This window comes from Nocardiopsis sinuspersici, from assembly GCF_001998325.1.
In the GTDB taxonomy this organism is placed as follows: Bacteria; Actinomycetota; Actinomycetes; order Streptosporangiales; family Streptosporangiaceae; genus Nocardiopsis; species Nocardiopsis sinuspersici.
This window is the reverse complement of sequence record NZ_MCOK01000001.1, coordinates 4,987,909-5,031,684: the sequence shown is the minus strand read 5'-3', so window position 1 is coordinate 5,031,684 and position 43,776 is coordinate 4,987,909. Positions and strand designations below refer to the sequence as shown.

Sequence of the window (43,776 nt, the reverse complement as noted above, 5' to 3'; positions counted from 1 at the left end):
GGGGGCGCGCTGTTGGGTGTCTGAGGAAGCAACCTCTGGCCGCTTGCTCTCCCATGGTGGGGGGTGGGTGGCCGGTGTTGGTTCCCGCGGACCGCCTCGGAGAACTCTCAGAGGTCGTCAGGACGAGGATCCTGGTGGCGTGAGTGGTGTCGGAGTATGCGGTTGGTGTTTTGATTTGTGAATAGTGTGCGCGAGCATCTTATTATCTGTAGTGGCCAAGTGATAGTGGCACACGGTGGATGCCTTGGCACCAGGCGCCGATGAAGGACGTGGGAGGCCGCGATAGGCCACGGGGAGCTGTCAACCGAGCTGTGATCCGTGGGTGTCCGAATGGGGAAACCTAGCCCGAGTTGTGTCGGGTTGCCGCTGCCTGAATGTATAGGGCAGTTGGTGGTGACGCGGGGAAGTGAAACATCTCAGTACCCGTAGGAAGAGTAAACAACAGTGATTCCCCTAGTAGTGGTGAGCGAACGGGGATGAGGCTAAACCGCATGCGTGTGATAGACGGCAGTCGTTGCGTGTGCGGGGTTGTGGGGTGCACCTGTCCAGGTCTGTCGGCCTGGAGCACTGAGTGGTTCTTCTAGCTGAATCCGTTGGGAAGCGGAACCGGAGCGGGTGAGAGTCCTGTAGGTGAAGGAAGAGCCTAGGTGTTGGTGTGTCCCCGAGTAGCGCGGAGCCCGTGAAAGTCCGTGTGAATCTGGCAGGACCACCTGCTAAGCCAAAATACGTCCTGGTGACCGATAGTGCACTAGTACCGTGAGGGAAAGGTGAAAAGTGCCCCGGTGAGGGGTCGTGAAATAGTACCTGAAACCGTGTGCTGTCAAGCCGTCAGAGCTGGAGCTTGTCTTTGGTGATGGCGTGCCTTTTGAAGAATGAGCCTGCGAGTCATGGTGTGTGGCGAGGTTAACCCGGGTGGGGTAGCCGTAGGGAAACCGAGTCTGAATAGGGCGGTTGAGTCGCATGCTGTGGACCCGAAGCGGAGTGATCTACCCATGTCCAGGGTGAAGCGGGGGTAAGACCTCGTGGAGGCCCGAACCCACCAGGGTTGAAAACCTGGGGGATGAGGTGTGGGTAGGGGTGAAAGGCCAATCAAACTCCGTGATAGCTGGTTCTCCCCGAAATGCATTTAGGTGCAGCGTCGTGTGTTTCTTGCCGGAGGTAGAGCGACTGTTTGGCTGATGGGCCCTACCAGGTTACTGACGTCAGACAAACTCCGAATGCCGGTGAAGTGAAGCGCGGCAGTGAGACTGCGGGGGATAAGCTTCGTAGTCGAGAGGGAAACAGCCCAGATCATCAGCTAAGGCCCCTAAGCGTGTGCTAAGTGGGAAAGGTTGTGGAGTTGCTGAGACAACCAGGAGGTTGGCTTAGAAGCAGCCATCCTTTAAAGAGTGCGTAATAGCTCACTGGTCAAGTGGTTCTGCGCCGATAATGTAGCGGGGCTTAAGCACACCGCCGAAGCTGTGAAGCTTACGTTCTTTGAGCGTGGGTTGGTAGGGGAGCGTCGTGCATCCGGAGAAGCTGCCGAGTGATCGTGTGGTGGAGGGTGTGCGAGTGAGAATGCAGGCATGAGTAGCGAAAGCAACGTGAGAAACGTTGCCGCCGATTGACTAAGGGTTCCTGGGGCAGGTTAATCCGCCCAGGGTGAGTCTGGACCTAAGGCGAGGCCGACAGGCGTAGTCGATGGATAACGGGTTGATATTCCCGTACCCGTGCACGAGCGTCCATGCTGAATCGGGTGATGCTAACCACGCTGGTTCTTGGTGGTTCCTTCGGGAACTGCCTCTGGACTGGTCTGGGATCCGATCCCGTAGTAGGCAAGTGATGGGGTGACGCAGGAGGGTAGCTCTACCCGGCGGTGGTTGTCCGGGGGTAAGCGTGTAGGCCGAGGGGTTGGCAAATCCGCCTCTCGTGTGGCTGAGACGTGATGCCGAGCCGTTTTAGGCGAAGTGAGTGATCCCATGCTGTCGAGAAAAGCCTCTAGCGAGTTCGTGTGTGGCCAGTACCCTAAACCGACGCAGGTGGTCAGGTAGAGAATACCGAGGCGTTCGGGTGAACCATGGTTAAGGAACTCGGCAAATTGTCCCCGTAACTTTGGGAGAAGGGGAGCCCTGTCTGGTGAAGACCTTCGCGGTCGGAGCTGGGTGGGGTCGCAGATAGCGGGGGGAAGCGACTGTTTATTAAAAACACAGGTCCGTGCGAAGTCGTAAGACGCTGTATACGGACTGACGCCTGCCCGGTGCTGGAACGTTAAGAGGACTGGTTAGTGGGGTTCGCCCCGCGAAGCTGGGAATCTAAGCGCCAGTAAACGGCGGTGGTAACTATAACCATCCTAAGGTAGCGAAATTCCTTGTCGGGTAAGTTCCGACCTGCACGAATGGCGTAACGACTTCCCCACTGTCTCAACCATGGGCCCGGTGAAATTGCACTACGAGTAAAGATGCTCGTTTCGCGCAGCAGGACGGAAAGACCCCGGGACCTTCACTATAGCTTGACATTGGTGTTTGGGATGGTTTGTGTAGGATAGGTGGGAGCCGGTGAAGCTGTCACGCTAGTGGCGGTGGAGGCGTTGGTGAAATACCACTCTGACTGTTTCGGGCATCTAACTTTGGACCGTGATCCGGTTCGGGGACAGTGTCTGGTGGGTAGTTTAACTGGGGCGGTTGCCTCCCAAAGAGTAACGGAGGCGCCCAAAGGTTCCCTCAGCCTGGTTGGTAATCAGGTGTTGAGTGTAAGTGCACAAGGGAGCTTGACTGTGAGACGGACGTGTCGAGCAGGAGCGAAAGCTGGGACTAGTGATCCGGCACCGGCGTGTGGAAGCGGTGTCGCTCAACGGCTAAAAGGTACCCCGGGGATAACAGGCTGATCTTCCCCAAGAGTCCATATCGACGGGATGGTTTGGCACCTCGATGTCGGCTCGTCGCATCCTGGGGCTGGAGTTGGTCCCAAGGGTTGGGCTGTTCGCCCATTAAAGCGGCACGCGAGCTGGGTTTAGAACGTCGTGAGACAGTTCGGTCCCTATCCGCTGTGCGCGTTGGAGACTTGAGAAGGGCTGTCCCTAGTACGAGAGGACCGGGACGGACGAACCTCTGGTGTGCCAGTTGTCCTGCCAAGGGCATGGCTGGTTGGCTACGTTCGGGAGGGATAACCGCTGAAAGCATCTAAGCGGGAAGTCTGCTTCGAGATGAGGTCTCCTGCCTCCTTTGAGAGGGTAAGGCTCCCTGTAGACGACGGGGTTGATAGGCCGGGTGTGGAAGCCCTGTGAGGGGTGGAGCTGACCGGTACTAATAGGCCGAGGGCTTGTCCGCTGCAGATAATTGGATGTTCGCGCACACTTGTTCACGAAGCTTGCTCGTGGCTGCTCCCCTTTTGGTGGGTTGAGTGGTTGTGGGTGTTGGTTTCCGTGGTGGTTATTGCTGGAGGGTCACACCCGGTCTCTTTCCGAACCCGGTCGTTAAGTCTCTTTGCGCTGATGGTACTGCCCTGTGGTGGGGTGGGAGAGTAGGTTGCTGCCACGGTTTTTCTTGGGGAGGGGGTCGCCTGTGGGCGGCCCCCTTTTTTTGTGTGTGGGCTTGTGCGTGTGTGAATCTGTGGAGTGAGGGGATGTCCCGGGGGATCTGGCGCACGCCGACCGCCGCGGCCACGATGCCACCGCGGTCACGTCGTCACCATGCGCTTGGGGTGAAGGGGTTTCGGGCCCGGGGCGGGGGACCCGTGCCGGTTGGTGCCGCGTCCGTCTAGTCCTCGTCGACCTCGGGGCTGTCGATGAGCTGCCGCAGCAGCGCAACGAAGTCCTCTTCGCTCATCGCCGACCAGTCCACGTGCTCGTTCATGTTCAGCGGTTTTCCCCAACCGGGGGCCGATAAGCCTGTGTGAGCCGCATTGGTTCGAGAAGTCTCGGTTAACGAGGCGTTAGCGCAGGTGGTCGACTCGACCGGGTGAGATTCGGGAGGGCTCAGGAGCCCCTTGACGCGGATGCGGGACCGGAGCCGCGCGGGGCCCGGGCGTTCTGTGGCCCCGGCGGGGACAGGCCGGCCCCACACCCGCCCGGGACGGTCAGGGCCCGGGGGGCCGCCGCGGCTCGGGACGACCAGGGCGCTCAGACGCGCTGCTGGAGGGCGCTGCGGCACTCCGGGCACCGGCAGCGCTTGTTGTACCCCGTGACGGTGCCGTGGGGCAGGGACGGGTCCCGCTGCTCGGTGAGGGTGGAGTCGAGCTGGTCGCCGAAGGCCGTGAGAATACGCGCGGTGGAGAAGACCTGCGTGGAGTTGATGCCGAGTTCGCCGGCCGCGTCGTCGATGTGCTTCCCCATCCGGAGTTTCGCGATGAGGCGGGACCGGGTGCTCGGCGGCATCTCCGCTTCCGCGTTCGCGATCAGCTGCTCTGCGTCGTTAATGGGGTAGCTCAATGGGTTTCCTCTATGTGTACGGTTACGCTCGCCGGGGCGGGCACCTCAAGCATCGTACGCTGTTTCCTCACACTGGCATCAGGGTGAGACACACGAGACAGGAGACAACGGACACCCGCGGACCTCCTCGCACTCGCTCCCTTCGGAGTCCTCCCCTCCACGTCCTGGACCCCGTGTCCTTCGCGCCCTCTCCGTGCCCTTCCGTTCCCTTCTCCGGCCTCCCCGGCCCTTCCCGGGACCCCGGGGTCGGCTCCCTCCTCGGCGCCCCTCTCCTCCTTTCCTGTCGGCGCCTGGGTCGTGGGATGGAAGCAGAGGTGTGGAAACCACCTCCTGATGCTGGTGAGGCTTGGGGGATGCCTTTCCGGATGGTGCCCCATGGTGCTTCTGAGACCGCGGCTCTTCCGGTTCCGGACGCCCTCGTGTCAAAAGGTGGGTTTGTCGTCCGGTCCGTCGGGTTTCTGGCCGCCGTAATGCATCGAATCGGTGGCTGTTTCCTAGAAACGCATTGCTAGATGCTAGACGCCGTGTTTCGCTGGTGGTACGACTTCGCCACTCTGCGTCATGGGATCAGCGTTATGACCAGCCCCACGGTTCGTCGCCGACGACTGTCCGCCGAGCTTCGCCGCCGCCGCGTGCAGGCGGGTATGACCCTCAGCGATGTCGCCGAGGAGCTGGAGTGGTCACCGGCCAAACTGGGCCATATCGAGACCGGTATCCGCAAGTGGCCCTCCGTCATGGAGATCTCGGCCCTGCTGCGCTTGTACGGGGTGACCGGCGGGCAGCGCGAGGCCATCCTGACCCTCGTCCGGGAGTCCCGGCTGCGTCCGTGGTGGACCGAGTACGAGGACGTGCTCTCCTCCGCGTACGTCGGCAACGAGGCGGGAGCCGTCTACGTGCAGTCCTACTCGGGCATCCTCGTCCCCGACCTCCTCCAGGTCCCCGACTACACCGCGACCGTGGCACGGGCGCTGGGGCACGGGGAACACGCCGTCGAGCGGATGGTCGCCGCCTACCTCAAGCGCCAGGAGATCCTCGACCAGGGCGGCCTGGCCCGGTATCACGCCGTCGTCGAGGAGGACGCGCTCCAGCGGGTGTCCGGAGACCTCGAACTGCTGCGTGCGCAGACCACCCGCATCGTGGAGCTGGCCACCGAGTCGGACCGGGTGACCGTGCAGCTGCTGCCCACCTCGGCCGGCCCGCACCCCGGGGTCGCCGGCCCCTTCTCCGTGCTGGAGTTCGACGAGGACGAGGCCGCCCTGGCCTACGTCGAGGCCACCCAGGGCGGTTCGATCGTGGAGGCCGAGGAGTCGGTCGAGGCCTGCAAGCGGGTGTGGTCCGGGCTCACCCGGATCGCGGCGTCTCCACAGGCCACGGTGGCCATCCTGCGGCGGATGGCGCTGCTGACCTGAGGCACCGAAGGCACCGCTTCGCGGTTCATCCCGAGAAGTTGGTGGAAAACGGTCCACTGTGGCAGGGACCGCTACCGACGGCTTGCTAGTCTGCGTGGTGACAACCTCATAAAGTTCTCTGCGGAGCCCCCGTCCCGTGCGGGAGCCCGTGTACACATCGAATCACCGAAAGGGTCCGGACAGTGAAGAAGATCATCGTTCTGGTGCTGGTGGCCCTCGGGGCTTTCGCCGTCTACCGCAAGATCCAGGCGGACCGCGCCGAGCTCGACCTGTGGACCGAGGCCACGGCGGCCAGCGAGGGCTGACCAAGCGCCGCATCGGCGGCCGTGAGGTATCCACCGGGCGACCGAGGACCGGTGTCGCGTGCGCCGTCCCGGCCAGCTCCTGAGTGACACGAAGACGTGGGTGGGCCAACAATCCCGAGGTGCGACCCACGGCTTTGTGCTGCTTCCGGTTCCGGAGTCGTGGCCCCGACCGGACGGCCCCGCTCGGTGAGCGGGACCGCCTCGATGACGGTATGCTCTGTATGGTGGCCAGGGCTCACGCCCGGCTCCGAGGGGCCATAGCTCAGCTGGCAGAGCGCCGGTTTTGCATACCGGAGGTCAGGGGTTCGACTCCCCTTGGCTCCACTCGTCTCAAGGCGACCCCGCCCGCAAGCTCCGCTTGCCCGCGGGGTCGCCTTCGTCGTGTCCCCGGAGTCGTGTCCCCGGAGGGGCGGCCGCACCGGACTCCACCGATCCCCCGCCGGAGCCCCACAGGGCCTCCAGGCCGCCGTCGCCGCCGCCGGGGCGGACTCGCTCGGCGGTCGCGGTCCGGGCCGGCGACGGCGTCCCGGGCTGAGCACGCACCCCCCGTCCCGGACGGTGCGCGGATCCGCCGCGTCCACGGGCGGAACGCCCTTCCACGCCCCTCCCCTCCCTCGCCCCGTGCCCCTCCCCTGCGCCCGCCTGTTCTCCGGTGCTTCCGGGCTGGGGGTCGGATCTGGCCGGGATCGCCCCGGAGTGCACCGTGTAAAACGTCCGCGAAGAAATTCTCGTTTTGGAACTCTTGTCCGGGTCTAATAGGGATATCCCGGTCGGGGACTGACGATCTCCACGGTTGCCAAGCAGTAGTTCCAGTCCTCGGTGTTACTAAGCAGTAGTGCCGATGACCCTGGTTACCAATGGGTAGTTCCGATTCGTCCGTACGGGTGGGAAATGGGTGGCGCGCGGGTCCGTGCGGCGGGTACGTCCCGGGGGTCCGTATAGCCCGTTCGGGTGAGGTGGATGACCCAGAGTCCCCTTCGCCCGGACACTCCCCGACGGGAGTCCTGTCGGGGAGGAGCAACGAAATCGCAGGTCACGAGGCTTGTCGGAGAAACGCCGGGAAGCAACTCCTCCTTCAGGGCGCATGAGTCCGCTTCTACCACATGCGGTCACTCTGCGTGTGTGTATGATGACACTTCCTCTAAGTGCAATGGTCCTACTGGGCCATATGAGAAATAGGCCTCTTGGGGTCTGTTGGTGAACTAGGACGAACCGTAGTTTCGACACCAGTGACAACGAGGAAGACAGCGCGCCGAAACGATCAACCCCCGAAGACGGACGTGCGGCCCCCCGCACGGCCACGTGACACCGTCCTCGGATCGGCCCGCTTCTCCTCGCCCGTCGACGGTCGCGCCAGTCGACGGATTTTCCGATCACCACACATGCTGATCTTGGGAGTGGGGCAACATGTGGAATGAGAAGATGGCGACCCGTGCCAAATGCCGGGAGATCGACCCTGACGCGTTGTTCGTGCAGGGGGCGGCCCAGAACCGCGCCAAACTGATCTGCCGGGGCTGCCCGGTCCGTACACAGTGCCTGGCCGAGGCACTCGACGGCCGTATCGAGTTCGGTGTCTGGGGAGGCATGACCGAACGCGAGCGCCGTGCTCTGCTGCGCCGCCGCAAGGACGTCACCAGCTGGCACGAGCTGCTCACCAGTGCCGAGCGCCGTTACGAGCGCGAGCGGTCCGGACAGGAGGTCGTGGTCGCCGCGCGGAGTTAGCCGGGCCGACCGGTAGCCGGGTGGGGGAGTCCCGGCACCGCCCCGTGGAGGACTGCGGACGGGCACGGACGAAAGTCGGGGGCGTTCTCCACCTCAAGGGGGAGGGGCGGCTCAGGGGAGGATCAGGGACGGCCCCCATACCCAAAACCGTCCCGACGGCGCATCATGGTGGGAGTACGGCCGATCGGTGCCGTACTCCCGTCGCCGTTGGGAGTGGGAGTGGGAGTAGCCGTGGATCCTCAGTACCCGGCGAGGCGCGCCTGGGAACCGCGAGCCAGGCCGCAGATCCGTCTCACCGACGCCGAGCGCGACGACGTCATCGGCGTCCTCCAGGAGGCGTTCAGCCGCGGCCAGCTCGACGAGGCGGAGTTCGACGAGCGCACCGAGAAGGCCATGCGGGCCAAGTTCGGGGTAGACCTCGTCCCCCTCACGGAGGACCTGGGCCTCACCCCCGCGGGAGCGCCCCGGTCCGGGCACGCGGGCCCGTTCGGGGTCTTCGGCGCTCAGGGAGGCCAGAAGGGGACCGATCCCGACGTGCCCCTGACGAGCACACCGGCCGAACGGGTCGTGGCCGCCGCCGGCCACTGGGGGAACTACTTCGTCCCCGTCGTCGCGCCCCTGGTGGTGCTCCTCCTCAGCGACAGGATCTCGCCCTACGTGCGCCGCCAGGCCATGGAGTCGCTGAACTTCCAGATCTTCTGCATCGTCACCGGGATCGTGAGCGTGCTCCTGTCCTGGCTCATCGCGCCCCTGCTGGTGACGCTCGCCGTCGTCGTGGGCTGGACGGTGGTTCCGGCCGTCGCCGGCGTCGCCGCTCTCATGGGCCGGAACTGGCGCTATCCGATGTTCCGCGTCCTCAAGGGCGGCTGAGCAGGACTCACCGGAGTAGGGCCCACCGTTACGGAGTTCACCGGTACGGGACCCGTCGGACCGGGGAACGCCGGAGCGGGGACCCCGGGGAGCGGGGACCCCGGCCGGTGCGCCGGAGTACGCCGCCGGCCCCGGACACGACGAAGCCGGGACGGAGGGGACCGCCCCGGCGGAGGGAGCGGAACCGGTCCGCGGGCGGGGCTCCCGTCGCCCCGCCCGGCACGGCGGTCCGTCTCCCGTCGTTCCTAGCGCTCGGGCTGGCCGTTCTCCTTGGCGCGGGTGTTGCCCGTGGCCGTACGAACGGTCTCCTTGCCCTTGCTCTTGGCCGTCTTGGCGGTCTCCTCGGTGCCCTCAGCGGCCTTCTCCGCCGTCTTGGACGCCCTCTCCTCCAGGTCCTCCCTGGTTTCGCGGACCTGGTCGCGAGCCTGGTCCAGGTGCTCCTGCCACTCGGCGTCCTGGGACGCCTGGCGCAGGCGGATGAGCGAGTACACGACCACTCCGCCGATCACGGCGGCGCCTCCGATCAGGACTCCGCGGGAGACACCGCGGTTGCCCCGAAGCATCAGTCGCGACCCGCGACGGCGCTTCTGGAGCGGACTGACACGGTGGGCGGCGGCGGTGAGCGCCCCGGCCACACGCGGCGCCACGGTGTCCTCCACACGCTGTGCGGCGTTCTCCAGCCGTGGTGCGGTCCACCCGCGGGCCTGGAGGAGCTTCAGAGTGGCCTGGTCGCGCGCCTGGTCGGCATACGGGCCGATCCTGTCGGCCTGTTCCTTGGCCAGGTCCTGTAGGCGGGCGAGGGCGAGGGTGAGCTCCGCCTCCTTGCGTGCCTTGTGTCGCTTGGAAGTGATAGGCACGTCGTCAGCTCCTTCGATCGTTCACCGGTTCTACGGTCCTCACCCGGGTGGTCGGCGATCAACGCCACACGGGCGGCTTCCTCGTCGTCCTTCCCCGTTATCCGGGTGTTATCTCAACATACGTCCTCTCCGTGTGTGATCTACGTTTCGACACCGCCCGGAGGGTTTTCTCCTCACACTTCCTCCGGAGCCGGACGTGAAACCCCGTCGAGCGGAATCGGACGCCGCTGTCGCCGCCGCCGTCGTCGTCGCTGCGGCGACGACCGGCGCAGGCCGGGCCCGGGACGCGGACGGGTAACGTGAGCACGTAAACGAAGTCGACCGAAAGGCATGCAGGTGTCGGACTCCACGGGTCAGCCCACTGCGCGGCTGAACACCTCCAAGGGAACTATCGTCGTCAAGCTGTTCGAGGAGGAGGCGCCGGAGACGGTCGCCAACTTCGTCGGCCTGGCAGAAGGGTCGAAGCAGTGGATGGACCCCACCACGGGCAAGCCGTCCAACAGCAGCCTGTACGAGGGCACGATCTTCCACCGTGTCATCGACGGTTTCATGCTCCAGGGCGGTGACCCGCTCGGTACCGGCCGCGGCGGCCCCGGCTACACCTTCAAGGACGAGATCCACCCGAACCTGCGCTTCGACCGCCCGTTCCTGCTGGCCATGGCCAACGCGGGCCCGGGCACCAACGGCTCGCAGTTCTTCATCACCGTTGACAAGCCGTACTGGCTCGACGGCCGCCACACCATCTTCGGCGAGGTCGTAGAGGGCACCGACGTGGTCACCGCGATCTCCAAGGTCGCCACCGACTCCCAGGACCGCCCGCGCGAGGACGTGGTGATCAACAGCATCGAGATCAGCCGGTAGCGGCGACGGTGCCCAGAACCCGAGGAGGAAGAACCCGCCCATGAGCGCACCCCCGCCGCCGTCCGGATCCGCGCCGGAACCGGAACCCCGGGCCTCGCGCACCTGCTACCGGCACTCCGACCGGGAGACCGGAGTCAGTTGCAGCAGGTGCGAGCGGCCCATCTGCCCGGACTGCATGGTCGAGGCGTCCGTGGGCTTCCAGTGCCCCCGCTGCGTCTCGGAGGGGAACCGTGGGACACGCCGGGCACGGACCACGTTCGGGGGCAGGGCCGTGTCCAGGCCCTACGTGACATGGACGATCCTCGGCATGATGGTGGCGGGGTTCGTCGCCCAGATGGGCACCTCCGACACGTTCGGCCAGGCGGGTGCCTCACCGCTGGTCCGGGAGTTCGCCATGCTCGGCCTCGGCCGGGTGGAGGACGGGACCCTTCTCGGGGTGCTCGCCGGTGAGTGGTACCGGCTGATCACGGCCGCGTTCCTGCACGGCAGCATCTTCCACCTGCTGTTCAACGGGTACGCCATGTACATCCTGGGCGTGCAGTTGGAGCGCTGGCTGGGACACGGCCGCTTCCTCGCCCTGTGGGTGCTCGGCGCCCTCGCGGGGTCGGTGCTCAGCCTCCTGATGGTGCCCAACCAGTTCTCCGTCGGGGCGTCCGGCGCGATCTTCGCCCTCTTCGGAGCGGTGTTCGTGATCGGCAGGCGGCTCCGCCTGGACCTGAGGATGGTCGGGGTCCTGCTGGCGGTCAACCTCGTGCTGACCTTCGTGGTCCCCAACATCTCCTGGACCGCGCACATCGGCGGACTGGTCGCCGGGCTCCTCCTCGGCGCCGTGTTCGCCTACCTGCCCGGGAGGACGGCGGGGAACACGGTCCGCACGGTCACGCACGTCCTGCTGGTGTCGGCGTTCGCCGCGCTGCTCGCGGCCCTGGTGTCCGCGGCGCCGCTGATCGTCCTCGGCTGAGGCGCACCGAGCCGAACGGGCCCCGGCGAGCCGAACGGGCCCCGGGGGGAGAGTCCTCCGGGGCCCGTCCCGTGCGCGGGAGGGCGGCCCCGGAGCCGCGGCCGCCCTCCCGCGCCCGCCGGACCAGCCCGCCGGAACCGGCCCGCTGGAACCCGTCCGCCGAAGCCACCGACCCACCGCGTCCGGGCACAGCGAGAAGAGCTACCCACAGCCTGTGGATAACTCTGTGGAAAACGTGTGTCGGTGCTGTTCAGCGCGGGTGCGCGTGTCTACGTGAGGGGCACCCGCGCCGATCCTTGGGGGGCGTACCCTTCCACGGCCGCGGGGTCAGTGCCAGCGGGTGGACAGGATGACGGCCACGATGATTCCGCTGAATCCGATCAGCAGGTTCCAGTTGTGCCAGTCCTGCATGTACGGGACCTGGGCACCCGCGATGTAGTAGACCGCGATCCAGAGAATGCCCAAGGCGAAGAAGCCCAGCATCGTCGGGACCAGCCAGCGCGGACTGACCTTGGGCTTCTCCTTCGAAGGAGGCGGCGTGTAGACGGCCTTCTTCTTGCGATCGCTGCGGGACTTGGGCACGGTCGCTGCTCCAGTACGTGGGGCGGGTTCGTCAACGAGAGCACAGTCTACGCCCCGGGGGAGGCCCCCGTCACCGGTGGGCCGTCCCCACCACGCGGGGTGCGCCCCGGTACGCCGACGGGCCATGCCGCACCATCGTGCGACATGGCCCGGTGCCTGGTCGGCGGCCGTCTCAGTCCCTGCGGATGTAGGGGAACTCGAAGCCGCCCTCGCCGTCCTCCCCGCCGTTGCCCGGAGGCGACTGCTCACCGCCCTCGGGCGGGGACTCCTCGCCGTTGCCCGGAGGCGACTGCTCACCGCCCCCGGGCGGCTCCTCCGCCTCCGGCTCGGTCGCGAGCACGACGTTCACCGTGGTTCCGGGCTCCACCGACTGTCCGGACTGCGGATCCTGCCTGATGACCGTGCCCGTCGGACCCTCCGTGCTCGGCTCCTCCGTGAAGGAGGCGCTCAGCCCCCTCTGCTCCAGAGCGGACTGGGCGCCCGACTGGGTCATACCGACCAGGTCGGGGACCGCCACCTGGTCGGGTCCGGAGGAGACCAGCAACGTGATCTCGGTGTCCGGGGCGACCGCCTCCCCGGCGGCCGGGTCGGTGCCGATCACGTCGCCCTCGGGAACGCTGTCGTCGGCCCTCTGCTCGGTGGTGACGCTCGAGAAGCCCGCCTCGTTCAGCGCGCTCGTCGCCTCGGACTCGCTCTGGCCCTCCACCGGCGGGATCTCGACGGCGTCCGGCCCGCTGGAGACGTACAGGACGATCTCCTCGGTCAGCTCCGCCGTCTCGCCCGCGGCAGGGTCGGTCTCGATGACCTGGCCCTCCTCGACGTCCTTGCTCGCCTGCTGCTCGACCGCGGTCTCGTCGAAGCCCGCCTCGCCGAGTTCGGTCTGTGCCTCCGCCGTCGTGGACCCGGCCACGTCCGGCACCTCGGCGGTCTGCGTGTCCGGGCTGCTCCCCTCGCTGATCAGCCAGAACACCAGCGCCAGGGAGGCGATCACGCCGACGCCGAGCAGCACCCACAGCGCGGTCTTCCCCGCGTTGCCCTGCCGGCGGTCGTCGTAGTCGTCGTAGTCGTCCCGGTAGTCGCCGTAGTCGTCGTAGCGGTCGCCGGGCGCGGGAGGCATCGCCGTCGTGGCCCCGGCCGCCGCCATGGCCATGGTGCCCGCCTGGGTGGGCATCCCGGCCAGGCCGCGCTGGATGTCCGCGCGCATCTCGGCCGCGTTCTGGTACCGCTCCTCGCGGTTCTTGGTCATCGCCCGGAGGGTGATGTCCTCCAGCCACTCGGGGACCTGCGGGTCCACCTCGCTCGGTGGGACCGGGTCCTCGCGCACGTGCTGGTAGGCGATCGAGACGGGGGAGTCACCGGTGAACGGCGGATGGCCGGTGAGCAGCTCGTAGAGCACACAGCCCGTGGAGTAGATGTCGCTGCGCGGGTCCACCCGCTCGCCGCGCGCCTGCTCCGGGGACAGGTACTGGGCGGTGCCGATGACCTGGGAGGTCTGCGTCATCGTCACCTGGTCGTCCGACATCGACCGGGCGATGCCGAAGTCCATCACCTTGACCTCGGCGTTGCGGGTCAGCATCACGTTGGCGGGCTTGATGTCGCGGTGGACGATCCCGTTGTCGTGGCTGTACTCCAGGGCCTTGAGGATGCCGTCGACCAGCTCCGCCGAGCGCTCCGGCAGGAGGCGGCGGTCGTCGTCCAGCAGCTCCTTGAGGGTCCGCCCGTCCACGTACTCCATGACGATGTACGGGATGGACACCCCGTCGATCATGTCCTCGCCGGTGTCGTACACCGCGATGATGGCGGGATGGTTCAGGGAGGCCGCCGACTGGGCCTCCCGGCGGAACCTCGCCTGGAAGACGTGGTCGCGGGCCATGTCGTGTTTGAGGGTTTTGATGGCGACGAGCCGGTCGAGGCGCAGATCGCGTGCGCGGTAGACCTCGGCCATACCGCCACGCCCGACAATGGTGTCGAGCTCGTAGCGTCCGCCAAGGAGCCGGGGCTGGGACATGTCGTGTACTGATCCTCGTGTCTTCCGGAGGCCGCCCGCGGGCCGCCGCCTACCCTGAACGTCTCTCGCTCACGGTGTCGGTGTTGTGGGTTCGTCTCCGCTTCCGCCACCACCGCCGCTTCCGCCACCGCCACTGCCGGTGCCGTCGCCGGTGCCGTCGCCGGTGCCGTCGCCGTCCGGAGGAGTCGTTCCCTCCGTCGGTTCCGACGTCCCGGGATCGTTCGGGCCGGGGCTCTCCGGACCGGAGCCGTCGTCCTGGTCCCCGTCCTGGCTCCCGTCGCCCTCGGAAGGACTGGGTTCCGGGTCTCCCTCCTCGGGGTCGGGGTCACCGCCCTCGACGGGTTCCCGCGGGTTCGTGGGCCAGTCGTTCCCCTCCCCGGAGTTCGCGGGGGGCACGTCCGAGGTGGCGCCGCCCTCGGGGTCCTCCGTGTTCTCCGGAGACGGAGAGGAGGTCGCGGGCGGAGGCTCGACGGCGTCGCGTACGTTGTCGCCACCGGGGCGCCAGTCGGTCAGGAACCCGGCCGCCATCGCGACCGCGATCATGACCGTGGCGGCGATCGCCGCCATGACCACGGGAGCACCGATCCGCCTCTCCGGTGCTCCGGACAGACTAGCGGAGCCCCCTCCCTGGTCAGGGGGGACGGTCGCCTGGACGCCGCTCTGGCGCGGCACCGCGCCCGAGCCGGGGTCGGTGACCGCGCCCACCACCGCGGTCTGGGCCATGCCCTCGAACCCCGTGGTGGGCGTCGGCGGCCCGGTGCCGGAGTTGGAGCGGATCACCGCGGCCATGTGCGCCACCTCGCTGGCCGTGGCGGGCCGGTCCTCGGGATCCTTCATCAGCAGCGAGGACACCAGGTGTTCGACGTCCGCCGGGACGTCGTCGGGCAGTTCCGGCGGGTCCTCGCGGGTGTGCGCCAGCGCCAGCGCCACCGGGGTGTCGCCGGTGAACGGCGGGGTGCCGGCCAGGCACTCGTAGGCCACCACCCCGAGCGCGTACAGGTCGGAGGAGGAGGTCGCGGGCCTGCCCGACGCCTGCTCGGGCGAGATGTACTGGGCGGTGCCCATGACCATGCCGGTCTGGGTGAGGGTGACCGACATGTCGCCCCTGGCGATGCCGAAGTCGGTGAGCTTGAGCTGGCCGTCCTCGGTGACCAGCAGGTTCCCCGGCTTGATGTCGCGGTGCACCACACCGCGCGCGTGTGCCGCGGCCAGGGCCTGGGCCGCCTGGCAGACGAAGTCCAGGGTCTGGTCCGGGCTGAGGTGCCCCTCCTCCCGGAGTACCTGGGAGAGCGGTTCGCCGACCACGAGCTCCATGATCAGGAACGCGCGGCCGTCCTCCTCGCCGTAGTCGTAGACCTGGGCGATCCCGGGATGGGAGAGGCCGGCGGTGATCCGGCCCTCGGTGCGGAACCGCTCCCTCGCCGTGGGCTCGGCCATCTGCGCGAGATGCAGCAGCTTCACCGCGACGGGGCGGTTGAGCAGGGTGTCGGTGGCTTTCCAGACCGTACCCATGCCGCCGGAGCCCACCTGCTCTTCCAGGCGGTAACGGTCACTCAGAACGGTCCCGGCGAGTCCACCGGAACCGCTCTGTGAAGATGGCTCGTAGGCGCTCACTACAGAACCACTGCCTCCATCATCTGACGGGCGATCGGTGCCGCCAGTTCGTTACCGCTGCCGCCGCCGAACTCGACCACGACCGCGACCGCGATCTGGGGGTCGTCGGCCGGGGCGAAGCCGATGAACAGGTTGTGGGTGGGACTGTCCGGACCGGTCTCGGCGGTACCGGTCTTGCCCGCGACCTCCACACCGGGGATGGCGGCGTTGGTACCCGAGCCGCCTTGTGAGGTGACGCCGACCATCATCTCGGTGAGGTCCTCGGCCGTGCTGGCACTGACCGCCTGGGAGTAGCTCTCCGGCGTGGTCTGGGTGACCACCGACAGGTCCGAGTCGCGCACGGTGTCCACCACGTAGGGTCGCATGACCTCACCCGAGTTGGCCACACCCGAGGCGACCATCGCCATCTGCAGCGGGGTCGCCTGCACGTTGGACTGGCCGATACCGGCGCGCCCGAGGATGTTGGGGTCGGTCTCGACCGGGGCGAGGCTCGGGGTCACCTCCATCGGGACCTCGAGCGGATCCTCGCGGTTGAACCCGTAGGCGGTGGCCTGCTCCGACAGGTTCTCGCCGCCGATGTCGATCGCCCAGTTGGCCATCGAGGTGTTGCAGGAGATCTTGATCGAGTGCGCCAGCGTGTCCGGCTGGCCGCCGTTGCAGGTGCCGCCTCCGGTGGCGTTGGGCAGCGGCGCGCCCAGGTCCAGCACGTCGGGCGCTTCCTTGGTGCTGTCCGGCCCCGCGTCCAGGTACTCCATGGCCGCCGAGGCGGTCACCACCTTGAACGTCGAACCCGGGGGGTAGAGCTCGTTGAAGGCCCGGTTCAGCAGCGGCTTGCGCGGGTCGTTCTCCAGCTCCGTGTAGTTCTGCACGGCCGCTTCGAGGTCGGTGATGCTGGAGACCTTGTTGGCGTCGTAGGACGGGTAGGAGACCGCGCCCAGGATCGCCCCCGTCTCGGGGTCGAGCGCCACGGCCGCGCCGTTCTTGCCGCCCAGGGCCTCGAAGCCCTGGTAGGCCGCCTTCTGCACCGCCGGGTCCAGCGTCAACTGGACCTGGGCGCCCTCGGGCTCGCGGCCGGTGATGATGTCGCGGAAGTTGCGCACCGCCAGCCGGTCGTCGGTGCCGTCGAGCAGTGAGTTCGCGGCGCTCTCGACGCCCGAGGCGCCGTAGGTGCGGAAGGAGCCGACGATCGGCGTGTACAGGGGGGTGCCCTCGTACAGGCGCTGGTACCGCGGCTGCTTGCCCTCCTCGGCGATGTTCTCCGAGTAGGCCACGTTCTCGCCGGCGACCTGGATGGGTCCGCGCTGCTCGCTCAGGCGCTCGCTGAACTTGCGTGTGTTCAGCGGGTCGTCGCGGATCGCCTCCGCCTGGAAACCCTGGATCCAGGTGACGTTGAGCATCAGGACCAGAAGCAGGAACAGGGAGAAGATGCTGAGTCTGCGGATCGGTGTGTTCATCGTTGGATCACCTGGGTCGCGCCCTCGTCCTGGATGGCCTGCGGGGCGGGTCGGCGGGCGTTGTCGCTGATGCGGAGCAGGATGCCCATCATGATCCAGCTCGCCATCAGGGCGGAGCCGCCGGCCGCCATGAACGGTGTGGTGGAACCGGTCAGCGGGATGACCCGGGTCAGCCCGCCCAGGACGATGAAGACCTGGTAGGCGAGGAGGAAGGCGACGCCGCTGGCCAGCAGTTTGTTGAACGCTCCGGTGGCGGCCAGGGCGATGCGCATGCCGCGCTCCACCAGCAGGCCGAGGACCAGCAGGATGGCGAGCAGTCCGGTCACGCCCAGCTCCTCGCCGATGGTGGCGAGGATGAGGTCGCTGTCGGCGGCGAAGGTGTTGTACAGCTCCCCCGCGCCGAGGCCGGTGCCGAAGAGGCCGCCGTAGGCCATGGCCACCAGCCCCTGCACCAGCTGCGCGCTGCCGCCGACCGCGTCGTAGACCTCCCGGTCGAAGGCGTGGAACCAGATGTTGACGCGGGCCTGGACGTGCCAGAAGAGCAGGTAGGCGGTGAACGCGCCGACCGCGAACATGGCCAGGCCGATGGTCACCCACGAGGAGCGCTGGGTGGCCACGTACAGCATGGCCAGGAAGGTGCCGAAGAGCAGCAGCGAGGTGCCCAGGTCGCGCAGGAGCACCAGCATGCCGATGGCCAGCACCCAGCCGACGAGGATCGGCGCCAGGTCGCGGGCCCGGGGCAGCTCGATGAGGGTGAAGCGGCCGACCTTGATCGGCTTGCCGACGATCTGGAGGACCTGGCGCTTGCTCATCAGGTAGGACGCCAGGAAGATCACCAGCGCAATCTTGGCGAACTCCGACGGCTGCATGGTGGCCGGGCCGATGCCGATCCACAGGCGGGCGCCGTAGACCTCCCGGCCCAGGCCGGGGATGGCCGGGAGCGCGAGCAGGATGATCGCGACCAGGCCGCTGATGTAGGTGTAGCGCTGCAGGACGCGCGGGTCCTTGAGGAAGATGATGATGAGGAAGCAGAAGGCCAGGCCGACCGCCGTCCAGACCAGCTGCATACCGACGCCGGCGCGCTCGACGTCCTCGACCTCGACCGCGTTGATCCGCCAGATCATCGCCACGCCGATCCCGTTGAGGAACAGCGTGCAGGGCAGGATGAGCGGGTCGGCGTAGGGCGCCACGAAGCGCATCGCCACGTGCGCGGCGGCCGACATCGCGGCGAAGGTCAGGCCCACCGTCCACATCGCGGCGGGGATCTGGCCGTTGAGGTTGATGCCCGCCAGCGCGATGCCCGCCATGGTGATGCCGATGGCGAAGAGGATGAGGACCAGTTCGGCGTTGCGCCGCTTGACGGGCGGCAGCGCGGTCGGCGCCTCGGGAGCGGAGGTGTTACTCAAGCCGGCTCACCCGGACCCTTCCTCGGTCGCCGTGTCCGCGCCGAGCATGTCGACGCGCTCGCGGGCGTCGTCCAGGTCCTCCGCGGGGACGGTGTTCTCCACGGCACCGCGGTCGGCCTCCGAGAGCGAGTCCAGGGAGATCCGGGTGTCCTCCACCTCCTCGGACAGGCTGAAGCCCGCGATGTCGGTGTTGATGCCCTGGTAGATGCTGACGGTCTCCCCGGAGGGGGAGGGCCCCAGGTAGTACTGGCTGTCCACGTACTGGCGGCCGAAGTAGTAGGTGGCGCCCGCGACGACGGCGACCACGATCACGAACACCAGCACCATCGGCCACCAGCGCCTGGTGGGGTACTCGCCCTCCGGCTCCCGGCGTCCCCGCCGGGCCGCCGGCGGGGCCTCGTAGTCCTCGTAGGCGTCGTCGTAGTCCTCGTGGTGGCCCGGGGCCGCGGCGTAGGGGGCCTCGGCCGGCTCCTCGTCACGCACGGGGTCCATCTCGGCGGTGTCGCCACCGGTGCCGCGCAGCTCCTGGGCCCGTCTGGCCGGGCTGTCGTTGCTCTGGCCGTCGCTCCCGCGGCGCTGGTCGGCGGCGCCGACGATCTGGGCGGAGACCGTGGGGCCCTCGCGGTCGGTCTCGGTCTCGATGACGTCGGCGACGACCGCGGTGATGTTGTCGGGGCCTCCCCCGCGGATGGCCAGCTCGATGAGCCTCTTGGCCGCGCTGCGCGGGTCGGCCTCGGTGGCGAGGGTCTCGTGGATGGTCTTCTTGCTCACCACGCCGGAGAGCCCGTCGGAGCAGAGCATGTAGCGGTCGCCGACCTTGGCCTCGCTGATGGAGATGTCGGGGTCGACCGGGCTCTTGCCGTCCAGGGCGCGCAGGATGAGGGAGCGCTGAGGATGGGTGGCGACCTCCTCCTCGGTGATCTTGCCCTCGTCCACCAGGGTCTGCACCAGGGTGTGGTCGTGGGTGATCTGCTCGAAGCGGGATCCGCGCAGCAGGTAGGCGCGCGAGTCGCCGATGTGGATGAGCGCCACCCGGGGGCCGGCCCAGAGCATGGCCGTCAGGGTGGTGCCCATGTTCTCCAGCTGCGGCTCCTCCATGATCCTGCGCGAGAGGGAGGCGTTGGCCTGCTCGACGGCGTGCTGGAGCACCTCGGCCATCTCGTCGGACTGCGGGGCCTCGGAGTCGAGGCGGCGGATCGAGGAGATCGCGATGGAGCTGGCCACCTCACCGCCCGCGTAACCGCCCATGCCGTCGGCGACCGCGAGGAGGTGCTGGCCGGCGTAGCCGGAGTCTTCGTTGCCTTCGCGGAGGCATCCTACGTCGGAGTACGCCGCGTATCGGAGAGCGATTGTCATTTGCGCAGTTCCAGGACGGTTTTGCCGATACGGATGGGCTGACCCACCGTGATGGGCTGGGGGCGGTTCAGCTTCTGCTGGCCGAGGTAGGTGCCGTTCGTCGAGTTGAGGTCCTCCACGAACCAGCGGCCGTTGTCGGAGTAGACGCGCGCGTGGCGCCCGGACGCGTAGTCGTCGGTGATGACGAGCGTGGAGTCCGGAGCGCGTCCGATGAGGATGGGCTGCGAGCTCAGGTCGACGGTGGTCCCCTTGAGGGAGCCCTGGGTCACGACCAGGGCCGTGGGCTCGTTACGGCGCGGGCGCGACGGCCGGGACGAGTACGACGGCTGGGGCGCCTCCCGGCGCGCGGCGGGGCGCGGCGCGGGGCGGGACTTCTTCCGCGGCTTCTTCTTGGACGAGCCGAAGAGGTCCGTGCGGATCACACCGATCGCAGTGAGGACGAACAGCCAAAGCACCGCGAGATACGCGATCTTGATCAATATGAGGGTCAAGTTGGACATTGAACTGCTCTTCAGCCCCTGTCGTGCTTCGGCCGGGGTGGCGGTCATCTGCGCCGCCACCGTTTCTTCCCCACCTTCGTTTCGGTGAGTGTCGAGGTCGCAGGCCGCGGCTTTCGGCCACGGCCATTGTGCCCGATCGGTCAGGTCTTCGCGGAGACTACCTTCCCGGACGGATATCCGACAGCGGGTCCGCATTGGGCCTGCCTCGGGCTTTCGACCTGTCAGACGCCGACGGAACGCTGTTGGTTGCGGTCCTGTCGGGTCTGATCAGTCGGTTCGGCCGGGGCCGTCAGCCGCGGCGGAACGTCATCGTGGTACGGCCCAGGCTGATCCTGCTGCCGTCCACCAGACGGGCCTGCCTGACCTGTTGTCCGTTGACGAAGGTCCCGTTCGTCGAGCCCTTGTCCACCAGGATCGCCTCGTCGCCGTCCATGCGGATCTCCACGTGGTGGCGGGAGACGCCGTTGTCGACCAGGCGGAGGTCGCAGTCGGTGCCGCGGCCGAGGAGGGTCACCGGGGTGGTCAGCTCGAAGGACTGCTGCATGCCGTGGCTGGAGATGCTGCCCTCGGTGGCGGCGCCACCGGGGGAGATCAGCAGGCGCGGACGGCCCGCCTGCTGCTGGCCCGCGGGCGGGCCGGGGTCGCCGACGGGCTGGCGGACCTCGCCGTCCTTGCCGACCATGGTGCCGCGGACGACGCCGGAACGGATTCGGAAGCGACCCGTCTTGAGGCCCTCGTCGGACCTGAAGTGAACGCGTACCGGACCCACGAAGGAATAGCCCTGCTCCGTCGCGTAGTCGCGTGCCAGCTTGGACAGCTCCTGTCCCAGGCTGTCGGCGTAGACTTCCAGGCGCTCCTTGTCGCTGGCGGCCAGTTCGACGATGAAGTCGTTCGGGACCAGGGTACGGCCCTGGGCGACGATCGCCGCGCGCTCGTCCATCTCACGCTGGACGGCGCTCGCCACCTCGACCGGTTGGAGCTCGGACTTGAAGGCCATCGCGAAGGTGCCTTCGATCATGCCCTCAAGCCTGCGCTCGAAGCGTTGGAGCACTCCCACGAGGTACCTCCCTTTTGTACTCCACTCCGTATGTGTAGACGATCGTAACCGGGTCAAGGGGCCCCTGGTTTCAGGCGCACCCCCGGGAGGGCCCTGCGGGGGCCCCACCGCCGGCGGACCGGAATGCGTGTGCGACCCACCTCCAGGCCGTGCTAGCCTTATCCATGTCGCCAGGGGGAACCGGACGAAAAGCCCGGATCACCTGGCAACACAACTGCATACGAGTCACTCGGGCGGGTGGCGGAACGGTAGACGCGCACGGTTCAGGTCCGTGTGTCCGAAAGGATGTGAGGGTTCAAATCCCTCCTCGCCCACACAGTGCGGGCTGCTGCTCGCTGGTCGAAGACCAGCTTGCCGGCGGCCCGCAGTTTTTTTGTCGGGGGACGACCCCCGTACCCCCGAATGTCGCGGGCTGCTGCTCGCTGGTCGAAGACCGGCTTGCCGGCGGCCCGCGGTTCTTTTGTCGGGGGACGACCCCCGTACCCCCGAGTATCGCGGGCTGCTGCTCGCTGGTCGAAGACCGGCTTGCCGGCGGCCCGCGGTTCTTTTGTCGGAGAACGATCCCGTCGGACGGGGGACGATCTCCTGGGACCAGGATACCCGGTGGGGCCGCGGGGCGGCTTCCACCGGGTTCTCGCGTTCCAGGGACCGAAAGCGCTCCCGGGCACGCGACAGCGCCGCGGGGCGGCCTCCACGAGGCACCCCGCGGCACCGGCGGGGCCGGCGGCGCCCTCGTGGCGGACGCCCCCGGCCCCGGCCACGCGGACCCTCGTCCCGGTCCGCTCGGCCGGTCAGCCGTTCGGTGTCATCCGGCCGGTGTCACCCGGTCGGTCAGTCGGCCCTCCTGGCACCGTCGAGGTCCCACACCCTCAGGTGCCCGCACATACCGCTGCGGAGCGGGCCCGAAGGGCTGTCGGCGGTGTAGACGGCGGACTCCGCGAGGTGTTTCCCGTCACCCTCGGCCAGCGCCTCCAGGTGCCGCACGGTGGTCCGCGCCTGGTGGACCGGCCCCTGGTCGACGTGGTGGCGCCAGCCGGCGGCCTTCTCGCCGACCAGCTCCGTCGCGGCCCCGTACAGCCCCTCCAGAGCCCCGGGACCCTCTTGCCTCACCCGTGCGCGCAGTTCCAGGTAGCCCTCCACGGCGAGGTCACGGCGCTTCCGGGCCGCCTGCTCGGCCGAGGTGACGGCCTGGGGCAGCACGGTGGCCCGGCGGTAGGCGTCCGGGTCGGCCAGGACCTCCTCGGGGTAGGTGAGCACGGCGTCACCCGACTCCGGCAGGCCCGCGTTCTGCATGACGACCAGGATCTCCAGGTCCCCGCTGTCGTTGACCAGCCGGTGCACGGTCCCCGGCGTGAACCACAGCAGGCTGCCGGGGCGCAGCGGGGTCCGCTGGAACCCCGCTCCGCTGAGGGTCTCCAGGGAGCCCTCGCCCCGCAGCACCACGTACCCCTCCGCCGAGGCGGTGTGCAGGTGCGGCGAGCCGCCCGCGAGCCCGTCGGCCGCGGGCCAGTCGTAGACCCGCAGGTGGGATACGGCGGTGCCGCCGGGGAACCCGGGGACGCGTGGGCTCCTCACCCCGCCTCCCGGGACCGCGTGTTTCCTGCGGGGCCCGCGGCGGCGCTCTCGGCCGCCTCCTGCTCCAGTTCCCCCAGGCCCGTGTCGGCGAGGACCTTGGCGCCCTCCCCGCCCTGGTCGCCGTCGGCGACGACGACCGCGTACCGGTAGGCGAGGGTGGCCCCCGCGTCGACGGTCACCACCTCGTCGAAGAACGGCGCAGGGCACACGCAGGCGAAGATCCCGCTGCGCACGAACCACTTCACGGGGTGGCCGGGGTTGTCCGGGGCGTCCACGAACACCAGCGTGGACGCCCTGTCCGTACCGTCGTGGCGGCCGACGAAGCCCAGCCAGGGCGAGCGCGTCCCCATGAGGTCGTCGTCGCCCTCCCGCTCGTCGGAGTGGACCCGTCCCCCGCTGAAGGAGCGGGGTCCGCGCCAGAACAGGCCTCCGTACCCGGCGTTGGGCCTCCCCTCCGTGGTGGGGCTGCCGAAGGGGACCGCCTCGCCGGTCAGGTTGGTGAACGAGGTCGTGAACACCAGCGTCCACGCCCCCCGGTCGGGGGCCGCGGTCACCCGCAGCCCCCGCCGCTCGGAGAACCAGGCCTCGCCCTGCTCGGTCACCCACTCCAGTCGTTCGCCGATCGAGACCCGTTCCGGTGAGGTCTCGATCCGGTCGAAGGAGCGGTGCTCCGTCGAGCCGTCGTTGGCGAGCTGCCGGTACCCCTGGTCCCGGAGGTAGGTGGGGCCGCCCCAGAAGTTGGCCGGTCCCACGTTGGGCAGGGACCAGGCGATCCCCTTGTGCCACACGTGGTCGTGCGGCCGGTACAGGCTGACGGCGTCCCCGCCCAGGGTGCGGATCGGGTGGAGGTAGGGGCGCGGCGCCTCCAGCTGGACGTCCCAGGGCCGGTACACGTAGCGGAAGAGCTCGTCGCCGTCGTGGGTCAGGCGCAGTGAGCGCCCCTGCTCGTGGACCAGTCCCAGGCCGCTCGCGGCGGGTTCGCCGCCGTCGGCCGTGGTCGCCGTGGTGTTCGCGGACATTCCTTACCCTTCTGTCGCCGTGTGGGAGGGGAGGGCGCCGGCCGTCACTCCTCGATGAAGTACTGCTCGGGGTTGGTCGGCCCGGGGTCGTTGTAGTTGCCGGAGGAGTACATCGAGTCGGGAACGTTGTGGAAGTGGTTCGCGACGATCCCGTAGCCGGGAGGGCTCAGGCTGATGCCCATGGCGTAGAACTGCTCCTGGGTGACCGACAGGAACTCGCGCATCAGCTCGTTGCGGGCCTCGGTGTCGGGCTCGGCCTGGACGGCGTCGTACATCTCCAGGTGTTCCCTCACCTCGTCCGGCGGCTCCTGGGCGCGCGAGTCCTTGCCGTCGGAGACGTACCACTGGGCCCACGGGATGCCGAAGTTGGACTCACCGCTCTGGGTGGGCGCGTACCAGCGCGGGTCGTACATCGCGTCCATCATGCCGTTGTCGCCCGACCACACGTTGGCGTCGTGCTCGTTGTTCTCCCGGCGGCTCTGCCACAGCGAGCGGTCCTCGGTGTTTAGCTCCACGTCGATGTCGAGCTCCTCCCAGAAGCCCACGACCATCTCCATCGAGTCCACGATGTCCGGTCGGAAGCCCGTGGGCACCGACAGGGTGAAGCGCACGGTCTCGCCGCGCGGGCTCGTCCGGAAGCCGTCGGAGTCGCGCTCGTCGTATCCGGCGTCGTCGAGGACCTCGTTGGCCAGGTCGACGTCGTACTCGGTGTACTGCTTGGCCAGCTCCTCGTTGTAGAAGAGGCTGTTCTCACGGGGCGCGCCCTGCCAGGGCTCGCCCTGGCCCCGGTATACGACGTCGATGATGTCCTGCCGGTTGATGGCGTGGGACAGCGCGACCCGGAAGTCGCGGTCGTTGAAGGTCTGCCGCAGCTCCTCGTCCTCGTGGGTGAGGTTGAGGGAGACCATCGCCGTGTTCATCTCGGCGGGCTGGAGCTCGAAGAACTCGTAGCCGCCCGACTCGCGCGCCTCGGCCAGGGTGGGCCGGTTCTCCAGGGTGTTGAAGTGCCGCGAGTGCATGTCGAACTCGCCGTTGAGGGCCCTGACCATCATGACCTCCTCGTCGGGGAGGATGTCGAAGACGACCCGGTCGATGTAGGGCAGCTGGTTGCCCTCGGTGTCGACCTTCCAGTAGTAGGGGTTGCGCTCCAGCACCATGCGCCCGGAGTCGGCCAGCGGCTCCACGACCTGCCACGGGTACATGGTGGGGATGTCGGGGTTCTGCCAGTAGCGGGCGCTGTCGATCACCCCCGCCTTGTCCTCGAACATCTCGACCCAGTCGGTGTAGCCCTCCTCCTCGGCCAGCTCGTCGGCGTCGGGGTTGTAGTCGATGTGGAACTGCTCCAGGTAGTGCTTGGGCTTCGTCACCACCTGGTACTGGAGGAGGTCGGACCCGGCCCACAGGGCGTCGGGCTCGCTGAAGGTGATGGTGAAGGTCTGCTCGTCGATCTTCTCGGCCGTGCCGGGGTTGGACGCCGCGACCGGGGTGAGCTCCTCGTTGTTGAAGATGTCGTTGAAGGCGAACACGACGTCGTCGGAGGTGAACGGCTCGCCGTCGGACCAGCGCAGGCCCTTGCGCAGGGTGAAGGTCAGCTCGGTGGCGTCCTCGTTGTACTCCCAGGACTCGGCGAGGTTGGGGATCGCCTCCTCCCACTCCGGGTCCCAGCGGGTCAGGTTCTCGTAGCCCACGGTCCGGCCGAGCCAGGGCCAGTCGCCCACGCCGAGGATGGCGGTGTTCCACTCGCCGCCGTACACGCCGACGCGCTCGTGGGGCTCCACCACCAGCGGCTCGCCGGGCAGCCGCTCCTCCAGCGGCGGCAGGTCGCCCGACTCCACGAGCTCGGCGAGCATCGGCGCCTCGCCGGTGCCGCCCACCGCTCCCTCGCCCTCGACGTCGGGGTCGAAGGAGAAGAAGGAGCACCCGGCGGTCATCACGACCGCCGCCGCACCCGCGGTGGCGCCCGTCCACCGCCTCGTACCGCCTGCCGTCCGTCGTCTCATGGGTTCTTCTCCTGTTTCGTGGGGGGTTCCCGCGTCGCGCGGGCCGGGGGGTTGGTGTTCGTGGCGCCGGGACCGGTGATCCCGAGCAGGTCGAGCTCCTCGGCGTGGTGGCAGGCGACCGTGCGGCCCGGAGCGGTCTCGCGCGTCGCGGGCTCCTCGGTGGCGCACAGGTCGGTGGCGTACCGGCACCGGGGGTGGAAGGGGCAGCCGGGCGGCGGCTGTGAGGGGTCGGGCACCTCGCCGACGAGCCGCACGCGCTCGCGGCTGCCGCGCAGTCGCGGGTCGGGGATGGGCACCGCGGAGATCAGCGACTCGGTGTAGGGGTGCAGCGGCCTGTCGAACAGGTCGTCGGTGGGGGCGACCTCCACGATCCGTCCCAGGTACATGACCGCGACCCGGTCGCACACGTGCTCGACCACCGACAGGTCGTGCGAGACGAACAGGTAGGTCAGGCCCAGCTCGTCCTGGAGGTCCTGGAGGAGGTTGAGGATCTGCGAGCGCACGGAGGTGTCCAGGGCGCTGACCGCCTCGTCGGCCACGACCAGGCGCGGGCCGGGGACCAGGGCTCGGGCGATGGCCGCGCGCTGGCGCTGGCCGCCGGAGAACGCGTGCGGATAGCGGCGCATGTGGTCGGGGTGCATCCCGACCCGTTCCATGACCTCGCGGACGCGCGCCTCCAGCTCCTCTCCCCGCAGCCCCAGCAGCATGCGCAGGGGCTCCCCGACGATGTCGCGCAGGGTCATCCGGGGGTTGAGGGAGGAGTGCGGGTCCTGGAAGACCATCCGCACCTCCCGCTGGTAGGCGGCGCTGTCGCCGCCCGACAGGTTCAGGGCCTCCAGGACGCGGCCGTCGGACGCGCGGTAGCGGATGCTCCCGGAGGCCTCCGGGCGGGCCCGCATGATGCTCGATCCCAGGGTGGTCTTGCCGCACCCGGACTCCCCGACCAGGCCGAGGGTCTCGCCCTCGTACACGTCCAGGTCCACCCCGGCGACGGCCCGCACGTGGCGGGGGCCGCGCCGGGAGCGCCCTCGCACGGGGTAGTTCACCTCCAGGCCGCGGACGCTCAGGACGGGTTCGGTGCGCGCTCCGGCCGGGGTCTCGGGCGCGGGGGCGCCCGACGGTCCGGTCGGGGCCGGGGCCTGCGGGCCGGCCGGTGTCTCAGTCGGCATCGACGGTCTCCTTGCCGGTCGGGACGGCGTCTCCTCCGTCGGGGGCGCCCCCGGGCGCGGATCCCTCGTCCAGGAGGCAGCGCACCCGGCGGCCGGGCCCCGGGGCGGTGACCGGGGGGACGGTGGTGTCGCACAGCCCCTCCACGGCCTCGGGGCAGCGGGTGCGGAACACGCAGCCGGTGGGCTGGTTGCCCGGGTCGGGGATGGTGCCCCTGATGGTGGGCAGACGGCGGGCGCGGGACGCGCCGATCCGGGGTACGGCCTCCAGCAGGGCGCGGGTGTAGGGGTGCCGGGGGTCGTGGAAGATCTCGTCCACCGGGCCCTGCTCGACCACCGTGCCCAGGTACATGACGGCGACCTCGTCGGCGATCTCGGCGACCACGCCCATGTCGTGGGTGATGAACAGCAGTCCCATGCCGGTGTCGCGGCGCAGGCCGGCGAACAGGTCGAGGATCTGGGCCTGGGTGGTCACGTCCAGGGCGGTGGTGGGCTCGTCGGCGATGAGCACGCGCGGGCCGCACGCCAGCGCCATCGCGATCATGACCCGCTGGCACATCCCGCCGGAGAGCTGGAAGGGGTAGGAGTCCACGACGCGTTCGGCGCCGGGGACCCGCACGCGTTCGAGGAGTTCGACGGCGCGCGTACGGGCCTCCTTGCGGGACAGGCCGTGGTGCAGGCGCAGGGGCTCGCCGATCTGGTCGCCGACGGTGTGCACCAGGGACAGCGAGGCCATGGGCTCCTGGAAGACCATGGCGACCTCGCGGCCGCGTACCGAGCGGATCTCCTTCCCCGTGGGGTGGAGCGCGGCCAGGTCCACGGGTTCGCCGCCGCCCCCGGCCGGGTGCAGGAGGACCCTGCCGTCCACCACCCGGCCGGGCCGTTCCACCAGTTGCAGCACGGAACGGGCCATGGCGCTCTTGCCGCAGCCGCTCTCGCCGACCACGCACAGCGTGCTGCCCCGGCGGACCGCGAGGTCCACCCCGTCCACGGCGCGCACCACGGTGTCGTCGGTGGTGAAGTACGTTCGCAGGCCCTGGACGTCCAGGACGACGTCCTGGCGTTCACGTGTCTCGGCCGTCATGGTGGCCTCCTCCCTACCTGTAGGGGTCGGCGGCGTCGCGGACGCCGTCGCCGACGAAGTTGAGCACCAGCACCGCCACGGTCACCGCGGCCCCGGGCAGCAGGAGCCAGGGGGCGCCCGCGATCGAGTGGATGTTCTGCGCCTCCTGTAGGAGCACGCCCCAGCTCACGACCGGCGGCTGGAGTCCCAGTCCCAGGAAGGACAGCGAGGTCTCGGCCAGGATCATGAACGGCACGGCCAGGGTCAGCGAGGCGATGATGTGGCTGGTGAAGGACGGCAGCATGTGGCGGCCGATGATCCGGCCGGTGCCGCAGCCGTCCAGGCGTGCGGCCGTCACGAAGTCCTCCTGTCTCAGCGACAGGAACCGGCCGCGCACCACGCGCGCCAGGTCGGTCCAGCCGATGAGTGAGAGGAGCACGGTGATGGCGACGTAGGTCTGCACCGATCCCCAGTCGCGGGGCACGGCGGCGGACAGGCCCATCCACAGCGGGATGGTGGGGATGGACATCAGGAACTCGATGACGCGCTGGATGCCGTTGTCGACGCGCCCGCCGAGGTAGCCGGAGAGCCCGCCGAGCACGAGGCCGAGGACGAAGGACAGCGCCACCCCGGCCAGGCCGATGGACATCGACACCCGTGTGCCGTAGACGATCCGGGAGGCCATGTCGCGGCCGTTGCGGTCGGCGCCCAGCAGGTACACGTCCTGCCCGGGGTCGGCGGCGCCGATCAGGTGGACGTCCGAGGGGACCAGGTTCCACATCTCGTAGGGCTCGCCGCGTACGAACAGTCCGACGGGGATCTTCTCGGACTCGTCGACCGTGTAGGTGTTGGCGAGCGTCTCCGGGTCGCGTTCCACCTGGTAGTCGTACACGTACATGCCCAGGTCGAAGCCGTCGTCGGTGTCCACGAAGTGGAGCCGCTGCGGCGGGGCGTAGGTGCGTTCGGCGTTGTAGGCCTCGGGTGTGCTGGGCGCGATGAACTCGGAGAACACCGACACCAGGAGGAGTGCGCACAGCACGAGCGCACCGGTGACGGCCAGCTTGCTGCGGCGGAAGCGCCGCCAGATGAGCACTCGCTGGGGTACGTCCCCCGGCAGGGGGCCGCCGGCCCAGGGCTCCTCCTCCGGGGACGCGGGGCCTCCCGCGGGGTGGCGGGGTGTCTCCGGTGACGGGGACCGGTCGGGCAGGGTCGCCATGGGTCACGCCCTCTCGACGTGGTGGTGGCGGATACGGGGGTCCCACCAGGCCAGGAGCAGGTCGGACAGCAGGGTGCCGACGACCGTCAGCACGCCGAGGATGAGGATGAAGCTCCCCGCCAGGTACATGTCCTGGTTGCGCAGGGACTCGACCAGCAGCGGGCCGGTCGTCTCCAGGCTCAGCACGATGGAGACCATCACCTCGCCGCCCACGAGCGTGGGCAGGATCCAGCCGATGGTGCTGATGAAGGGGCTGAGCGACATGCGCACGGGGTACTTGAGGATGACCCGCCACTCGGGCAGGCCCTTGGCGCGGGCCGTGGTGACGTAGGGCTTGCGCAGCTCGTCCAGGAGGTTGGCGCGCAGCACCCGGATGAGCGCCGCGGTGCCCGCGGTGCCGATGATCAGCACCGGGATCCACAGGTTGGACATCACGTCCAGGACCTTGCCCATGTTCCAGGCGGCGTCGGCGTACTCGCGTGAGACGAAGCCGCCCACGCTCTCGCCGAAGTAGCGGTAGGACACCCAGGCGAAGATCAGCGCGAGCATGAAGTTCGGGGTGGCCAGGCCGACGAAGCCGACGAACGTCACCGCGTAGTCGCCCAGCGAGTACTGGCGGACCGCCGAGTACACCCCGACGGGGAAGGCGATCGCCCAGCTCAGCAGCAGCGTGACCAGGGCCAGGGCCAGGGTGAGACCGATCCGGTCCCACATCAGGTCGGACACCTCGCGGTTGTACTGGAAGGACTGGCCGAAGTCGCCGTCCAGGACGATTCCGGATACCCAGTTCCAGTACTGGACGAGGAAGGGGTCGTTGAGCCCGTACCTCTCCTCCAGCGCGCGGATCTGGGCGTTGTCCACCCCGTGGCCCTGCGCGGAGAGCTCGGCGATGTAGGCGGTCAGGTAGTCGCCCGGGGGTAACTGGATGACCAGGAACGCGACCAGCGAGATCGCGAACAGGGTCGGGACCATGTACAGCAGGCGGCGGATCACGTAATAGCGCACGGCGTCCCCCTCGGGGCGGGTGCCGGGCGGCGGCCCGACGGGTGACGACGCGCCCGCGGGCACGTCACCATCGGACGCCCCCGCCGTCCATGCGGGTGTGGAACGGCGACTCCGGCCCCAGGTCGGCGGGGGTGACGGGCCGCCCCTGGAAGGCGGAGGCGTAGACCCCCGCGACCAGGCGCATCGTGCGCAGCGACTCGGCGGAGGTCACCGGGGGCGCGGTGCCCCCGCGCAGCGCGGCCAGCACCTGGGAGACCTGGGCGCGGTGACCGCTGTCGGTCCCCCACTCCCCGCCCTCCCAGGCGGCCGTGACCTCATCCTCGTACCCGGGCGCCGGGGTGATCCGCCAGTTGTCGTCGCCGTAGCCGTACAGGTGGACCAGTTCGACGGTGGCCCGCTCGAAGTCGATCCGGATCCGGCTCTCCTCCTGCGGGGAGACCAGGCTGTTGACCACGCTGGCCACCGCCCCGCCGGCGAAGTCCACCCGGGCCAGCGACACGTCCTCGGTCTCGATGTCGCGCGCCTGGCGGCGGGCGACCGCCGAGACCTCCGTCCACTCGCCCAGCAGGGAGAGCAGCAGGTCCATCTGGTGGATGCCGTGCCCCATGGTCGGGCCGCCGCCCTCGGTCTCCCACCTGCCCCGCCACGGCACGTCGAAGTACTCCTGGGGCCGGAACCACGTGGTGTGGCAGGCCGCCACCAGCGGACGCCCCAGCACACCGGCCTCGGCCAGTGCCCGCACCCGCCGGGCGCCCGAGCCGAAGCGGTGCTGGAACACCGTGGCCATCCACGGCCCCCGCTCCCCTCCCTCCGCGGCCGCCATCTTCTCCGCCTCGGCCAGGCTCAGCGCGGGGGGCTTCTCCACCAGCACGGACGCGCCCGCTCCCAGGCAGGCCTCCACCTGGGAGCGGTGCAGTCCGGGCGGCGTGCACACGTGCACCAGCTCCGGCCGTTCCCGGTCCAGCATCTCGGTCAGGTCGGTGTATCCGGCCGGCACGGCGAAACGGGACCGGAACGCGGACAGTGCCTCGGTGTCGACGTCGACGGCGGCGACGATCTCCGCCTGTTCCGGCAGGGAGCGCAGCGCCTCGGCGTGGAAGCGGGCGATGTTCCCGGTTCCGACGAGCGCGACGCGGACCGGGCCCGTGGGCGGACCGGCCGCCGGGGAGGGGGTGCTCATGTGTGGTTGTCTCCTCTGACAGCGGGGGGTACGGGGGGTGGATCCGAGGAGTGCTCAGTCGCGGGGGCTCACCCGCGCGCCACCACCTCCCGTTCCGCGTCGACGGGGGCGAGCTGGACGCCGCACGCCAGGCGGCGGGTGTGGTCTACCAGGCGCGTCGGGCCCTGGAGCAGGACCGGGACGGTGTGCCGGACGTCCTGGCTGGACGCGGACAGCAGCAGTTCCAGGCGGCCGGGCTCGACCATGCGCCGCCCGTCCGGACCGGTGTAGGAGGACAGGTCCGCGTGGACGGTGAAGTCCACCGCCCGCGCCTCGCCCGCCTCCAGGTGCACCCGCGCGTAGCCGACCAGCCGCCTGCGGGGCCGGGCCACCAGGGCGACGGGGTCGTGCATGTAGAGCTGGACGACCTCGGTGCCGGCGGTGCCGCCGACGTTGCGGACGGTGCAGCCGACGGTGACCTCCCCGTCGGTGCCGGCCACGGGGACCTCGCCCGGGAGGGCGGGACCGCCGTTCACACGCGGGTCCTCCCAGGAGAACCGGGTGTAGGACAGGCCGTGCCCGAAGGGGTGGAGCGGTGTGGGGTCCACCGAGCTGACCTCGCTGAGGTGGGCCAGGTCCGGGCCGAGGTAGGTGGTGGGCTGGGCGCCGGACGAGCGCGGCACGGACACCGGCAGGCGCCCGCTGGGGTTGACCCGTCCCGAGAGCACACCGGCCACGGCGGGCATGCCCTCCTCCCCGGGCAGGAAGGCCTGGACGACGGCGGCGAGCCTGTCGGCGACCGGTCCCAGAGCGTAGGGGCGACCGGACACCACCACGGCGACGACGGGGGTGCCGGTGTCGGCCAGGGCCTCCAGGAACTCCTGCTGCACCCCGGGCAGGCGCAGCTCCTCCGCGTCGCAGCCCTCGCCGGAGGTCCCCCGGCCGAACAGGTCGGAGCGGTCGCCGACCACGGCCACGCACACACGGGCGCGTGCGGCGGCCCGCACGGCCTCGTCGAACCCGTCGGTGGAGTCGCCGTCCACCGGGCACCCGGCCCGGTGCTCGACGCTCGTGCCGGGCAGTTCGGCGCGCAGGGACTCCAACAGGGTGGGGATCTCCACGCCGACGGAGGTGTCGGGGTGGCGCCTGCCGACGTGGGCGGGGAAGGAGTAGCACCCGAGCACGGCGTCGGCGGTGTCGGCGAGCGGACCGACCAGGGCCAGGTCCCCGGTGTCGGCCAGCGGGAGCACGTCGCCGGGGTTGGACAGCAGTACCACGGAGTGCTCGGCGAGTTCGCGGGCCAGGGCGCGGTGCTCGGCGGGGTCCAGGTCCACGGGGGCGCCGGGGTCCTCGGGCTCGGGGGTCCACCCCTCGTCGAGCAGGCCCAGCTCGCACTTCTGGAGCAGCACGCGCCGGGCGGCCCTCTCGACCAGGTCCTCGGGCACCTCGCCCGAGCGGACCAGGGCCGCGAGCTGGTCGCCGTAGCAGTGCACGGTGGGCAGTTCGACGTCCACGCCCGCGGCCAGGGCCAGGGCACCGGCCCGCGCGGTGGACTCCGCGACGCGGTGCAGGGTCTGGAGGAAGGCGATGCCGAAGTAGTCGGCGACCACGGTGCCCTCGAACCCCCACTGGTCCCGCAGCAGGCCGGTGAGCAGGCCCGTGTCCGCGGCGGCGGGCAGACCGTCGTTGTCGTTGTAGGCGGACATCACCGATTTGGCGCCGCCGTCGCGCACGGCCATCTCGAAGGGCGGGAGCAGCACGTCGGCGAACTCGCGCGGACCGATCGAGACCGGCGCCAGGTTGCGGCCGCCGCGGGAGGCCGAGTACCCGGTGAAGTGCTTGAGGGTGGCCACGACGCCGCTGGACTGGAGGCCGCGTACGTAGGCGGTGCCCACGGTCGCCACGAGGTGGGGGTCCTCGCCGATGGTCTCCTCGGTGCGGCCCCAGCGGGGGTCGCGGGACACGTCCAGTACGGGGGCCAGGCCCTGGTGGATGCCCACCCGGCGCATGCTCTCCCCGATTTGGGCGGCCATCCGCTCGACCAGGTCGGGGTCGAAGCTGGCGCCCCAGGCCAGGGGGACCGGGTAGATGGTCGCGGTCCAGGCGGCGAACCCGGCCAGGCACTCCTCGTGGGCCACGGCGGGGATGCCGAAGCGGTTGGCGCGCATGACCTCGTGCTGGCTGCGGGCCAGCGACGTGCGTCCGGCGACGGGGTCCACCGGGACGGTGCCGAAGGGGCGGGTGAGCTGTCCGAGGCCGTCGGCGATCACCTGCTCCCACGCCGGCGGTTCCTGGGTGAGGTCGTGCTGGTGTGGTGCGACAGCCTCACCGGAGGCGCCCGCGCGCACCCACACACCGTGCAACTGGGCGACCTTCTCCTCCAGGGTCATCGACCCCAGCAGTCGCTCGACGCGCGTCGCGGCCGGGAGGGAGGGGTCCCGCCAACTCTCGGCGGTGCCCTCCCGTTCGGCGACGTGGTCAGAGGGTCCGGTCATGTAGGTGTGCCTTTCTGTGCTCAGTGAGGGTGCGGGGAGGGGGGTTCCGCCGACTGGTGGATCTCGGGCGCTGGACATCCGAAACTTTCGAAACTAGTATCGAAACTTACTGACGGAGAATGTACGTATTCGCGGTGACCTGGTCAACCCCTCCGAGAGATATAAGTCACAAGCACCCTGTGAGCTGGCATGCGAGAAGGGTTTTCGCTGGTGGGGAAATGAAGGGTTTCATCGAGCCCATCCGCGGGAAGCGCTTGCCTGTCGAAACTTTCGGCAAAGCTGCTGATCAGCCCGATCGGCCGGGACGCCGGGTCGGTCGGGCCGGATGGAGACCGGACCACATCGGGGACTCGGGCCGCGTTGAGGTCTATCTCCGGCGGATGGGACACTCCGGACGTGGGAATCACAGAGCGACTCCATGAGATCGGGCGGCCGCTGGTCGCCGAACAGCTGGCACACCCGACGGTCGCCGGGATCGCCCGGGGCGACCTCGACGACCGGGCCTTCCGGTACTGGCTGGAACAGGACCACCTCTACCTGCTCGACTACGCGCGGGCCTTCTCCCGGCTGGCCTGGCAGGCGCCCGACGAGCACCTCGCCGACCTGGTGGGCATCGCGCACAGCACCCTCAACGAGGAGCTGGAGCTGCACCGCTCCCTGTCCGGGGAGTTCGGCGCGGACCTGACCACCCGTGACAAGGGCCCGGCCTGCTCGGCCTACACCGCGTGGCTGCTCGACGCCGCCGCGGACTACCGCGACGGGCTCGCCGCCGTCTACCCCTGCATGTGGGGCTACAACCAGCTCGGGATCGCCCTGGCGGAGAGGCGCCCCGAGGAGCCGCGCTACCGCCGGTGGGTCGACACCTACGCCGACCCGGAGTTCACCACCCTCACCGAGCACTACGGGAGGATGCTGGAGGAGGCGGCCCCGGACCCCGACCGCGCGGAGCGCATCTTCCTGGAGGGCATGCGCCACGAGGTCGCCTTCTGGGACACGCCCCACACCACGCGTACCACCTGACCCGGCCCGCACGCGAAGGGGGAGCCGGGCCGTCGCGGCCGGGCTCCCCCTCCCCACCGGCCGGGGGCCGGTGCGCCCCGGTCAGGGGTTGAGCACCTTCTCCACGGTCTCGAAGCGCTCGATCTCGCAACCGTTGCGCTTGTTGAACTCGGTGTCGATGGTGGTTTCGCCGATGTGGCCGGTCACGTGGGCGACCTCGGGGCCGCCCACCTGCATGGTGCACGTCATGTCGGAGGTGTCGAGGACGAACGGGTCCACGCCGACCTCCTCGATCTGGGCGCACGCCTCCTCGGGGGCGGGGTGGTCACCGCCCACGGGGGCGCAGGTCAGGGTCCACACCCCCTCCTCGTAGCCTTCGGCGGGGGTCAGGGCCTCGTCGCCGCTCAGGGAGCGTTCGATCGTCAACCGGACTTCGGCGTCGCCGGCCTCCCCGCTGGAGGGGGCCTCGGAGGGTTCCCCGGAGGAGGTCTCGGCCGGATCGGAGGGACTGGTGGTCTCGTCGGACTGGGGTGCCGGCGCGTTCACTTCGGCGGGCTCGTTGCCGCAGGCCGTGATAAGCAGGCCAAGGGCTGCGAGAGCGGCGAGGCGGGTCGGCAGGGCCGTCGCGAAGGTGTGCTGAGCCATACCGTTCGGACGCGGGGAATACCCGCCGGGTTCCCCGGACTCTTACATTTCACGAAGTACGCAGACACAGGGGGTCACATGTTCGGCAACAACGAGGTCCCGGAGGCCAACGCCACCGAGGTGCCCGAGGACGCCTACCTGCTCGACGTCCGCGAGGACGACGAGTGGAACGCGGGCCACGCGCCCGACGCCACGCACATCCCGCTCGGCGAGCTGGGCCAGCGCGCGGCCGAGGTGCCGCAGGACCGGAGGGTCTACGTCGTCTGCCGCGCGGGCGGCCGTTCCGCGCAGGCCGTCGCCGCGCTCAACCAGGCCGGATGGGACTCGGTCAACGTCTCCGGCGGCATGCAGGCGTGGCAGCACGCCGGCCGTGACCTGGCGTCGGAGGCCGGCGCGGAGCCCCGCGTCATCTGAGCCCCCGATCCTCGCCCGGTGAGCTGGCCGGAAACGTTGGTGGTGTGACTGGTGGGGCGCGCCGTTCGGTTGTTCCCGCCCCCGTCGTGACCTCCGGTGCCCGACGGGGTGGCCAGGGGCGGGGGCGTGCTCCACGCACCCGTTCCGGTGGACCATTCCGGTCACGCCACCGGAGGCCCGGCCCCGTCGATTTGGCGCCGATTGCGCAAAGCACTGCCCCCCGGACGCCTCCGGGTGGCACTATGACGTCGTGAGTTCCGAGCGCGCGCCCCTCAGCGCCGAAGCCGTGCTGGCCGCGTCAGCGGACGCGGTGGTCTGTGTCGACAGCGAACTCCGAGTCACCCTCTGGAACCCGGCGGCCGAGCGCCTGTTCGGCTGGCGCGAGGAGGAGGTGCTCGGGGAGGAGCTGCCGATCGTCCCCGCGGAGCTGAAGGCCGAGCACGGCGCGGTGCTCGAACACGTGCGCGCGGGGACGCCGCTGTCCATCCACACGCGCCGGGTGCGCAAGGACGGCGTGGCCGTCGACGTACGGATCAACACCAGCCGCGTGCCCGGCGCCGACGGCGGGGTCGCCGGGTGGGTGCTCAGCCTCTACCCCTCCGACAGCGACGTGCAGGCCCGCTCCTCGGCGATGGAGCGGGCCCGGCTGGTGCGGCGCCTCACCGACGTGGTCGTCGACATCAACGCCGACCTCAGCCGCAGGACCGTGCTCGACCGCATCTCCCGCGGAATCACCGAGCTCACCGGCGCGGACGCGGGCGGCTTCGTCCTGCTCAACGAGGACCGTGTGGAGCTGGTGAGCATCTCCGAGCTGTCGGAGGAGCTGCGGGGGTTCAGCTCGGCGCTGGACGAGAGCCTGTTCGGCGAGCTGCTGCGCAGCGGCAAGTCCGTGCTGCTGGCCAACGAGGACACCCGCGGGTTGCAGGACCTGGTCTGGGCCGACCTGCCCGGGCTGCACACCATCGCGCTGGGCGTGTCCAACGTGCACGGCCGGCCCTACGGGGCCCTGTACGCGCTCTACAGCCAGCGCAAGGTCGGGCACGTGGAGCTGGAGCTGCTCGAACTGCTCGCGGCGCACGCCGGGGTGGCGATCGGCAACGCGCTGGCCTACGAGGAGCTCAACCGCCAGCGCGTCCACGAGCAGGCGGTGGCCGACTCCAGCGCCGACGGGATCGCCGTGCTCGACTTCGGCGGCCGGGTGCTCAAGTGGAACCGCTCGGCGGTGGAGCTCACCGGCTACGGGGCCGAGGTGGTGGAGGGGCGCCACCCGCCCTTCCCGCTGCCCGCCTGCCACGGGCAGCCGGTCAAGCACCGGCTCGGGGACGGGCGCTGGCTGGAGATCCTCATGGCGCAGATCCCGCGGACCAGCGAGTGGGTGGTGGACTTTCGCGACATCACCGCGCAGAAGGCCATGGAGGACGAGCGCGAGGCCTTCCTGGCCACGAGCGGGCACGAGCTGCGCACCCCCATCACCGTCATCCACGGCTACGCCACCACACTGCTGCGCAAGTGGTCCCGGCTCAGCCCGGACTCGCAGTACCAGGCGGTCGGCACCATCGCCGAGCGCTCCTCCGCCCTGGCCACGCTGGTGGACCGGCTCCAACTGGGCTCGGACGTCTCGCGCGGCGAGATGCGGGTGGGCCGCGACCGGTTCGACCTGCCCGAGGTGCTCCGGCAGGCGGTCAGCGCCTTCCGGCCCCTGTCCGACCGGCACGACGTCACCCTGGACGCGCTGCCCCCGCTCCCGCCCACGGCCGGGGACCCGCTGGCCACGAGCATGATCATGGACCAGTTGCTGGACAACGCCCTGAAGTTCTCGCCCGAGGGAGGGCACATCCACGTCAGCGCCCGCGAGGAGGGCGACGCCGTCGCGGTCGTGGTCGACGACGAGGGCGTGGGGCTGCGGCCGGGCGACGAGGAGCGGGTCTTCGACCGCTTCGTCCAGTCCGGGGTGCGAGGCGACGACGCCGACTCCGGTTTCGGCGGACTCGGACTCGGCCTGTACATCGTGCGCCAACTGGCGCGGGACCAGGGCGGCGACGTCACCGCCCAGCGGCTGGAGCGCGGTACGCGCATGCGGTTCACGGTGCCACTGCACCGCGAGGGCGAACCGGAGCCGGCCGAACGGACCACTACACGGTCCGAGCTGCCCCACAGGCAACCTGAGTCCCAGAAAACACCAAAAACATCATCAAGCCCAGAACCCCTGCCACGGCAGCGATCCCCGCGCCTACGCGCGAGCCGTACCCGGTGATTCATCTCGCGGTGGGTTTCCTGGCTGGGTGATCGGGGCATTTCCACCCCTGGTGGAATTCGCTGGCACACATCGGGCGGGTTCCGGACCGCCCGAGACAGCACGAACGCGCAGGGATTCAACGTGTCAGGAGACCACACCCCACTCGACGCCGGGGACCGCCCGCACCAGGTCGAGCGGAACGTCACGCTCCCCTACACCCCCGCCAGCGTGACCGGCGCCAGGCAGGAGCTGTGCCGCGACCTGCGAGCCATGGAGATCGACGAGGACCGCGTGGACGACGCGGCCCTGGTCCTCAGCGAACTCGTCAGCAACGCCCTGCGCCACGCCAGGCCCCTGCCCGACCCGGACAGCCCCGAGGACAGCGTCGGTGTGTCCTGGCGCGCTGAGGTGGACCGCGGGTCGCAGTCGTGCGGCTGGGTGGAGATCGCGGTACGCGACGGCGGATCCAGCACCATGCCCCGCGTGGCGCGCCCCTCCGTCTCCGGCCTGGGCGGCCGGGGCCTGGGCATCGTCCAGACCCTGTCGGGCCGGTGGGGCACCGAGATGGACGCGACCACCACCACGGTGTGGGCGGTCCTGGAGATCTCCGCCGAGGGGAACGCCGACGGGGCGGAGGGCACGGCCGAGGGCCTGCCCGAGGGCCTGGGGGAGCACTCCTCACTGAGCCCGGCCGACGTCGTCGGGCTGCGGCTGCGCGACCAGGACGACGCGAGGGCCTGGAGCGCTCTGATCTGAGCGGGTCCGCGGACGGTTCCGCCCCGGGAGGGAGTTCGGGGAGCACGCCACGGGAACGTCGCCGATGTCGCGAAACACCGCCGCTGAGGTGGCCCGCGGGTGACGGGGCCGCTACAGTCGCGACTGTGGAGTTGAAGATATCGAGCCGGTCTCAGGCAGACGTCGCGGTGGTCACCGTGGGCGGTGAGGTCGACCTGTACACGGCACCCCAGTTGCGCAGCGAACTCGTCGGAGCCCTGGACGAGGGGGCACGACGGCTGCTCGTCGACATGTCGCGGGTGGAGTTCTGCGACTCGACGGGCATCAGCGTGCTGCTCTCCGCCATGAAGCGCTCCCGCGACAAGGGCGGCGACCTGGAGATCGTGGCGCCCAGGCCCGCGGTCACGAAGGTCCTGGAGGTGACCGGACTGGACGAGGTGTTCGTCATCCATCCCGATCTCGACGCGTTGCCGGTGGCCGCGGGGACCGGCACGGCCCCCTAGGCGGGCACGCGTGTTCCGGGGGGAGGACGGCGGTCCGGAGAGTGCCGGGGTCGCCGTGGTGATCGCGGCCAAGGACGAGGCCCAGCGGGTCGGCAGTACCGTCGTGGCCGCACGAGCCCTGCCCGGAGTGGACCTGGTCGTCGTGGTCGACGACGGGTCCGCCGACCGCACGGCCGACGTCGCCCTCGACGCCGGGGCCCGCGTGTTCAGGCACGGCCGCAACCGGGGCAAGGGCGCGGCGATGGAGACGGGCGCGGAGGGCGTCCGGCTCATCGAGGCGTACGGGAGCGGGGCGCACGGAAACGGGGCGACCCGTCATCCCAGGCACCTGCTGTTCCTGGACGCCGACCTGGAGGCCACCGCCGCGGAGGCCGCCCCGCTCATCGATCCGGTCACCGGCGGCAAGGCCGACATGACCATCGCACTCTTCCCCGCCACGCGCACACGCCTGGGCGGGCACGGGTTCGTGGTGCGGCTCGCGCGCGGCGGGGTCCGCAAGGCCACCGGGTGGGAGCCCGAACAGCCCCTCAACGGCCAGCGCTGCGTCACACGCGCCGCCTTCGAGGCGGCCAGGCCGCTGGCCACGGGCTTCGGCGTGGAGACCGGCCTGACCATCGACGTGCTGCGCGCGGGCTTTCGGGTGCTGGAGGTGGAGGTGCCGCTGGAGCACCGGGCCACCGGTACCGACCTGCGCGCGCAGTTGCACCGCGCCCACCAGTTCGCGGACGTGGCCCGGGCGCTGGCGGTACGCGAGTTCCGGCCCACGGCGCGGCGCCGGTGGGACCAGGCCCGGGAGCGCGCGTGGACGGCCCGACGGCAACTGGCGGGCAAAGTCGGGCACATGAGTTGGCGAAATCGCTCCAAGTAACCCCACGGATGCTGTGCGTAGCTATACGCTCGCCCTGTGTTCACTACGATCCTGGCTTTGACCGGAATGCTCTCGGGTCTGGGCGCGCTCGTCCTCGGCGGGTACGCGTTGTCCAGGACCCGGGTGGCCGACAGCGACTCCCGGGCGATCGCCCACCGGGCGGCGGAGGTCGGCGCCTCGGGCGTGGACCCGCTCGCCGTCCGCGACGTGGCGGTGCTCCACTACGACGCCCTGGAGGAGATGTCGGGCGCCCGCTCCTTCTCCCTCGCGCTGCTCAACAGCGCGGGCGACGGCGTGGTCGTCACCTCCATCAACGGGCGCACCGAGACGCGCACCTACGCCAAGCCGGTGATGGGCGGCGACTCCGACATCCTGCTCAGCCCCGAGGAGTACCGGGTCGTCCGCTCGGCCCGCCTGGGCGAGGGGATCGGTACGAGCATGACGGCCGGGAGCACCTCGGCCCGCCCCGCGCCGCAGACCGCGGGGAGCGGCGGGACCGGCGGGGAGCGGGCCGCGCACCCGGGCGCCGCGCCCTCCGGAGCCGCTCCGGGCACCGGTGCCGCGCCGGAGGACGGGGACCCGGAGTCCCTGGTCACCGCCTTCCGCTCCACGGGCCGCCACGGAGAGCCGCGCCCGGGCCGCGGGGCCGTATAGCCTGGCCGCATGCCCAACCGCTACGCCTACCTCGGCCCCGAGGGCACCTTCACCGAAGCCGCGCTGCGCGAGCTGCGCCCGGACGCGCCCGACGGGGCCCGCGTCCCCTGTGAGGGGATCCCGGCGGTCTTCGACGCGGTCCGTTCCGGCGCGGTGGACGGAGGGGTCGTCCCGCTGGAGAACTCGGTCGAGGGCGGCGTCACCGCCACCATCGCCGAACTGGTCAACGGTGAGCCGCTGCTCATCACCGGGGAGAGGGCCGTGCCCGTCGAGTTCGCGCTGTTCGCGCGCGGCGGCGCGGCCCTGGAGGACGTCAAGCGGGTGGCCACCCACCCCCACGCCCTCGCCCAGTGCCGGGGCTGGCTCGCCCGGTACCTGCCCGACGCCGACACGCACACCGTCTCCTCCACGGCCGCCGCGGCGCGCAGCGTGTCCGAGCCCGGCGCGCCCTACGACGCCGCGATCTGCGCGGTGATCGCCGGTGAGCGCTACGGCCTGCGCGCCCTGGCCTCGGGGATCGGCGACCGGTCCGACGCCGCCACCCGGTTCATCTACCTGTCCCGGCCCGGCGCGCTGCCCGGCCCCACCGGCGCCGACCTGACGTCCCTGGTCGCCTTCATCGCCGACGACCACCCCGGCGCCCTGATCGAGGTGCTCAACCAGTTCGCCGTGCGCGGGGTCAACCTCACCAGGCTGGAGTCGCGCCCCACCGGTGACGGGCTCGGCAGCTACTGCTTCTGCATCGACGCCGAGGGGCACGTGTCCGAGGCCAGGGTCGGCGAGGCGCTCATGGGCATCCGGCGGGTGTGCCGGGACGTGCGCTTCCTGGGCAGCTACCCGCGCGACGGCCGGGCCGCCGTGACCACCCCGCCGCTGCGGCCCCGCCCGGCCACCGACGCCGACTTCGTCGAGGCCGAGCGGTGGCTGGCACGCGTGCGGGCCGGCCGGGTCGACTAGAACCCTCACCGGATGATCTTGCTCCCAGTGGCACTCCCGACCGCCGACAGTGCCGCTGGGAGCAAGATCATCGCCGTCGAAGCGTGTCGGGGTGTCCCCCGGGCGCGCGGCCTCCGATGCCCCCGGTGCGCCGGCGGGCTCCTCGGCGGCCGTCCCGCCCACCGGATTCACCGCCGTCCCCCCGCCAGGTCCTGTCACGGGGAGGACGCCGTTTCCCCACACCCGTGACGCGGTTGTGGAAAAGATGTCGGGGAGATCGGACCCGGGCGGTAACCTGCAAGGCGTGATCGACCTTCGCGCTCTTCGAGAAGACCCCGAACGACTCCGTGCCTCGCAGCGGGCCCGCGGGGAGGACCCCGCCGTCGCCGACCGGCTGCTCGAACTGGACGCCGGACGCCGCTCCGCGCTGTCCCGCTTCGAGACCCTGCGCGCCGAGCAGAAGAGCGTGGGCAAGTCCGTCTCCAAGGCCTCCCCCGAGGAGCGCGAGGAGCTCCTGGTCCGGGCCAAGGCGCTGGCCGCCGAGGTCAAGGAGGCCGACGCCGAGGCCGGCCGCCTCGCCGACGAGCTGAACGCCGCCCTGGCCAGGGTGCCCAACCTCGTGGAGGAGGGCGCGCCCGAGGGCGGTGTGGACGACTTCGAGGTCCTGGAGACCGTCGGCACCCCGCGCTCGTTCGACTTCACCCCGCGCGACCACCTGGAGCTGGGCGAGATGCTCGGCGCCATCGACATGGAGCGCGGCGCCAAGGTCTCCGGCTCCCGGTTCTACTTCCTCACCGGCGTGGGCGCACGGCTGGAGCTGGCGCTGCTCAACATGGCGATGAACCAGGCCGTCCAGTCGGGCTTCACGCCGATGATCCCGCCGGTGCTGGTCAAGCCCGAGACCATGGAGGGCACCGGGTTCCTCGGCGAGCACTCCGACGAGGTCTACCACCTGCCCTCCGACGACCTCTACCTGGTGGGCACCTCCGAGGTGCCGCTGGCCGGATACCACGCCGGGGAGATCCTGCCCGCCGACGCACTGCCCCACCGCTACATCGGCTGGTCGCCGTGCTTCCGCCGCGAGGCGGGCTCCTACGGCAAGGACACCCGCGGCATCATCCGGGTGCACCAGTTCAACAAGGTGGAGATGTTCGTCTACACCCACCCGGACCAGGCGCACGAGGAGCACAAGCGGCTGCTCGCCTGGGAGCGGGAGATGCTGGACAAGCTGGAGCTGCCCTACCGCGTGGTGGACATCGCCGCCGGCGACCTGGGCACCAGCGCCGCCCGCAAGTACGACTGCGAGGCGTGGGTCCCCACCCAGGAGACCTACCGGGAGCTGACCTCCACCTCCAACTGCACCGAGTTCCAGGCCCGCCGCCTCAACACGAGGTTCCGGGACGAGGACGGCAAGTCCCGCTTCGCCGCCACCCTCAACGGCACGCTGGCCACCACCCGGTGGATCGTCGCCATCCTGGAGAACCACCAGCGCGAGGACGGCTCCGTGACGGTCCCCGAGGCACTGCGCCCCTTCCTGGGCCTGGACGTCCTGGAGCCGCTCAGCGGGAGGAAGTAGGCCCCCGCGAAGCAGGCCCGTACGCGACGGAGCCCGCCCCCGACCGGTCGGGGACGGGCTCCGTCGCGTGAGGACTACAGGTACGGGCCGGAGCCGTGGGGCTCCTCACCCGGACCGCCGGGGCCGCCGGGACCCTGGGCCTGGA

At 69.9% G+C, this 43,776-nt stretch carries 36 protein-coding genes, 2 tRNA genes and 2 rRNA genes (1 of these 40 only partly in view); 19 read left to right on the top strand and 21 right to left on the bottom strand.

All coding sequences use genetic code 11. From position 1 onward, the window contains the following. Positions 1–212: 212 nt before the first annotated feature. A 23S ribosomal RNA gene (locus NOSIN_RS21820) occupies positions 213–3,306 on the top strand. A gap of 93 nt (positions 3,307–3,399) precedes the next feature. After that, positions 3,400–3,515 (top strand): 5S ribosomal RNA (gene rrf / locus NOSIN_RS21815). A 581-nt stretch (positions 3,516–4,096) separates the two neighbouring features. Here the strand turns inward: rrf and NOSIN_RS21810 are convergent. Further along, the gene (locus NOSIN_RS21810) at positions 4,097–4,405 is read right to left on the bottom strand and encodes a hypothetical protein (RefSeq protein WP_077692527.1); all 309 of its coding nucleotides are present in this window, start codon (positions 4,403–4,405) and stop codon (positions 4,097–4,099) included. Positions 4,406–4,980: 575 nt separating this feature from the next. On the opposite strand from NOSIN_RS21810, the gene NOSIN_RS21805 reads away from it, so the two are divergent. The 5 genes from NOSIN_RS21805 to NOSIN_RS21790 all read left to right on the top strand — a co-directional run bounded on the left by NOSIN_RS21805 (position 4,981) and on the right by NOSIN_RS21790 (position 8,711). Further along, positions 4,981–5,814 carry a helix-turn-helix domain-containing protein gene (locus tag NOSIN_RS21805; RefSeq protein ID WP_077692526.1) on the top strand — a complete coding sequence of 278 codons (834 nt, stop codon included), beginning with the start codon at positions 4,981–4,983 and terminating at the stop codon, positions 5,812–5,814. 182 nt (positions 5,815–5,996) lie between these two features. Further along, entirely contained in the window at positions 5,997–6,119 is a 123-nt protein-coding gene (locus tag NOSIN_RS27510) for a DLW-39 family protein (protein ID WP_216349818.1), read from the top strand. A gap of 251 nt (positions 6,120–6,370) precedes the next feature. Continuing rightward, positions 6,371–6,443: transfer RNA gene (locus NOSIN_RS21800), tRNA-Ala, on the top strand. 1,083 nt (positions 6,444–7,526) lie between these two features. Further along, positions 7,527–7,841, top strand: coding sequence for a WhiB family transcriptional regulator (locus NOSIN_RS21795; RefSeq protein WP_077692525.1), 315 nt, complete (start codon positions 7,527–7,529; stop codon positions 7,839–7,841). A gap of 231 nt (positions 7,842–8,072) precedes the next feature. Beyond that, positions 8,073–8,711 carry a DUF1707 and DUF4870 domain-containing protein gene (locus NOSIN_RS21790; RefSeq protein WP_236743411.1) on the top strand — a complete coding sequence of 213 codons (639 nt, stop codon included), beginning with the start codon at positions 8,073–8,075 and terminating at the stop codon, positions 8,709–8,711. Between the two features lie 245 nt (positions 8,712–8,956). Here NOSIN_RS21790 and NOSIN_RS21785 read toward each other — a convergent pair whose 3' ends face one another. After that, entirely contained in the window at positions 8,957–9,568 is a 612-nt protein-coding gene (locus NOSIN_RS21785) for a hypothetical protein (RefSeq protein WP_077692523.1), read from the bottom strand. Positions 9,569–9,904: 336 nt separating this feature from the next. Here NOSIN_RS21785 and NOSIN_RS21780 point away from each other — a divergent pair, with 336 nt between their 5' ends. Together NOSIN_RS21780 and NOSIN_RS21775 are read left to right on the top strand one after the other, a co-directional pair. Then, on the top strand, positions 9,905–10,429 hold the full coding sequence (locus tag NOSIN_RS21780; protein ID WP_077693709.1) for a peptidylprolyl isomerase: 525 nt from the start codon (positions 9,905–9,907) through the stop codon (positions 10,427–10,429). A 40-nt stretch (positions 10,430–10,469) separates the two neighbouring features. Then, positions 10,470–11,390, top strand: a complete 921-nt coding sequence (locus NOSIN_RS21775) for a rhomboid family intramembrane serine protease (RefSeq protein ID WP_171986622.1) — start codon at positions 10,470–10,472, stop codon at positions 11,388–11,390. 327 nt (positions 11,391–11,717) lie between these two features. On the opposite strand, the gene NOSIN_RS21770 is transcribed toward NOSIN_RS21775, so the two are convergent. From NOSIN_RS21770 to NOSIN_RS21735, 8 genes are all read right to left on the bottom strand, one after another. Further along, the gene (locus tag NOSIN_RS21770) at positions 11,718–11,972 is read right to left on the bottom strand and encodes a cell division protein CrgA (RefSeq protein WP_073701982.1); all 255 of its coding nucleotides are present in this window, start codon (positions 11,970–11,972) and stop codon (positions 11,718–11,720) included. A gap of 172 nt (positions 11,973–12,144) precedes the next feature. After that, entirely contained in the window at positions 12,145–13,980 is a 1,836-nt protein-coding gene (gene pknB, locus NOSIN_RS21765) for a Stk1 family PASTA domain-containing Ser/Thr kinase (RefSeq protein ID WP_077692522.1), read from the bottom strand. A gap of 69 nt (positions 13,981–14,049) precedes the next feature. Then, positions 14,050–15,594, bottom strand: a complete 1,545-nt coding sequence (locus tag NOSIN_RS21760) for a serine/threonine-protein kinase (protein WP_077692521.1) — start codon at positions 15,592–15,594, stop codon at positions 14,050–14,052. Then, a complete protein-coding gene (locus NOSIN_RS21755) occupies positions 15,594–17,048 on the bottom strand; it encodes a peptidoglycan D,D-transpeptidase FtsI family protein (RefSeq protein ID WP_077692520.1) in 1,455 nt (484 codons plus the stop codon). The genes NOSIN_RS21760 and NOSIN_RS21755 overlap by 1 nt, the downstream gene beginning before the upstream one ends. Beyond that, a complete protein-coding gene (locus NOSIN_RS21750; protein ID WP_077692519.1) occupies positions 17,045–18,454 on the bottom strand; it encodes an FtsW/RodA/SpoVE family cell cycle protein in 1,410 nt (469 codons plus the stop codon). Before NOSIN_RS21750 ends, NOSIN_RS21755 begins: the two co-directional genes overlap by 4 nt. A 6-nt stretch (positions 18,455–18,460) precedes the next feature. Beyond that, positions 18,461–19,810, bottom strand: a complete 1,350-nt coding sequence (locus NOSIN_RS21745) for a Stp1/IreP family PP2C-type Ser/Thr phosphatase (protein ID WP_077692518.1) — start codon at positions 19,808–19,810, stop codon at positions 18,461–18,463. After that, the gene (locus tag NOSIN_RS21740; protein ID WP_171986621.1) at positions 19,807–20,310 is read right to left on the bottom strand and encodes an FHA domain-containing protein FhaB/FipA; all 504 of its coding nucleotides are present in this window, start codon (positions 20,308–20,310) and stop codon (positions 19,807–19,809) included. The genes NOSIN_RS21745 and NOSIN_RS21740 overlap by 4 nt, the downstream gene beginning before the upstream one ends. A gap of 289 nt (positions 20,311–20,599) precedes the next feature. Next, positions 20,600–21,367: an FhaA domain-containing protein gene (locus tag NOSIN_RS21735; RefSeq protein WP_449289651.1), complete on the bottom strand. Its 768-nt coding sequence runs from the start codon at positions 21,365–21,367 to the stop codon at positions 20,600–20,602. Positions 21,368–21,598: 231 nt separating this feature from the next. Between NOSIN_RS21735 and NOSIN_RS21730 the strand changes: the two genes are divergently transcribed. Next, positions 21,599–21,681: transfer RNA gene (locus NOSIN_RS21730), tRNA-Leu, on the top strand. Between the two features lie 517 nt (positions 21,682–22,198). On the opposite strand, the gene NOSIN_RS21725 is transcribed toward NOSIN_RS21730, so the two are convergent. The 9 genes from NOSIN_RS21725 to NOSIN_RS21685 all read right to left on the bottom strand — a co-directional run bounded on the left by NOSIN_RS21725 (position 22,199) and on the right by NOSIN_RS21685 (position 34,065). Then, positions 22,199–22,942 carry a cupin domain-containing protein gene (locus NOSIN_RS21725; protein ID WP_077692516.1) on the bottom strand — a complete coding sequence of 248 codons (744 nt, stop codon included), beginning with the start codon at positions 22,940–22,942 and terminating at the stop codon, positions 22,199–22,201. Further along, positions 22,939–23,961, bottom strand: coding sequence for a DUF6807 domain-containing protein (locus NOSIN_RS21720; protein WP_077692515.1), 1,023 nt, complete (start codon positions 23,959–23,961; stop codon positions 22,939–22,941). The genes NOSIN_RS21725 and NOSIN_RS21720 overlap by 4 nt, the downstream gene beginning before the upstream one ends. Before the next feature lie 44 nt (positions 23,962–24,005). Further along, complete coding sequence (locus NOSIN_RS21715) at positions 24,006–25,892, bottom strand: ABC transporter substrate-binding protein (protein ID WP_077692514.1); 1,887 nt, start codon at positions 25,890–25,892, stop codon at positions 24,006–24,008. Positions 25,893–25,957: 65 nt separating this feature from the next. Continuing rightward, complete coding sequence (locus tag NOSIN_RS21710) at positions 25,958–27,130, bottom strand: ABC transporter ATP-binding protein (protein ID WP_077692513.1); 1,173 nt, start codon at positions 27,128–27,130, stop codon at positions 25,958–25,960. After that, on the bottom strand, positions 27,120–28,211 hold the full coding sequence (locus tag NOSIN_RS21705) for an ABC transporter ATP-binding protein (RefSeq protein ID WP_077692512.1): 1,092 nt from the start codon (positions 28,209–28,211) through the stop codon (positions 27,120–27,122). Before NOSIN_RS21705 ends, NOSIN_RS21710 begins: the two co-directional genes overlap by 11 nt. Positions 28,212–28,224: 13 nt before the next feature. Further along, on the bottom strand, positions 28,225–29,406 hold the full coding sequence (locus tag NOSIN_RS21700; protein WP_077692511.1) for an ABC transporter permease: 1,182 nt from the start codon (positions 29,404–29,406) through the stop codon (positions 28,225–28,227). Between the two features lie 3 nt (positions 29,407–29,409). Beyond that, on the bottom strand, positions 29,410–30,411 hold the full coding sequence (locus tag NOSIN_RS21695) for an ABC transporter permease (RefSeq protein WP_077693706.1): 1,002 nt from the start codon (positions 30,409–30,411) through the stop codon (positions 29,410–29,412). A gap of 64 nt (positions 30,412–30,475) precedes the next feature. Next, on the bottom strand, positions 30,476–31,591 hold the full coding sequence (locus tag NOSIN_RS21690) for a Gfo/Idh/MocA family protein (RefSeq protein WP_077692510.1): 1,116 nt from the start codon (positions 31,589–31,591) through the stop codon (positions 30,476–30,478). 68 nt (positions 31,592–31,659) lie between these two features. Further along, a complete protein-coding gene (locus NOSIN_RS21685; protein ID WP_077692509.1) occupies positions 31,660–34,065 on the bottom strand; it encodes a beta-xylosidase/alpha-l-arabinosidase in 2,406 nt (801 codons plus the stop codon). Between the two features lie 396 nt (positions 34,066–34,461). Between NOSIN_RS21685 and NOSIN_RS21680 the strand changes: the two genes are divergently transcribed. Beyond that, the gene (locus NOSIN_RS21680) at positions 34,462–35,085 is read left to right on the top strand and encodes a TenA family protein (RefSeq protein ID WP_077692508.1); all 624 of its coding nucleotides are present in this window, start codon (positions 34,462–34,464) and stop codon (positions 35,083–35,085) included. Positions 35,086–35,166: 81 nt separating this feature from the next. Here NOSIN_RS21680 and NOSIN_RS21675 read toward each other — a convergent pair whose 3' ends face one another. Next, positions 35,167–35,709 carry an SSI family serine proteinase inhibitor gene (locus NOSIN_RS21675; protein ID WP_077692507.1) on the bottom strand — a complete coding sequence of 181 codons (543 nt, stop codon included), beginning with the start codon at positions 35,707–35,709 and terminating at the stop codon, positions 35,167–35,169. Between the two features lie 78 nt (positions 35,710–35,787). On the opposite strand from NOSIN_RS21675, the gene NOSIN_RS21670 reads away from it, so the two are divergent. From NOSIN_RS21670 to serS, 8 genes are all read left to right on the top strand, one after another. Continuing rightward, entirely contained in the window at positions 35,788–36,123 is a 336-nt protein-coding gene (locus NOSIN_RS21670) for a rhodanese-like domain-containing protein (RefSeq protein ID WP_077692506.1), read from the top strand. Positions 36,124–36,373: 250 nt separating this feature from the next. After that, the gene (locus NOSIN_RS21665) at positions 36,374–38,377 is read left to right on the top strand and encodes a PAS domain S-box protein (RefSeq protein WP_077692505.1); all 2,004 of its coding nucleotides are present in this window, start codon (positions 36,374–36,376) and stop codon (positions 38,375–38,377) included. Between the two features lie 123 nt (positions 38,378–38,500). Next, positions 38,501–39,115, top strand: coding sequence for an ATP-binding protein (locus NOSIN_RS21660; RefSeq protein ID WP_077692504.1), 615 nt, complete (start codon positions 38,501–38,503; stop codon positions 39,113–39,115). A 125-nt stretch (positions 39,116–39,240) separates the two neighbouring features. Beyond that, positions 39,241–39,597, top strand: coding sequence for an STAS domain-containing protein (locus tag NOSIN_RS21655; RefSeq protein WP_171986620.1), 357 nt, complete (start codon positions 39,241–39,243; stop codon positions 39,595–39,597). A 10-nt stretch (positions 39,598–39,607) separates the two neighbouring features. After that, complete coding sequence (locus NOSIN_RS21650; protein ID WP_077692503.1) at positions 39,608–40,465, top strand: glycosyltransferase; 858 nt, start codon at positions 39,608–39,610, stop codon at positions 40,463–40,465. A gap of 36 nt (positions 40,466–40,501) precedes the next feature. Continuing rightward, a complete protein-coding gene (locus tag NOSIN_RS21645) occupies positions 40,502–41,119 on the top strand; it encodes a DUF4446 family protein (RefSeq protein WP_236743410.1) in 618 nt (205 codons plus the stop codon). A gap of 9 nt (positions 41,120–41,128) precedes the next feature. Beyond that, positions 41,129–42,076, top strand: coding sequence for a prephenate dehydratase (gene pheA, locus NOSIN_RS21640; protein WP_077692501.1), 948 nt, complete (start codon positions 41,129–41,131; stop codon positions 42,074–42,076). Between the two features lie 283 nt (positions 42,077–42,359). Then, the gene (gene serS / locus NOSIN_RS21635; RefSeq protein ID WP_077692500.1) at positions 42,360–43,631 is read left to right on the top strand and encodes a serine--tRNA ligase; all 1,272 of its coding nucleotides are present in this window, start codon (positions 42,360–42,362) and stop codon (positions 43,629–43,631) included. Between the two features lie 74 nt (positions 43,632–43,705). Here serS and NOSIN_RS21630 read toward each other — a convergent pair whose 3' ends face one another. Continuing rightward, a protein-coding gene (locus NOSIN_RS21630) for a bacterial proteasome activator family protein (protein ID WP_077692499.1) crosses the window boundary here: on the bottom strand, positions 43,706–43,776 show its 3' end. The gene runs 478 nt beyond the window's last position; only the last 71 of its 549 coding nucleotides appear in the window; its start codon lies off the right edge, out of view; the stop codon is at positions 43,706–43,708.

Excerpts from the sequence above, each read along its gene's own strand:
- NOSIN_RS21805 (WP_077692526.1), top strand. The coding sequence starts at position 4,981 with ATGACCAGCCCCACGGTTCGTCGCCGACGACTGTCCGCCGAGCTTCGC.
- NOSIN_RS21795 (WP_077692525.1), top strand. The coding sequence starts at position 7,527 with ATGTGGAATGAGAAGATGGCGACCCGTGCCAAATGCCGGGAGATCGAC.
- NOSIN_RS21775 (WP_171986622.1), top strand. The coding sequence starts at position 10,470 with ATGAGCGCACCCCCGCCGCCGTCCGGATCCGCGCCGGAACCGGAACCC.
- pknB (WP_077692522.1), bottom strand. The coding sequence starts at position 13,980 with ATGTCCCAGCCCCGGCTCCTTGGCGGACGCTACGAGCTCGACACCATT.
- NOSIN_RS21755 (WP_077692520.1), bottom strand. The coding sequence starts at position 17,048 with ATGAACACACCGATCCGCAGACTCAGCATCTTCTCCCTGTTCCTGCTT.
- NOSIN_RS21745 (WP_077692518.1), bottom strand. The coding sequence starts at position 19,810 with ATGACAATCGCTCTCCGATACGCGGCGTACTCCGACGTAGGATGCCTC.
- NOSIN_RS21740 (WP_171986621.1), bottom strand. The coding sequence starts at position 20,310 with ATGTCCAACTTGACCCTCATATTGATCAAGATCGCGTATCTCGCGGTG.
- NOSIN_RS21720 (WP_077692515.1), bottom strand. The coding sequence starts at position 23,961 with ATGTCCGCGAACACCACGGCGACCACGGCCGACGGCGGCGAACCCGCC.
- NOSIN_RS21715 (WP_077692514.1), bottom strand. The coding sequence starts at position 25,892 with ATGACCGCCGGGTGCTCCTTCTTCTCCTTCGACCCCGACGTCGAGGGC.
- NOSIN_RS21710 (WP_077692513.1), bottom strand. The coding sequence starts at position 27,130 with ATGCCGACTGAGACACCGGCCGGCCCGCAGGCCCCGGCCCCGACCGGA.
- NOSIN_RS21705 (WP_077692512.1), bottom strand. The coding sequence starts at position 28,211 with ATGACGGCCGAGACACGTGAACGCCAGGACGTCGTCCTGGACGTCCAG.
- NOSIN_RS21700 (WP_077692511.1), bottom strand. The coding sequence starts at position 29,406 with ATGGCGACCCTGCCCGACCGGTCCCCGTCACCGGAGACACCCCGCCAC.
- NOSIN_RS21690 (WP_077692510.1), bottom strand. The coding sequence starts at position 31,591 with ATGAGCACCCCCTCCCCGGCGGCCGGTCCGCCCACGGGCCCGGTCCGC.
- NOSIN_RS21685 (WP_077692509.1), bottom strand. The coding sequence starts at position 34,065 with ATGACCGGACCCTCTGACCACGTCGCCGAACGGGAGGGCACCGCCGAG.
- NOSIN_RS21675 (WP_077692507.1), bottom strand. The coding sequence starts at position 35,709 with ATGGCTCAGCACACCTTCGCGACGGCCCTGCCGACCCGCCTCGCCGCT.
- NOSIN_RS21670 (WP_077692506.1), top strand. The coding sequence starts at position 35,788 with ATGTTCGGCAACAACGAGGTCCCGGAGGCCAACGCCACCGAGGTGCCC.
- pheA (WP_077692501.1), top strand. The coding sequence starts at position 41,129 with ATGCCCAACCGCTACGCCTACCTCGGCCCCGAGGGCACCTTCACCGAA.